53 protein-coding genes and 1 pseudogene (2 of these 54 only partly in view) are annotated in these 56,079 nt (G+C 61.7%); 24 read left to right on the top strand and 30 right to left on the bottom strand.

Features of this window, described 5'->3' with window-relative positions; translation table 11 throughout:
• From C4N04_RS09390 to C4N04_RS09365, 5 genes are all read left to right on the top strand, one after another.
• On the top strand, positions 1-1,257 hold the 3' portion of the coding sequence (locus tag C4N04_RS09390) for an adenylate/guanylate cyclase domain-containing protein (RefSeq protein ID WP_089152799.1). It extends 366 nt beyond the left edge of the window; the window shows 1,257 of its 1,623 coding nt (coding positions 367-1,623); its start codon lies off the left edge, out of view; its stop codon occupies positions 1,255-1,257.
• A 156-nt stretch (positions 1,258-1,413) separates the two neighbouring features.
• The gene (gene rpsU / locus C4N04_RS09385; protein WP_003585885.1) at positions 1,414-1,626 is read left to right on the top strand and encodes a 30S ribosomal protein S21; all 213 of its coding nucleotides are present in this window, start codon (positions 1,414-1,416) and stop codon (positions 1,624-1,626) included.
• 134 nt (positions 1,627-1,760) lie between these two features.
• Complete coding sequence (locus C4N04_RS09380; RefSeq protein WP_039622258.1) at positions 1,761-2,630, top strand: tetratricopeptide repeat protein; 870 nt, start codon at positions 1,761-1,763, stop codon at positions 2,628-2,630.
• 386 nt (positions 2,631-3,016) lie between these two features.
• Entirely contained in the window at positions 3,017-4,669 is a 1,653-nt protein-coding gene (locus tag C4N04_RS09370; protein ID WP_038691326.1) for a sensor histidine kinase, read from the top strand.
• A 151-nt stretch (positions 4,670-4,820) separates the two neighbouring features.
• Positions 4,821-5,303, top strand: a complete 483-nt coding sequence (locus C4N04_RS09365; RefSeq protein WP_009994679.1) for a DUF992 domain-containing protein — start codon at positions 4,821-4,823, stop codon at positions 5,301-5,303.
• Positions 5,304-5,403: 100 nt separating this feature from the next.
• On the opposite strand, the gene C4N04_RS09360 is transcribed toward C4N04_RS09365, so the two are convergent.
• From C4N04_RS09360 to C4N04_RS09335, 6 genes are all read right to left on the bottom strand, one after another.
• The gene (locus C4N04_RS09360) at positions 5,404-6,798 is read right to left on the bottom strand and encodes an NAD(P)(+) transhydrogenase (Re/Si-specific) subunit beta (protein ID WP_096770605.1); all 1,395 of its coding nucleotides are present in this window, start codon (positions 6,796-6,798) and stop codon (positions 5,404-5,406) included.
• 7 nt (positions 6,799-6,805) lie between these two features.
• Positions 6,806-7,204: a proton-translocating transhydrogenase family protein gene (locus C4N04_RS09355; RefSeq protein WP_010053318.1), complete on the bottom strand. Its 399-nt coding sequence runs from the start codon at positions 7,202-7,204 to the stop codon at positions 6,806-6,808.
• Complete coding sequence (locus C4N04_RS09350; RefSeq protein ID WP_096763700.1) at positions 7,204-8,352, bottom strand: Re/Si-specific NAD(P)(+) transhydrogenase subunit alpha; 1,149 nt, start codon at positions 8,350-8,352, stop codon at positions 7,204-7,206. The genes C4N04_RS09355 and C4N04_RS09350 overlap by 1 nt, the downstream gene beginning before the upstream one ends.
• A 206-nt stretch (positions 8,353-8,558) precedes the next feature.
• Entirely contained in the window at positions 8,559-8,783 is a 225-nt protein-coding gene (locus tag C4N04_RS09345; protein WP_038691333.1) for an aa3-type cytochrome c oxidase subunit IV, read from the bottom strand.
• Between the two features lie 226 nt (positions 8,784-9,009).
• Positions 9,010-9,762: a hypothetical protein gene (locus C4N04_RS09340; RefSeq protein ID WP_106795920.1), complete on the bottom strand. Its 753-nt coding sequence runs from the start codon at positions 9,760-9,762 to the stop codon at positions 9,010-9,012.
• Between the two features lie 144 nt (positions 9,763-9,906).
• On the bottom strand, positions 9,907-12,210 hold the full coding sequence (locus C4N04_RS09335) for an EAL domain-containing protein (RefSeq protein ID WP_077990712.1): 2,304 nt from the start codon (positions 12,208-12,210) through the stop codon (positions 9,907-9,909).
• 387 nt (positions 12,211-12,597) lie between these two features.
• On the opposite strand from C4N04_RS09335, the gene C4N04_RS09330 reads away from it, so the two are divergent.
• Positions 12,598-13,137 (top strand): TRAP transporter small permease subunit, encoded by a 540-nt coding sequence (locus tag C4N04_RS09330; RefSeq protein WP_039622271.1) that lies wholly within the window; start codon positions 12,598-12,600, stop codon positions 13,135-13,137.
• Between the two features lie 18 nt (positions 13,138-13,155).
• Positions 13,156-14,646, top strand: a complete 1,491-nt coding sequence (locus tag C4N04_RS09325; RefSeq protein ID WP_077990713.1) for a TRAP transporter large permease subunit — start codon at positions 13,156-13,158, stop codon at positions 14,644-14,646.
• 82 nt (positions 14,647-14,728) lie between these two features.
• On the opposite strand, the gene C4N04_RS09320 is transcribed toward C4N04_RS09325, so the two are convergent.
• Both C4N04_RS09320 and C4N04_RS09315 read right to left on the bottom strand, forming a co-directional pair.
• Positions 14,729-15,835, bottom strand: coding sequence for a TRAP transporter substrate-binding protein (locus C4N04_RS09320; protein WP_039622275.1), 1,107 nt, complete (start codon positions 15,833-15,835; stop codon positions 14,729-14,731).
• Positions 15,836-15,939: 104 nt separating this feature from the next.
• Positions 15,940-16,149, bottom strand: a complete 210-nt coding sequence (locus tag C4N04_RS09315; protein WP_125461989.1) for a hypothetical protein — start codon at positions 16,147-16,149, stop codon at positions 15,940-15,942.
• Between C4N04_RS09315 and C4N04_RS09310 the strand changes: the two genes are divergently transcribed.
• A complete protein-coding gene (locus C4N04_RS09310) occupies positions 16,127-16,906 on the top strand; it encodes a gamma-glutamyl-gamma-aminobutyrate hydrolase family protein (protein WP_077990718.1) in 780 nt (259 codons plus the stop codon). The genes C4N04_RS09315 and C4N04_RS09310 overlap by 23 nt on opposite strands.
• Positions 16,907-16,928: 22 nt before the next feature.
• Here the strand turns inward: C4N04_RS09310 and C4N04_RS09305 are convergent, their stop codons facing one another.
• From C4N04_RS09305 to C4N04_RS09295, 3 genes are all read right to left on the bottom strand, one after another.
• The gene (locus C4N04_RS09305) at positions 16,929-17,885 is read right to left on the bottom strand and encodes a 2-hydroxyacid dehydrogenase (RefSeq protein WP_096763702.1); all 957 of its coding nucleotides are present in this window, start codon (positions 17,883-17,885) and stop codon (positions 16,929-16,931) included.
• 28 nt (positions 17,886-17,913) lie between these two features.
• A complete protein-coding gene (locus C4N04_RS09300; protein WP_029532233.1) occupies positions 17,914-18,936 on the bottom strand; it encodes a LacI family DNA-binding transcriptional regulator in 1,023 nt (340 codons plus the stop codon).
• 122 nt (positions 18,937-19,058) lie between these two features.
• The gene (locus C4N04_RS09295) at positions 19,059-19,571 is read right to left on the bottom strand and encodes a MarR family transcriptional regulator (protein ID WP_009993768.1); all 513 of its coding nucleotides are present in this window, start codon (positions 19,569-19,571) and stop codon (positions 19,059-19,061) included.
• An 85-nt stretch (positions 19,572-19,656) separates the two neighbouring features.
• On the opposite strand from C4N04_RS09295, the gene C4N04_RS09290 reads away from it, so the two are divergent.
• The 5 genes from C4N04_RS09290 to cysE all read left to right on the top strand — a co-directional run bounded on the left by C4N04_RS09290 (position 19,657) and on the right by cysE (position 24,083).
• Positions 19,657-20,445, top strand: a complete 789-nt coding sequence (locus tag C4N04_RS09290; RefSeq protein WP_077990721.1) for a creatininase family protein — start codon at positions 19,657-19,659, stop codon at positions 20,443-20,445.
• A 148-nt stretch (positions 20,446-20,593) separates the two neighbouring features.
• Positions 20,594-21,661 (top strand): GTP-binding protein, encoded by a 1,068-nt coding sequence (locus C4N04_RS09285; protein WP_106795919.1) that lies wholly within the window; start codon positions 20,594-20,596, stop codon positions 21,659-21,661.
• Positions 21,661-22,650 carry a WD40 repeat domain-containing protein gene (locus C4N04_RS09280; RefSeq protein WP_096763705.1) on the top strand — a complete coding sequence of 330 codons (990 nt, stop codon included), beginning with the start codon at positions 21,661-21,663 and terminating at the stop codon, positions 22,648-22,650. Before C4N04_RS09285 ends, C4N04_RS09280 begins: the two co-directional genes overlap by 1 nt.
• A gap of 16 nt (positions 22,651-22,666) precedes the next feature.
• Positions 22,667-23,146: a GNAT family N-acetyltransferase gene (locus tag C4N04_RS09275; protein ID WP_096763706.1), complete on the top strand. Its 480-nt coding sequence runs from the start codon at positions 22,667-22,669 to the stop codon at positions 23,144-23,146.
• Positions 23,147-23,264: 118 nt separating this feature from the next.
• Positions 23,265-24,083, top strand: a complete 819-nt coding sequence (cysE, locus tag C4N04_RS09270; RefSeq protein WP_106795918.1) for a serine O-acetyltransferase — start codon at positions 23,265-23,267, stop codon at positions 24,081-24,083.
• 67 nt (positions 24,084-24,150) lie between these two features.
• Here cysE and C4N04_RS09265 read toward each other — a convergent pair whose 3' ends face one another.
• The 3 genes from C4N04_RS09265 to odc2 form a co-directional block, all read right to left on the bottom strand.
• On the bottom strand, positions 24,151-25,179 hold the full coding sequence (locus C4N04_RS09265; protein ID WP_179363866.1) for a serine hydrolase: 1,029 nt from the start codon (positions 25,177-25,179) through the stop codon (positions 24,151-24,153).
• Positions 25,180-25,399: 220 nt separating this feature from the next.
• Positions 25,400-25,990 carry an N-acetyltransferase gene (locus C4N04_RS09260; protein ID WP_106795917.1) on the bottom strand — a complete coding sequence of 197 codons (591 nt, stop codon included), beginning with the start codon at positions 25,988-25,990 and terminating at the stop codon, positions 25,400-25,402.
• 94 nt (positions 25,991-26,084) lie between these two features.
• Entirely contained in the window at positions 26,085-27,218 is a 1,134-nt protein-coding gene (gene odc2 / locus C4N04_RS09255; RefSeq protein WP_009994341.1) for an ornithine/lysine decarboxylase, read from the bottom strand.
• 528 nt (positions 27,219-27,746) lie between these two features.
• Between odc2 and C4N04_RS09250 the strand changes: the two genes are divergently transcribed.
• The 3 genes from C4N04_RS09250 (at position 27,747) to C4N04_RS09240 (ending at position 30,480) form a co-directional block, all read left to right on the top strand.
• Positions 27,747-28,640 (top strand): LysR family transcriptional regulator, encoded by an 894-nt coding sequence (locus tag C4N04_RS09250; protein ID WP_010058455.1) that lies wholly within the window; start codon positions 27,747-27,749, stop codon positions 28,638-28,640.
• Between the two features lie 128 nt (positions 28,641-28,768).
• On the top strand, positions 28,769-29,410 hold the full coding sequence (locus tag C4N04_RS09245; protein WP_106795916.1) for a DUF1007 family protein: 642 nt from the start codon (positions 28,769-28,771) through the stop codon (positions 29,408-29,410).
• Positions 29,404-30,480, top strand: coding sequence for a nickel/cobalt transporter (locus C4N04_RS09240; protein WP_106795915.1), 1,077 nt, complete (start codon positions 29,404-29,406; stop codon positions 30,478-30,480). Before C4N04_RS09245 ends, C4N04_RS09240 begins: the two co-directional genes overlap by 7 nt.
• Positions 30,481-30,482: 2 nt before the next feature.
• Here the strand turns inward: C4N04_RS09240 and C4N04_RS09235 are convergent, their stop codons facing one another.
• From C4N04_RS09235 to C4N04_RS09220, 4 genes are all read right to left on the bottom strand, one after another.
• Positions 30,483-30,689, bottom strand: a complete 207-nt coding sequence (locus tag C4N04_RS09235; protein ID WP_010059443.1) for a hypothetical protein — start codon at positions 30,687-30,689, stop codon at positions 30,483-30,485.
• Positions 30,686-31,381 (bottom strand): GNAT family protein, encoded by a 696-nt coding sequence (locus tag C4N04_RS09230; protein ID WP_106795914.1) that lies wholly within the window; start codon positions 31,379-31,381, stop codon positions 30,686-30,688. The genes C4N04_RS09235 and C4N04_RS09230 overlap by 4 nt, the downstream gene beginning before the upstream one ends.
• 63 nt (positions 31,382-31,444) lie before the next feature.
• Positions 31,445-32,164: a tellurite resistance TerB family protein gene (locus C4N04_RS09225; protein ID WP_039622297.1), complete on the bottom strand. Its 720-nt coding sequence runs from the start codon at positions 32,162-32,164 to the stop codon at positions 31,445-31,447.
• Between the two features lie 104 nt (positions 32,165-32,268).
• Positions 32,269-32,907, bottom strand: coding sequence for a 2-dehydro-3-deoxy-phosphogluconate aldolase (locus tag C4N04_RS09220; RefSeq protein ID WP_106795913.1), 639 nt, complete (start codon positions 32,905-32,907; stop codon positions 32,269-32,271).
• Positions 32,908-33,060: 153 nt separating this feature from the next.
• On the opposite strand from C4N04_RS09220, the gene C4N04_RS09215 reads away from it, so the two are divergent.
• The 4 genes and pseudogenes from C4N04_RS09215 (at position 33,061) to C4N04_RS09200 (ending at position 36,039) form a co-directional block, all read left to right on the top strand.
• Complete coding sequence (locus tag C4N04_RS09215) at positions 33,061-33,549, top strand: CYTH domain-containing protein (protein WP_009993598.1); 489 nt, start codon at positions 33,061-33,063, stop codon at positions 33,547-33,549.
• Positions 33,527-34,435, top strand: a pseudogene (locus C4N04_RS32590) (CHAD domain-containing protein). Before C4N04_RS09215 ends, C4N04_RS32590 begins: the two are co-directional and overlap by 23 nt.
• 127 nt (positions 34,436-34,562) lie before the next feature.
• Positions 34,563-35,039: a VOC family protein gene (locus tag C4N04_RS09205; protein WP_106795912.1), complete on the top strand. Its 477-nt coding sequence runs from the start codon at positions 34,563-34,565 to the stop codon at positions 35,037-35,039.
• Positions 35,040-35,109: 70 nt separating this feature from the next.
• Positions 35,110-36,039 carry a rhodanese-related sulfurtransferase gene (locus C4N04_RS09200; RefSeq protein WP_106795911.1) on the top strand — a complete coding sequence of 310 codons (930 nt, stop codon included), beginning with the start codon at positions 35,110-35,112 and terminating at the stop codon, positions 36,037-36,039.
• Between the two features lie 42 nt (positions 36,040-36,081).
• Here C4N04_RS09200 and C4N04_RS09195 read toward each other — a convergent pair whose 3' ends face one another.
• Positions 36,082-38,295: an EAL domain-containing protein gene (locus C4N04_RS09195; protein WP_106795910.1), complete on the bottom strand. Its 2,214-nt coding sequence runs from the start codon at positions 38,293-38,295 to the stop codon at positions 36,082-36,084.
• A gap of 114 nt (positions 38,296-38,409) precedes the next feature.
• Complete coding sequence (locus C4N04_RS09190; protein ID WP_106795909.1) at positions 38,410-39,795, bottom strand: GH1 family beta-glucosidase; 1,386 nt, start codon at positions 39,793-39,795, stop codon at positions 38,410-38,412.
• Between the two features lie 263 nt (positions 39,796-40,058).
• Here C4N04_RS09190 and C4N04_RS09185 point away from each other — a divergent pair, with 263 nt between their 5' ends.
• Positions 40,059-40,460 (top strand): DoxX family protein, encoded by a 402-nt coding sequence (locus C4N04_RS09185; RefSeq protein WP_010061000.1) that lies wholly within the window; start codon positions 40,059-40,061, stop codon positions 40,458-40,460.
• An 82-nt stretch (positions 40,461-40,542) separates the two neighbouring features.
• Here C4N04_RS09185 and C4N04_RS09180 read toward each other — a convergent pair whose 3' ends face one another.
• The 5 genes from C4N04_RS09180 to C4N04_RS09160 all read right to left on the bottom strand — a co-directional run bounded on the left by C4N04_RS09180 (position 40,543) and on the right by C4N04_RS09160 (position 46,933).
• On the bottom strand, positions 40,543-41,730 hold the full coding sequence (locus tag C4N04_RS09180; protein WP_106795908.1) for a Gfo/Idh/MocA family oxidoreductase: 1,188 nt from the start codon (positions 41,728-41,730) through the stop codon (positions 40,543-40,545).
• A gap of 200 nt (positions 41,731-41,930) precedes the next feature.
• On the bottom strand, positions 41,931-42,983 hold the full coding sequence (locus tag C4N04_RS09175) for a sugar phosphate isomerase/epimerase (RefSeq protein WP_038691387.1): 1,053 nt from the start codon (positions 42,981-42,983) through the stop codon (positions 41,931-41,933).
• A gap of 248 nt (positions 42,984-43,231) precedes the next feature.
• Positions 43,232-44,179 (bottom strand): substrate-binding domain-containing protein, encoded by a 948-nt coding sequence (locus C4N04_RS09170; protein WP_077990763.1) that lies wholly within the window; start codon positions 44,177-44,179, stop codon positions 43,232-43,234.
• Between the two features lie 85 nt (positions 44,180-44,264).
• Positions 44,265-45,269 (bottom strand): ABC transporter permease, encoded by a 1,005-nt coding sequence (locus tag C4N04_RS09165; protein WP_106795907.1) that lies wholly within the window; start codon positions 45,267-45,269, stop codon positions 44,265-44,267.
• Positions 45,270-45,406: 137 nt separating this feature from the next.
• Positions 45,407-46,933, bottom strand: coding sequence for a sugar ABC transporter ATP-binding protein (locus C4N04_RS09160; RefSeq protein ID WP_038691393.1), 1,527 nt, complete (start codon positions 46,931-46,933; stop codon positions 45,407-45,409).
• Here C4N04_RS09160 and C4N04_RS31805 point away from each other — a divergent pair.
• Positions 46,881-47,120 (top strand): hypothetical protein, encoded by a 240-nt coding sequence (locus tag C4N04_RS31805; RefSeq protein WP_164519013.1) that lies wholly within the window; start codon positions 46,881-46,883, stop codon positions 47,118-47,120. The genes C4N04_RS09160 and C4N04_RS31805 overlap by 53 nt on opposite strands.
• A gap of 82 nt (positions 47,121-47,202) precedes the next feature.
• Entirely contained in the window at positions 47,203-48,234 is a 1,032-nt protein-coding gene (locus C4N04_RS09150) for a LacI family DNA-binding transcriptional regulator (protein WP_038691397.1), read from the top strand.
• Between the two features lie 51 nt (positions 48,235-48,285).
• On the opposite strand, the gene xylA is transcribed toward C4N04_RS09150, so the two are convergent.
• The 5 genes from xylA to C4N04_RS09120 all read right to left on the bottom strand — a co-directional run bounded on the left by xylA (position 48,286) and on the right by C4N04_RS09120 (position 55,311).
• Entirely contained in the window at positions 48,286-49,596 is a 1,311-nt protein-coding gene (xylA, locus tag C4N04_RS09145) for a xylose isomerase (protein ID WP_086156377.1), read from the bottom strand.
• Between the two features lie 173 nt (positions 49,597-49,769).
• A complete protein-coding gene (gene xylB, locus C4N04_RS09135; RefSeq protein WP_106795906.1) occupies positions 49,770-51,224 on the bottom strand; it encodes a xylulokinase in 1,455 nt (484 codons plus the stop codon).
• A 19-nt stretch (positions 51,225-51,243) separates the two neighbouring features.
• Positions 51,244-52,269, bottom strand: a complete 1,026-nt coding sequence (locus C4N04_RS09130) for a LacI family DNA-binding transcriptional regulator (protein WP_106795905.1) — start codon at positions 52,267-52,269, stop codon at positions 51,244-51,246.
• A 205-nt stretch (positions 52,270-52,474) separates the two neighbouring features.
• Positions 52,475-54,076, bottom strand: coding sequence for a DHA2 family efflux MFS transporter permease subunit (locus C4N04_RS09125; RefSeq protein ID WP_039622322.1), 1,602 nt, complete (start codon positions 54,074-54,076; stop codon positions 52,475-52,477).
• A 26-nt stretch (positions 54,077-54,102) separates the two neighbouring features.
• A complete protein-coding gene (locus tag C4N04_RS09120) occupies positions 54,103-55,311 on the bottom strand; it encodes an HlyD family secretion protein (protein ID WP_106796004.1) in 1,209 nt (402 codons plus the stop codon).
• 150 nt (positions 55,312-55,461) lie between these two features.
• Here C4N04_RS09120 and C4N04_RS09115 point away from each other — a divergent pair, with 150 nt between their 5' ends.
• Positions 55,462-56,079: the 5' portion of a TetR/AcrR family transcriptional regulator gene (locus C4N04_RS09115; RefSeq protein ID WP_106795904.1), read on the top strand. 63 nt of this gene lie beyond the right edge of the window; only the first 618 of its 681 coding nucleotides appear in the window; its start codon is at positions 55,462-55,464; its stop codon lies off the right edge, out of view.

Raw genomic sequence — 56,079 nt, 5'->3', positions numbered from 1 at the left:
TCCGACCTGCCGTTCAAGAGCCGCGCGTCCCACGAGCTCGACGATTTCGAGAGACGAGCGCTTGCCGCGTTGCGCGCCAACCCGCAACAGACGCTGAACGATCTCACGCGTGTCGGACTGACCGATACCCTGCGGTTCATCACGCCCGTTGTCATGGGGCAGGCCTGCGTTGCCTGCCACAACAGCCACCCGGAAAGCCCGAAGACCGATTGGAAGGTGGGCGATGTGCGCGGCATCCAGGAAGTGATCATCCGGCAGCCCTATGCGAGTAACGTCTTCGCCTTCAAATACTTGCTCTGTTATTTTCTGTTTGTCGCCATCATCGGCCTCAGCTTCATTCTGCTGCAGCGGCAGCAGGCGCGCGCGATCCATAACGCCAACCAGGATCTGGAAGCGGCCAACGAATTCCTCGCCAGCGTCTCGCTGAAGATTTCACGCTACCTCTCGCCGCAGATCTACAAGAGCATCTTCAGTGGGCAGAAGGACGTGGTGGTCCATACCGAGCGCAAGCGCCTGACGATCTTCTTCTCCGACATCAAGGATTTCACCGCGACCACCGAGCGGCTACAGCCGGAAGCGCTGACGGAGATGCTCAACGAATATCTCACCGAGATGTCGAACATTGCCTTGGCGCATGGCGGCACGGTGGACAAGTTCATCGGCGACGCCATGCTGGTCTTCTTCGGCGACCCGGAAACGAAGGGGCCGGAGGAGGATGCGAAAGCCTGCCTGCGCATGGCCGTCGACATGCAGCGCCGCCTCGGCGAACTCAAGGACAGATGGCGCAGAAACGGCACCGAAGAGCCTTTCGTCGTGCGCATGGGCATCAACAGCGGCTATTGCAACGTCGGCAATTTCGGCAGCAACGACCGCATGGACTACACGATCATCGGCGCCGAGGCCAATCTGGCAGCCCGGCTGCAATCGATCGCCCAGGGTGGAGAAATCGTCATCAGCTACGAAACCTATGCGCTGGTGAACGAAATCGTCGCCGCTCATCCGCTGCCGCCGATCACGATGAAGGGCATACAGCGTGAGATCGTGCCCTATGCCGTGGACGGGCTGACGCTCGGCACGGACCATAAGAGCCGCGTTCTGAGCGAACACCTCTCCGGCCTCGACCTGCATTTGGATATGAGCCGGGTGGAGCCTGCCGACCGGCTTCGGGTCAGAACGGCGCTCAAGGAGGCGATTGCCGCTCTGGATGAGGCCTTACCTGAGGCGGCGCGATCGAGACAGGATGCCGGTCAGGTGTGATTTTTCCGGCTGCTTCCCATATCCATCTGGACTTCCTCTACTCGATCTGCTATCCCGCATCACCAATCGCAAGGCTGCGGCCGCGCGAACGTTATTTTTTTGCCCCTGGCGCTGCGCCGCCTCAGGCATCAACCAAACCAAAGGAACGTGATTCTCGTGCAGGTACTTGTCCGCGATAACAATGTCGATCAGGCTCTCCGCGCTCTCAAGAAGAAGATGCAGCGCGAAGGCATTTTCCGCGAAATGAAGATGCGCGACTACTACGAGAAGCCGTCGCAGAAGCGTGCTCGCGAAAAGGCCGAAGCTGTTCGCCGCGTTCGCAAGCTGGCCCGCAAGCGCGCCCAGCGCGAAGGCCTGGTCGCACGCTAAGCGTTGCCGTCGTTTTTTCGACGTTTTCAGATGCATTGTGGCGGGGGCGATTGGTTCGCCGCCGCCTTTTTAGTTTGTCGCTGAAGATCGCATATCCCGGTCTCGGATATGCCGCATGGGGAAAGCGAGCCCGAATGGCTGATACCACCTTCAATTTGTCCCGCGCCTGGCGCTTGCAGAAAACCGCATTGCTGCCCGCTGTGGCATTGGCCGCCGTGTTCGGCCTCGCCGGTTGTGAGACGACCAACACCACTGACGCCGTGATCCGCATCGACAAGGCTCAAGGGTCGGAAGAGAATATCGCGTCGCTGACGGCTGTTATCAACGCCAACCCCAGGGATCCCGAGGGCTACAACGTCCGCGGCTCCGCCTATGGCCGCGGCGGTCAGTTCCGCCAGGCGCTGAACGATTTCAACACGGCTTTGCAAATCAATCCGCGCTTCTTCCAGGCCTATGCCAACCGCGCCCTTGTCTATCGCAACATGGGTCAACAGCAGCAGGCGATTGCCGACTACAATGCCGCGCTGCAGATCAATCCAAGCTACGACGTCGCTTATATCGGCCGCGGCAATGTCTATCGCATGGCCGGTCAGGACGATGCGGCCTTCAACGACTTCAGCAAGGCAATCCAGCTCGGCACCACCGACGGGCGCGCCTACCACAATCGTGGGCTGATCTATCAGAAGCGCAATCAGCAGGATAAGGCGATCGACGATTTCTCGAAGGCGATCTCGCTCGCGCCGAATTCGGCCGAGCCCTATAATGGCCGCGGCATTTCCTATTTCGCGCTGAACGACGACGACAACGCCTTTGCCGATTTCAACCATGCAATCGAGCTCAACGGTAACATCGCCGAATCCTGGGCCAACCAGGCGCTTGTCTACGAACGCCGCGGCGATAAGGCGAAGGCTGCCCGCTCCTACCGCCATGCAGTCGGGCTTGATCCGAAATATCAGCCGGCCCGAGATGGACTCGCCCGAGTGGGCGTCGCGCCAGCCGGCTAAGGATGTGCATTGGCGCGGCCGCCGATGACAACGACGCTGTCATGAAGGCGGCCGCATCGCCTTGAAAAGAGAGGCGGAAAAAACATCCGTCATCGTCGATGGCGTGTCATACGATGTTGCAACCGGCTCATGCTCCCCCTAACATGTCGCTGCTTCGATGGCCCGCTGTCGGGCATGGAAAAACGTGTTGAGGGCGTTTTGCGAGAGATGCGAATCTTTGCGTTCCTGACCGCGAGCGAAAACTGTTGCGGGCAGCGCCCGCCTCAGCGCCGCGCATCTGCCGAACGGCGCCAGCGGTACGGCCACGTTCTCTGCCCCGCGATTTTATCCTTCGCTCGAGTGGACCTGATGGATTGTGCGATGGTACAGGCGGCGCGGCACATTTAATGAAGATCGTCGCGCTGTTCTTCCCAAAGGCTTCGATCGGCACTTATCTCGTCGCCATGGCGGTGGCGATCGCGCTGCCGATTTTCGCCTTCGTGGCGCTGCTTCTATTGCAGCTGGAGGATAACCAGCGCTCGACGCTGAAGCGCGAAACGGCGCAGGACGCGCTTGCCCTTTCACGCATCATCGACCGCCAGCTTCAGGACATGGCGACAACGCTGCGGCTGCTGTCGAGCTCGCCGGAGCTTGAAAACGGCGATCTCGCCTCCTTCCACGAGCGCACGGAAACGGCTCTGCGCAACAATACGCTCTACGTCCTCGCCGTCGACCGCAGCGGTCAGCAACTGCTGAACACGCGCCGGCCTTTCGGCACGCCGCTCGAAAAGACGGCAAACATCGCCGCGCTCGATGCCGCCATGAAATCCGGCCGCATCGAGGCTTCGGATGTTTTTCGCGGCAGAACAAGCGGCGAATGGGTCTATAACGTCACCCTCCCGCGGGCGGATGATCCGGTCGCCGCCCTCATCATCACGCAGGATGCCAAGGATCTCGGCAGGCTGGTCACGACCCAGGGCCTTGCCCCCGGCTGGTCGGCAGCCGTCGTCGATCAAAGCGGTCACGTGGTCGTTGCTGCCGGCCCCGCAGCCCCGGAACCCGGCACGCCCTTTGATCCGCGCATCCTGCCGGCGCTGAGCTTCTCCCGCGGCGTCTTCGAAGATGAGGCGATCCTGCCGCACATGCTTCTCGGTTATGCCCAGATCCCCGGCTGGTCATGGAAAACAGTGATCTGGGGGCCGGTCGCGCAGGCTTCGATCCTCAGCACCTGGCGCTTCCTGATCATCGGCGGCGTGGCGCTTGTGCTCGTCGCAGTGCTCGCCGCCTATGCCGTCGCAAGGCAGGTGCGCACCACCATCCGCGATATCGCCGAAATGGCAAAGCGTATGGGCGACGGCCACATTGTCTCGCCGGTCGAGACCAGCGTCATCGAGGCGAACCAAGTGGCGATCGCTCTGTCGAATGCTTCCTTCGACCGCAGCCAGACCGAGGACCGGCTGCGTTTCGTCATGCACGAGCTCGTCCACCGCACGAAAAATCTTCTGACGCTCGCCCAGGCAATGATGCGCCAGCTCGCCAAGCAGGCCGACAGCGTCGAGACCTTCCAGTCCGCTGTCGCCGATCGCCTCGACGGGCTGGTGCGTTCGATCGAGCTCCTGACCAGCGAGCAATGGGGAGGCGTATCGCTTCGGCGGGTCGTCGACATCCATCTGCAGGCCTTCCCGCAATCGCGCGAACAGATCGAAATCACAGGTGAGGATTTCGTCCTGAAGCCGGATGCGGTGCAGAATCTCGGTCTGGCGCTGCATGAGTTGGCCACCAATTCGGTGAAATACGGCGCACTTTCCGTTCCGCAAGGCCGTGTCCGCTTCGAATGGCGAGATGTCAGGGAGGAAGACAAGCCGGATGCCCTGCTCCGCTTCACCTGGGAGGAGCGCGGCGGCCCGCCGGTGGTAGAGCCGTCACGCACGGGCTTCGGCACGACCGTTATCAAAGCCCATGCCGCCGCCGCCTTCCGCGGCACTGTTGAGATCGATTTCCGGCTTGAAGGTCTCTTATGGGTGTTGACGGCGCAACGCGCCACGCTGGAGCGGGCCTGACGCATGTCGCCCGCAAGGGCTGAGCGTTTCCGGGGAAATCAAAGCGCGAGAACGCATCCCATGCATTACGTTTGATGCGGCGGGCTTCAGCCTCCCGGAACAATCGCCACCGGCACCCGTTTCGAACAGGTCGTTCCCAAGGAGAAAGACCATGTTCAAGCAAACCATGATCGCAGCCGTGGCTCTGACGGCCGCGGCCTGGGCAAGCCCGGCAGGCGCCGAAAGCTATGTCACGCTTGGCCGCCTGGTCTGCGGATCGGATGGCGGCCAGGGTCTGATCATCACGTCGCAGAAGAACCTGATCTGCACCTACACGCCGGCATCCGGCGGCGCCAAGGCGGTCTACGCCGGCAAAATCGAGAAATTCGGCCTCGATATCGGCCAGACAGGCAAGAGCGTGATGATCTGGCAGGTGCTTGCGAAAACCGGCACGGATATGCCGCAGTATGCCCTGGCCGGCGAGTACTACGGTGTCGGGGCGGATGCGAGCATCGGTGCAGGCGCCGGCGCCAAGGTGATCGCCGGCGGCACAAACAAAGCCTTCATGCTGCAGCCATTGAACGTCCAGGCTCAGGAAGGACTGAACCTGGCGATCGGGGTCGAGAAGATGACGCTGGTGCCGGGCGAGGTATGACGGAAGACTTGCTTGCGGCAAGGCGACACCGAGCCGGCATGGCACAGACCGGCCGGCATGAATCGAACAGCCGCCCGATGGGCGGCTGCATCTCGCTCGATCAATGCGAAATCGCCTTGTTGATATCCTCGGTCATTTTCTTCGCATCGCCGAGCAGCATCATCGTGCCGTCCTTATAGAACAGCGTATTGTCGATGCCGGCATAACCGGAGCCGAGCGAGCGCTTGACGAAAAGGCAGGTCTTTGCCCGGTCGACGTCGAGGATCGGCATGCCGTAGATCGGCGAGGTCTTGTCGTCGCGCGCGGCCGGATTGGTGACGTCGTTGGCGCCGATGACATAGGCGACATCGGCCTGAGCGAGTTCCGAATTGATGTCCTCGAGCTCGAAGACCTCGTCATAGGGGACATTGGCTTCGGCAAGCAGCACGTTCATATGGCCCGGCATGCGGCCCGCGACCGGATGGATCGCATATTTCACCTCGACGCCGTTCTTCTTAAGATTGTCGGCGAGTTCGCGTAGCGCATGCTGGGCCTGGGCCACCGCCATGCCATAACCCGGCACGATGATCACCTTCGAGGCGTTGGCCATCAGATAGGCTGCATCCTCGGCCGAGCCGAGCTTGACCGTCCGGTCCGACGTATCGGGTCCGGCGGAGGCCGCCTCGCCGCCGAAACCGCCGAGGATGACGGAGACGAAGGAGCGGTTCATGCCCTTGCACATGATGTAGGAAAGGATCGCGCCGGAGGAGCCGACGAGCGCGCCGGTGATGATCAGCGCCAGATTGCCGAGCGTGAAGCCGATTCCGGCCGCGGCCCAGCCTGAATAGGAATTCAGCATCGAAACGACGACGGGCATATCGGCGCCGCCGATCGGCACGATCAAAAGAACGCCGAGCGCCAGCGAGAGCGCCACGACGGCCCAGAAATCAAAATGGCTTTCGGTGGCGGCAAGCCCGATGATGAAGAGAATGATCAACGCCAACAGCGCCGCATTGATCACATGCCGGTAGGGCAGCAGGATCGGTTTGCCGGACATGCGTCCGTCGAGCTTCAGGAAGGCGATGATCGAGCCGGTGAAGGTGAGCGCTCCGATCGCCACGCCGAGCGCCATCTCGATACGCGCCTCGGTGTGGATATGGCCGATCTCGCCGATGCCGAAGGAAGCAGGCGTATAGAGCGCCGAGGCGGCGACCAGGACGGCTGCAAGGCCGACCAGCGAATGGAAGCCGGCGACGAGCTGCGGCATCGAGGTCATGGCGATGGTGCGGGCGACATAGGCGCCGACGCTGCCGCCGATGGCAAGGCCGAGGATGATCAGCACGAAGCCGCCGAAATTAGGCGTCGCCAGCACGAGCGTCGTCAGAATGGCGATCCCCATTCCGACCATGCCGTAGAGATTGCCTTTGCGGCTGGTGGCCGGATGCGACAGGCCGCGCAGCGCCAGGATGAACAGAACGCCGGAAACGAGGTAGAAGAAGGCTGCAATATTGGTCATCGGTCCCTCACCGGTCCTTCTTGCGGTACATCGCAAGCATTCGCTGCGTGACGAGGAAGCCGCCGAAGATATTGACCGAGACGAGCACTAGCGCGACGAAGCCGAAGCCGGTCGCAAGCCCGCTTGTGGAGATGCCGACCGCCAGAAGCGCGCCGACCACAATGACCGAGGAGATCGCATTGGTGACGGCCATCAGCGGCGTATGCAGCGCCGGCGTCACCGACCACACGACATAATAACCGACGAAGATCGACAAGACGAAGATCGCGAATTGAAAGACGAAGGGATCGATCGCCCCACCGGTCGCGGCACTTGCCGCCTCCGGCGCCTGGGCCGCCGCCGTAACGACGGCCGTCACCGCCTGGTCGAGCTGTTCAAGCGCTCTGTCCATTGCTTCACTGGCCATCACATGTCCCCCTTCTTCGCGCCGCCGAAGGCGGGATGAACCACGTCGCCGGCATAGGTCAGCATCGTCGCCTTGACGAGTTCGTCGTCCACATTGACGACCACGCTCCCGGTTTCCTTGTTGACCATGGTCTCGAGGAAGGTGACGAGGTTTTTGGCGTAGAGCGCCGAGGCGCTGGCCGCAACCCGGCCCGGCATGTTGGCGAAACCGATCACGCTCACGCCTTCGACATCGGCGATTTCACCGGCAACGACGCCCTCGATATTGCCGCCGCGCTCGACGGCAAGGTCGACGGCCACCGCTCCCGGCTTCATCGAGGCGAGCATGGCGCGTGAGACGAGACGCGGCGCAGCGCGACCAGGGATCAGCGCCGTGGTGATGACGATATCCTGCTTGGTGATATGTTCGGCCACAAGTGCGGCCTGCTTGCCCTGATAGTCGGCCGACATTTCCTTGGCATAGCCGCCGGCCGTTTCCGCCGCCTTGAACTCCTCGTCCTCGACGGCGATGAACTTGGCGCCGAGCGAGGCGACCTGTTCCTTGGCGGCCGGGCGCACGTCGGTGGCCGAAACCGCCGCGCCGAGACGGCGCGCGGTGGCGATCGCCTGGAGGCCGGCGACGCCGGCACCCATGACGAAGACCTTGGCGGCCGGCACGGTGCCGGCGGCCGTCATCATCATCGGCATGGCGCGGTCATAAACCGCCGCCGCTTCGATGACGGCCTGGTAACCGGCGAGATTGGCTTGGGACGACAGCACGTCCATCGATTGGGCGCGTGTGATGCGGGGCATCAGCTCCATCGCAAAAGCCGAAAGCCCGGCGCTGGCGAGAGCCGCAATCGCCTCGTCATTGCCATAGGGGTCCATGATGGCGATCACAACCGCGCCGCTCTTATAGCCTGCGATTTCCGACGCGCTCGGGCGGCGCACCTTCAGCACCACATCGGCCGAAGCGGCATCGGCCAGACTGCCGATCCTGGCGCCGGCAGCCTCGAACTCTCGGTCCGGAATACGTGACGCCGCCCCGGCACCGGCTTCGACGACCACATCGAAGCCGAAACTCTTCATTTTCTTCACGGTTTCGGCAGAAGCCGCGACCCGCGTCTCCCCGTCCGTGACTTCGCTTGCAACGAAAATAATATTGCCCAACTGCCCCCTCCTCCGGGTCAGCCAGACCGCCGCAGGCGCGCCTGCGCAGGCCAAGCACCTAAGCATGTCGCGCAAAACTGTACGGCGGTTCTGCGATAACGACGTGCGAGAAAATAAAGACCTGAAGCGCGAGGAGCGAATCTGAACGATCGCGACGCGCCTCAGTCACAAAGCTGCGGAAAAGCCCCCTCCTCCCCTTACCGCAATCAGCGGACCAGGAAGATGCCGGCAGCGAGAAGAATGATGAAGACGAAGAGACCGCCGAGAAGGCCGGCGCCGCCGAAGAAACCGGCAGTCATCGCAAGCAGGAGGACAATCAGAAGCATCGAGCCGTACTTCGTGGCCGCGATGAACATGTCGTAGGTTTTTTCATGTTCCCTGTAATCCATCGGCGCGCCGGTCTCGACCGGTCCGGTATGATGTTCGGCCATAAATATCGTCTCCCTGAAATGCCTCTGCGCTGCCTGATTCCCCCGCTTAGACCGAGGGAATTCTTGCTTGCAGGAATTACACAATGACAGGCGAAAGCGCAATGCATGAGAATGCCGCAGCCACGGTTCCAAACCACCCATCTCCCACGAAGGAAAGAGCATGGCGGGACATCGGCTGCGGATCTTGTCATCGCCCCTATGTCGCCCCGCCCGGCGGCAGGAGAAATCAGAGCGGCAGGTCCGTGCCGAGTTCACCCGGCGGCACGAAACGCGCCGTCGGAATAATGGTGAGCGGCGGCAACGTGTCGTTGGGATTGCGCGAGAACATCATGCGCTGCTCGCTGGCGCTGGAGATGAAGAAGGGGTAGCGCGTCAACAGCTTGCGCCCGACCTCGACCACATTCGTCGCCATCAGCGTCATGTCGATCCCGTAATTCTTCGCCAGCCGGCCGGGGACGATCGTGTCGGCATAGAAGACCCGCTTATAGAAAGCTGCATGCGGCGGTCGAACAAACTGAAGCACGCGGTCTGCGCGGAAATAAGCTGCCGCAACGATGGTGGGTCTCAGCGTCAGGTAGGGAACCCAGGGCAGATCCGCGGTGAGTTCCGGGTCAGCCGCGAAACGCGCCGGATCAATCAACGTCAGCCCGGCGTCCAGGAGTTCGTCCATCGCCTCAGGAAAAGCGCCACCGGACTGGCTGAGACGATGCTCGGGTGTCACATAATGAACTCGGATCGTGCTGATCAGCTCACCATAATAGTACAACCCGAAAATATAGGCGTGGCTGTCGAAATCGCTGTCATCAAGCAGCCCTTTCGGAGCGAGCGCCAGGACGTCATGGGCCTTGTAAGCCTTGTAACGCAGGCGTTCCACCTGTTCCATGTCTTCGCTGCTTTCGACGCGGCGATATTCGACATGATCAAAAATATCCAAAATTTTCGTGCTGAAATCATTACGCTTGAACAGTGTCTCTGACATTCTCTCGATCCGCTCGTTAACGGATCATTAATCATACGCTGGTGAAATTTAGGCAAGGAAATCCGATAATTCGGGCCGTAAATAAACTATTAAGGTTAACGGTGCGGCGGATTGTCAGTGGAAGAATTGGCGCTCACAGAGCGCTCAGGCGACCTTATTGCGGCGACGTTGCACAGGGCGGCGGCCGATGCCCTGCTGCAGCAGCGGGATGTTTTGGGAGGGCACCGGCTGCGAGAAAACATAGCCCTGCACCAGATCGGTGCTGCGGTGCTTGTTGAGCAGCGCGAGCTGCTCCTCGGTCTCGACGCCCTCGATGACGATCTTCAGGCCGAGTTCGCGGGCGAGATGGACTGTGCCGCGCAACAGCTTGAGACGGCGGGTATCCTCGACGATGTTGCGCACGAAGGAACGGTCGATCTTGACGATATCGAGCGGCAGCGTGTCGAGATAGCTGAGGCTGGAGAAACCGGTGCCGAAATCGTCGATGGCGATGGTGATGCCGCGGGCCCTCAGTTCCGCCAGGATGGCGCGCACGGCCTGCGGCTCGTCGATCAGGCAGCTTTCGGTGACTTCGAGATGCAGCCGCGCCGCATCGAGACCGGAATGAGCAAGCGCATCGGCGACAACCGAGAGAATATCGGCATCACGCAAGTCACGCGCCGAGAGGTTGACCGAGACGGCGATATGGTCCGGCCAGCTCATGCACTCGCTGCAGGCCTTGAACAGGACGAAACGGGTGATGTCGGAGATAATGCCCATCTCTTCGGCCAGCCGGATGAATACGTCGGGCGGAATCGAGCCCTTCTCCGGATGCACCCAGCGGGCCAGCGCTTCGGCGCATTCGATCCGTGCGCCATCGGCCCGGAACATCGGCTGGAAGACGAGGTGCAGCGCCTGCGCCGAAACCGCTTCGCGCAGGTCAGCCTTCAGCTTCTGCTGCTCGATATAGCGCCCGTCCATCTCGCGCTCGAATCCTGAAATGCCGCCCTTGAGGCGGGACTTGCTTTCGAACAGGGCAAGATCCGCCTTGACGCTCCACTCGTCCATTGCAAAGGCCGAACTTTCGAGGACCGCGTAGCCGGCGCTGAGCGACACGAGGAAGGTCAGCTCGTCGACCTCGTAATGGCCCTGGATCGCAGCGTGCACGCGGCGAATCGAGAGCTCGAGCGATGTGGGCTCCTTCGCATGCGGGAAGAACAGGATGAACTGATCGCCCATCAACCGGCCGAGGATGGCATTGCCGCAAGCCTGCTTGATACGGGCGGCGATGGCGCAAAGCAGATGGTCGCCGGTGACGTGACCACGCATGTCGTTGACATGTTTGAACTCGTCGATATCGAGAACCATGAAGCCGAGCGGTCCTGATTTGCGCGGGTGCCTGGCGAGATATTCCTGGACCAGCTGCCCGAAATATTCGCGGTTCGGCAGACCGGTCAGCGCATCGAAGCGGACCATGTGCATGATCTTCTGCTCCGCCTTCACCCGGCTCGACACGTCTTCGAAGATCAGAACGGCGCCGCCGTCGGCCCTGCGGCTGGCGGAGAATTCGAGCGACAGGTTCTCAGGGAAATGAATGAGCGTACGTGACAGGTTGCCGTCGGCGACCTGGGTGAGCTGGCGCAGGATGAGCTCCGGCTGCGAGGCATCCATAAAGCTGTAACGCGCGCCATAACGCAGCACGGCGCCGAGATCGCGGTCCTTCAGCCGCTCCGGCGCACCGATCTTCAAAAGCTCGCAGGCCTTGCGGTTGACGACCTGAATGCGGTTTTCCATATCCACCATGACCAAGCCGTGCGGCATGTTGTTGAGCGCCGTATCGAAACGGTCGGCGATCATGGTGATTTCCCGACGCGCAATCACGTTCTCGTATAGGAAATCGCGCACGCCATTCGCCATTGCCCGCGTCGTCAGCCAGAAGGGAATAAGGAAGATCGACAGTAGACCGCGGTAGAAATCCAGCGCCAACAGGCTGCAGATTATCATCGGCAGGCAACAGGAGAACGTCTGAAGGTCGACCGCGAGGCGCGAACCGTAGTTGCGGCCGACGACCGAAACCATGGTTGCCATAGTGACGGCAATGCAGGCAAGCTCGGCAAAGGAATCGCGTACGACGAAGATCGCGTAGCCGCTGGCGATGCCGAGCAATGCTGTGGTGCAGGCAGCACCGGCAACCAGAATCCGCTCCCAACGCTCGATTCCGGCGTGCGACAGCCTCTCCTTGTCGACGCGGTCAAACTGCCGGAAGATGGCCATGCGCACGTTGAAGACCAGAAGGAAGGCGGCTGAGAGGAGAATGTAGACGGAAGACTGTGTCTTGGCGGCGACGGCAAGGCATGTCGCCACATGGACGATTACGCCAGCAAGAAGCGTCATGCGGTTCCCGGAAAGGGAACTCACAAACGACAGATACACATCTAAAGGGACCCTGTTCGGGCTATCTGGCTTCATCCACACTTTCCCTGTGCGCGGGAATTCTAGTGGCAACCCTTTAAAAATTGATTTCAATCGAATCAAACATTTGGGCAAATTTTCTAAAACCCCAGGATGAGCATCACAGCCACGGGGTGATATTGCAGCCTTATCGCGAGTTCTTTGAAAAAATCATCCACGCCTAGGTTGTCAGAAAATGTGCCGATCATGCGGACCGGCCATCTTGATGCCGAAAATCGGAATCGTTTTCGGAAGAGCCCGCGCGCGCGAGGACGAGGGCAGGCGCTGTACGACTATGCGCCTATGCACGGCATTTATCCTTCCAATTTCAAAGGCCGTAGTCTACACCGACTTCAAAGAGGGAAAGCTGCCGAAATAACGGCAGGACAAGAATAAGGGAAACGAATGTCGGGACTTCTGGCGGCAAGCCGGCTGATCGATTCGCTCAGCCGGATCATGGGCAAACTTTCCGAATATATGGTGCTGTTCTGTTGTCTGATCAGCGCCGGAAATGCCATCGTACGTTATGCCTTCAACTACAGTTCGAACGGCTGGCTGGAAATCCAGTGGTATCTCTTCGCCTTCGTCGTCATGCTCGGCGCCTCGCATGCGCTGCGCAACAATGAGCATGTCCGCGTCGACCTGATCTACGGCGCCGTGTCAGACAAGGCGAAGATCTGGATCGACATCGTCGGCCTCATCCTGTTCCTCATCCCCGTCTGCATCTTCCTCACCTGGCTCTGCTGGCCATTCTTCGCGCTGTCTTACACGCAGGGGGAAATATCGGGCAACGCCGGCGGACTGATCCGCTGGCCCGTCAAGCTGATCCTGGTCGCAGGCTTCGCACTGCTGTCCCTTCAGGGCGTTTCCGAGCTGATCAAGCGGATCGCCGCCCTCACCGGCCAGATCAGCATCGACACGAAATACGAAAAGCCGCTGCAATAGCGCCCGGGAGGAACGGATTTGTTTGATTTCGGCATTATTCCGCCGGCCATGTTCCTGGGCATGGTCATCTTCATGCTCTACGGCTTTCCGGTCGCCTTTTCGCTCGCCGCCGTCGGCCTGTTCTTCGGCATCATCGGCATCGCCACTGGCCATTTCAGCGAAGCCTTTCTGCAAGCGCTGCCGCTGCGCTTTTTCGGCATCGTCTCCAACGACCTGCTGCTCGCCATTCCCTTCTTCACCTTCATGGGCGCGGTGCTGGAACGCTGCGGCCTTGCCGAGGATCTGCTCGAAGGCACCGGCAAGCTCTTTGGCGGCATTCCCGGCGGTCTGGCCTATGCCGTCATCCTGGTCGGCGCCGTGCTCGGCGCCATCACTGGCACGGTGGCCGCCTCCGTCATCACCATGGGCGTGATCTCGCTGCCGATCATGCTGCGCTACGGCTACAGCCCGCGCCTTGCCACCGGCGTCATCGCCGCCTCCGGCACCATCACCCAGGTGATCCCGCCCTCGCTCGTGCTCGTCGTCCTCGCCGACCAGCTCGGCAGATCGGTCGGCGACATGTATCTCGGCGCGATCGGCCCCTCGATCCTGCAGGTGTCGATCTTCGTGCTCTTCATCCTGGTGATGTCGATCATCAGGCCAAAATCGATGCCGCCGCTGCCGAAGGAGGTGCGCGGCGACTTCAACTGGGCGCTGCTGGCAAAAGTACTGATGGGCATGGTGCCCTCGATCGTGCTGATCTTCCTGGTGCTCGGCACGATCTTCATGGGCCTTGCGACGCCGACGGAAGCCGGCGCGCTCGGAGTCGTCGGCGCCATGGCGCTCGCCGCGATGAATCGACGTCTCACCTGGCCGCTGATCCGCGAAGCGATGACGTCGACCACCCACATCACCTCGATGGTAGTGATGATCCTGATCGGCTCCACCTGTTTCAGCCTGGTCTTCCAGGGCATGGACGGTTCGCGCTGGATCGAGCACATGTTGTCGGGCATCCCGGGCGGTCCGGTCGGCTTCCTGATCTTCGTCAACATCTTCATCTTCGTGCTGGCCTTCTTCCTCGATTTCTTCGAAATCGCCTTCATCGTCATCCCGATGCTTGCCCCCGTCGCCTCCAGTCTCGGCATCGACCTGATCTGGTTCGGCGTGCTGATCTGCGTCAACATGCAGACAAGCTTCATGCATCCGCCCTTCGGCTTCGCGCTCTTCTACCTGCGCTCGATCGCCGGCAAGGAGGTCAAGACCTCGGATATCTACATGGGCGCGCTGCCCTGGGTCGGCATGCAGCTGATCCTGGTGGCGATCGTGATCTTCTGGCCGCAATCGGTCACCTACTGGCTGGACCATGGCCCGAAGGTCGACCCGAACTCGATCAAGATCGAAGTGCCTGGCTTCGGCGGCCAGCTCGGCCTGCCGCCGGTGGGCGGCGGCGGCAATGGCGCACCACAGATCCCAGGCCTGAACCTGCCGCCGCTCGGCTTGCCGGGAGCCCCGCCGCCACCTGCGAAATAACCCCAAATAGCAGGGCCAAAACAAAACCCCGGACCAAGCGATCCGGGGTTTTCGTATGCGTTTGATGCGCGGATGGGAGCGCTCAGAGCTTGCCGGCCCGCTGCTGGATCATCATGAACGTATCGAAGGTGTATTCCGAAAGCTGCATCCACAGATAGGCGTCGCGCTTGAAGGCGGTCTGATCGTCGTAGATCTTCTTGAAATACTGGTTGTTGGCCGAGATTTCGCCGTAAATGCCCATAGCCGCCTGGAAGCAGGCTTCCATGATTTCCTGGCTAAACGGACGCAGCGTTGCGCCTTCGGCCACGAGCTGCTTCAGCGCCGTCGGGTTCTTCGTGTCGTATTTCGCCAGCATGTTGGTGTTGGCGAAGGCGCAGGCGTCGGTGAGCGCTGCCTGGTAGTGCTTCGGCAGGTTGCTCCATTTGTCGAGGTTGAAGAACGCATGCACCGTCGGGCCGCCTTCCCACCAGCCCGGATAATAGTAATATTTCGCCACCTTGTGGAAGCCGAGCTTCAGATCGTCATAGGGACCGACGAATTCCGCCGCATCGATCGTGCCCTTTTCGAGCGCCGGATAGATGTCGCCGCCGGCGATCTGCTGCGGGATGACGCCGACCTTCTCCATGACGCGGCCGGCAAGGCCGGCGATGCGCATCTTGACGCCCTTGAGGTCGTCGAGCGTGTTGATTTCCTTGCGGAACCAGCCGCCCATCTGGGCACCGGTATTGCCGGCCGGCAAAGCATACATGCCCTGCGTGGCATAAAACTCGTTCATCAGCTTGTTGCCGTTGCCGTCATTAAACCAGGCATTGGTCAGGCGGCTGTTGAGCCCGAACGGAATGGCCGTTCCGATGGCGTAGGTCGGATCCTTTCCGACGAAATAATAGGAGGTGGTGTGGGCTGCCTCGACCGTACCGGCAGCCACCGCATCGACGGCCTGAAGTCCCGGCACGACTTCACCGGCCGCGAAAGGCTGGATGGTGAAATTGCCGTCCGTTGCGGCGGCGACATGCTTGGCGATGTCTTCGGCACCGCCATAGATCGTGTCCAAGCTCTTCGGAAACGACGACGTCATGCGCCACGCGATCTTCGGATTCTCCTGCGCGATCGCAGGCGCTGCCAATGCCGTTGCGGCAACCGCGCCGGCCCCGGCGGTTCCCGCCTTCTTGAAAAACGAACGACGATCCATCAAAAACCTCCCGTATAGATGGCACTGCGCGGCCAATCTTCACCCCTACCCGCAGCGAGGGCAGAGCTAAGCATGGCGAGGGCCGCGATTCAAGCTTTAGTCTATTAGCCTTTGGCATCAAGTCGGCAATAAGGCAACAGGCAGGCACCCATCAAAATCAGCAGCTTAGCCGCGAGACCAGACGCCACGGCAAGGCGCTGGCGGAAATCGGCCGCCAGTTGCAGCCAAACGTTGACTTCGCGGCCATTCTGGCGGCAAAAACGACAAGCAGAAGATTTCACCGGGGCGAACATGACGAAACCGATCGTTGCCATTCCTGCCGATATTCGCAGCTTCGACGGCGCGACCTGGCACGCCGTGCAGCATCAATATCTCAGTGCCGCATTGAATGCAGCCGGCGTCATGGCCTTTGTCATCCCGGCTTTCGAAGCGGGCTACGACACCGACGCAATCCTCGACCGCGTCGATGGTCTGCTGGTATCGGGCTCGGCCAGCAATGTGCATCCTTCGCTTTACGGCGCCGAGGCGAACGACAGGGACGGCCCCTTCGATCCCGCCCGCGACGCCACAAGCCTGCCGCTCATCCGCCGCGCCATCGACCGCGCCATCCCGCTGCTCGCCATCTGCCGCGGCATTCAGGAGCTGAACGTCGCTCTCGGCGGCTCGCTGGCAAGCGAGATCCACGAACAGCCCGGCATCTGGGACCACCGCCGGCCGGAAGGCGTCGACCGTGACGGCATGTACGCCATCCGCCAGACCGTCCACGTCAAGGAAGGTTCCTGCATTGCCGGCATCCTCGGCCCCGGTGATATCCGCGTCAACTCGCTGCACCGCCAGGCGATCGCCAGGACTGCGCCGCGCTTGCAGGTGGAAGCCACCGCCGAAGACGGCACTGTGGAGGCCGTTTCCGTCATCGATGCCAAAGCCTTCGCCGTCGGCGTGCAATGGCATCCGGAATATTGGGCCGAAACCGACAAGATGTCGAACCGGCTGTTTGCCGCCTTCGGCGACGCCGTCCGCAGTTATGCCACCGCGAAATTGCCAGCGACCGCGGCACAGGCAATCGCCTGAAGAGGCAGCAAGCTGCGTGTCCTCAGGCCTTTTGCGGCGTCTCCGGCACCGGCGTCAGCGCCGATCCCTTCTCGAACCAGGCGATCAGATTGTCGGCGACGAGATCGGCCATTGCGTTGCGCGTCGGCACCGAGGCCGAGGCGACATGGGGCAGCAGCACGGCATTGGCCGGTTCCAGCAGCGTGGCCGGCACGGTCGGCTCTTGATAGAAGACGTCGAGACCGGCCGCACCGAGCGCGCCTGATGCAAGGGCGGCACTCAGCGCCTCTTCATCAACCGTCCAGCCGCGGCCGACATTGACGAGAATACCGTTTGGACCGAGAGAAGCCAGAATATCGGCATCGATCGTCTTATGCGTCTGCGGCGTCTTCGGAACGATGGCGATCAATGTGTCCACCGCCTCGGCCAACCCGCTCAATGAAGAGTAATAATCATAGGGCGCATCGGCATGACGCGAGCGTGTGTGATAGCTGATCTTTACCTTGAAGGGCTCCAGCCGCTTGGCGATTTCAAGGCCTATGCGGCCGAGGCCGTAAAGGCCGACATGGCGGCCTTTGAGCGAGAAACGCGACAGCGGATAGGCCGTGCCCCGCTTCCAGTTGCCCGCGCGCAGCCACGCTTCGGCCCGCGGCAATTCGCGGATCGTATTCAAAAGCAGGCCGATCGCCGTATCGGCCACCTCGTCGTTCAGGACATCGGGCGTATTGGTGACGACGATACCCTTTTCGGCTGCACGCTTTACGTCCATACCGTCATAACCGACGCCGAAACTGGCGATCACCTCGACACCGGGCAGCTGATCCATCCAGGCGCCGGGAAAGGCGCCGGAGACGGCGACGCCGCGGATGCGGGCGGCAGTCTCGTCGTCGAGCCCCAGCTTTTCCTCTCGGGTGACGGTGATGATCTCAAAACGATCCTTCAGTCTTTCGAGAACACGCTCGTGTATCTTCCCAGGAACGAGAATGGCGATGCGAGACATGGCTTTTCCTCTTGGATGGGCTTTTGGTTCAGGCGCGGGGCCGATGGGGACTGGTCGACTGGCGAATGCGCATCTCCGGCTTGATTAGATGCATGCCGTCAGGTTCGTGGCTGCCGGCAAGACGATCGAGAAGCGCGCGCGCCGCCAGGCGGCCGACTTCGGTCTGACCGTTCCAGACGGTTGTCAGTGCCGGCGTGGCGATCGAGGCTTCCTCGAGGTCGTCATAACCGGTGACGGAAATGTCGCGCCCCGGCACCAGCCCGGCGCGCGCAATGCCGTTCATCAGGCCGATGGCAACGAGATCGTTCCAGCAGACGGCCGCCGTCGGCTGCTGCGGCAGCGAGAGGAAATGCACCGCGGCCTCGAAACCGCCCTGCTTCGAGCGAGGGCCGGGAATGCGCAGGTTCGGATCGACTTCGATGCCGGCCTTGCGCAGCGCATTGACATAACCCTGGTAGCGGTCGCGCCCGGTGGACGTCTGGTCCGTGCCGCCGATCATCGCGATCGAGCGGTGACCGAGGCCGATCAGGTGGTTGGTGGCGAGCGAAATGCCGTAGCTGTCGTCGCCGCGATAGGTCGGCAGCTCCAGACCGTCCATCGAGCGGGCGACCAGGATTGCCGGCATGCCGTTTTCCTCCGCCAGCTGCAGATCTTCCGGCGGCGTGCCGATCGCCGGCGACATGATGACGCCGTCGCCGCCGAGCTGCAGCAGCGTCTCGATGAAGGTGCGCTGCTTTTCGACGTTGTCGTAGTGGTTGGACAGGATGAAGGTGTGACGGCTGCGATCGAGCTCGCTTTCGATCGCCTTCAGGATCTCGCCGTAGAACGGGTTCATGATGTCGTGCACGACGACGCCGATAATGCCGGAGCGCGAGGTGCGCAGGCTGGCGGCACGGCGGTTGTAGATATAGCCGAGCGCGCGCGCCTGTTCCTTGATCTTCTCCCGCGTGTTGCCGGCGACGAGCGGACTGTCGCGCAGGGCAAGCGATACGGTCGCCGTTGAGATGCCGAGCGTTTCGGCGATTGTCGAAAGCTTGATCTTCTGGACCACGTGTCCTCCTCCCCTAGGCAGCACGCAAGACAGCAGACCGCGTCGGAAAACTGGTGCGGCCCCTTAAAATGTTTAATTAAAAGATTTAACAGGTGGAGGCAATTCGTCTTTTTTGCGAAATTTCACTCTTCGTCCGGTTCCTCCAGAGGAAGCGCTTCGGCCTGCAGATTGGCGTCGATCGCCTTCAGCAGACGCACGAGATTGCGGATTTCCTTGTCTGAAAACTCCAGTGTCGCCAGTCTGTCGCAGGCGGACGCCGCCATCTCGATCGCCTGCACGCTGTCGCGGCCGAGCGGAGTGAGATAGACCTTGGTCAGGCGCGCATCCTCGGCGTCGGGCTTGCGCTCGAGAAAGCCCTGCGCTTCCATGCGGCCGATCGTGCGCGTCATCGTCGGCGCCTTGACGCCGAGCTTCTGGGCAAGAGCGCCCGCCGTCATGCCGTCACTCTCGGCGAGCGAGAGAATGACGCCGTCCTGGCCGGCATAAAGGCCGCTTTCGAACAGGTTGCGCGAGAGCACCGTACGCATGGAACGAGCCGCCTGGGTCAGCGCCGGCGAGAGATCGACGAGCGTATACTCCGTCTGGTCCTTCTTCTTGGACTTGCTCTTCTTGCCGTCCTTACGCTTCTTTCCCATAGCCATCCCTTTGATCTTTAAGCACCGACGCCGCTGCGATATGACATTGCCCATGATCTCGTCATAAACAAGAGGCAACGACCGGATGATGACGCCTTCGCCACGCTTCGAGGACAGCGACCCGGCCTCCGCCGCCGGCAGGCGCTGCCCGATCGCCGTGCTGCCGCTGGGCGCGCATGAGCAGCACGGCCCTCACCTGCCCTTCGAAACCGACACGCTGATTGCCGAAGGCATTGCCGGACGGTTGAAGGCGGCCCTGCCCGCCGGCCTGCCGGTCACCTTCCTACCGGCCGAATCGGTCGGCTACTCCATAGAGCATATGGATGTTGAAGGAACGAAGACGCTCACCTTCGACGAGGCCGTCCACCGCTGGCTCGGCATCGCCGAAGGCCTTGCCAAGCAGAATATCCGCAAGTTGGTGATGCTGAACGCCCATGGCGGCAACTCGCCGCTGATGACGATCGTCGCGACGGAGGCGCGAGTCCGCTTTGCCATGCTGGCCGTGGCGACGAGCTGGACCCGCTTCGGCCTGCCGGATGGCGTGATCCCTCCCGTGGAAAAGGCGATCGGCATTCATGGCGGCGATATCGAGACCTCGGTGATGCTGGCGCTTCATCCTGACAGGGTTGATATGGCGAAGGCTGCAGATTTCCCTTCGCGACAGACGGAATTTGCCAAACGCTTCAAACATCTGCGCGCCTACGGGCCGCACGCTTTCGGCTGGAAAATGTCGGATCTCAATTCGCAAGGCGCGGCGGGCAACGCCGCGGCCGCGACAGCCGAAAAGGGCGAGGTGCTGATTGCCCATGCAGCGAAGGGGCTGATGGAATTGCTCGAGGATGTCGATGCCTTCGACCTCGGCGAGCTCCGGTGAGGGCGACCGATCCGCGCCCGCAGATGATGTGATCTTATAACATTATAAAACCCTTTGAACTGCCGCACCCATGCCATTATATGAGACCAACCGTTTCAAGCAGCCGATCCAAAGCCGCCCGGCCGCACGCCTAATTCTAGAGGTTCCCATGACCGACGCGATTGCCACCCAAAAGCCCATTCCCGTTACCGTGCTCACCGGTTATCTCGGCGCCGGCAAGACGACGCTGCTCAACCGCATCCTGTCGGAAAACCACGGCAAGAAGTATGCGGTCATCGTCAATGAATTCGGCGAGATCGGCATCGACAACGACCTGATCGTCGAGTCGGACGAAGAAATCTACGAGATGAACAATGGTTGCGTCTGTTGCACCGTGCGCGGCGACCTGATCCGCGTCGTCGAAGGCCTGATGCGCCGCCCCGGCCGCTTCGACGGCATCATCGTCGAGACGACGGGCCTTGCCGATCCGGTGCCGGTCGCCCAGACCTTCTTCATGGATGACGACGTGCGCGCCAAGACCGAGCTCGACGCCGTCATCGCTCTCGTCGACGCCAAGCACCTGCCGCTGCGCCTGAAGGACAGCCGCGAGGCCGAAGACCAGATCGCCTTCGCCGACGTGGTCGTCATCAACAAGAGCGACCTGGTGACGGCGGAAGAACTTGACGTGATCGAGGACATTGTCCGCGCCATCAACCCGGCCGCCCGGGTCTACAAGACCAGCCGCTCGGGCGTCGACCTCGCCCGCGTGCTCGACCAGGGCGCCTTCAACCTGGAGCGGGCGCTCGAAAACGATCCGCATTTCCTCGAGCACGGCCATGACGACCATGTCTGCGGCCCGGACTGCGATCACGATCATCACCATCATGATCACGATCACGGCCATCATCACCATGGCGCGATGTCGGCGATCCATGATGTGACGGTGCAGTCGGTTTCGCTGCGCGGCGGTGAGATGAACCCGGAGCGCTTCTTCCCCTGGATCCAGAAGATCACCCAGGTTCAGGGCCCGAATATTCTGCGTCTCAAGGGCATCATCGCCTTCAAGGACGATCCCGAGCGTTACGTCGTTCAGGGCGTGCACATGATCATCGAGGGCGATCATCAGCGGCCTTGGAAGGACGGCGAGAAACATGAAAGCCGTCTCGTCTTCATCGGCCGCGATCTCGACCGCGAAAAGCTCGAGGCCTCCTTCAAGGCCTGCGAGGCAGCCGCCTGATGCCGACAGTTGCACCGCTTGATCTCGCCGGCCACGTTCTGGCCGTCGAATTTTTAGGTGACATTCCCTTCTTCGCAAACGCAAACGGCACTTTTCACCGGCTGGACGGCGGCGAGAAGGTTTGCGAAGCCCATCAGGGCATGCTCACCGCCATCCGCGATCCTTATAGCGACAGCCTGATCTCCGGCGGCGAGGACGGCAAGGTTCTGCGCATTGCCGCCGATGGCAGCGTCAGCGAACTTGCAACGGCGCCACGCAAGTGGATCTCGCAAGTCGCGGCCGGCCCGCAGGGCGCCGTCGCCTATTCTTACGGCAAGAGCTCGCTCGTCCGCCTCGCCGACGGCACCACCAAGGAATTCCCCGAGGAGCGCACGGTTGAAGGCCTCGCCTTCGCGCCGAAGGGCCTGCGCATCGCCGCCGCCCGATACAACGGCGTGTCGCTGCATTGGGTCGGCACGAGCGCCAAACCGGTCGATCTCGAATGGAAGGGCGCGCATACCGGCGTCACCTTCTCGCCTGATGGCAATTTCCTCGTCACCTCGATGCAGGAAAATGCCCTGCATGGCTGGAAGCTCGACAGCAAACCCGGTGCCGAGGCCCGGCATATGCGCATGACGGGCTATCCCGCCAAGGTGAAATCGCTTTCCTGGTCGATCAAAGGCAAATGGCTCGCCTCATCGGGCGCGCCCGCAGCGATCGTCTGGCCCTTCCAAGGCAAGGACGGGCCGATGGGCAAGGCGCCGCTCGAACTCGGCACCCGCGCCAATATCATGGCGACCTCGGTGAGATTCCACCCGTTGGAAGACATTCTTGCCATCGGCTTCATCGACGGCATGATTCTGGCCGTACGCATTGCCGACAGCAAGGAAGCGCTGCTGCGCCGCCCCGGCAAGGGCGCGATCACGGCGATGAGCTGGAGCGCAAACGGCAAGCTGCTCGCCTTCGCCTCCGAAGCCGGCGATTGTGGCGTTGTCGATATTTCGGCGTGAACTCCTATTGCCGGTCATGGACGATGCCGTGATGGAACCGGAGATCGTGGCGCTTGGCGCCGAGCATATGCAGGCGGCGGCAAGAATTCGGCGCGCCGCCCTGTGGCAGCGCCTGCCCTGGCTGCTCGATATCCACACGCCTGACGAAGAAGAGCAGTATTGGTGCATGCATCTCCTGCCGAATTGCACCATCCTCGGCGCCGCCATGGGAACTGACCTTGTCGGCGTCGTCGCCTATGGCGATGACTGGATTGAGCAGCTTTACGTTCTCCCGGATTTCCAGGCGAAGGGTATCGGTTCCCTGCTCCTCGGCTGCGCCAAGGAAGAGATGGACGAGATCAGGCTCTGGACGTTCCAGCGCAACAGGGGCGCCCGCGCTTTCTACGAGCGGCACGGTTTTTCCGTCGAGGAAGAGACAGATGGCAGCGACAATGAGGAAAAGGAGCCTGACGTGCTTTATCATTGGCGCCGGTTTTCCGAACTGACGCCTGCTTGAACCCGTCTGACTAGGACACGCGCCAGGCCCCCGAATCCATCTTGCCAAATGCTTTGCATGGGCCAAACATGAAAAATCACGCAGGTATTCCTGCGCGTAGGTGACAGAGGAAATGCCAATGCCGAAATCAACCGGCCTCGGTGTAGCCGAGCAACAGCCGCCGCCTTTGGGCGATGCGTCCGTTTGGAACGCCATCCGCGCCGAGGCAGCCGAGCTTGCTGCGCGAGAGCCGATATTGCGGCGGCTGCTTGCCGCAGAGGTGACGGATGCCATCGGCAATAATGAGATCCTTGCCCGGGTAATCGCCGCCCGGCTTTCCGTGACGCAGGTGGAAACCGGCAATCTGTTGGATCTTATACTGTCGACCCTGAGCGACGACATCATGCGGAAGGTCGAGGCAGACCTCGCAGCCGTGCGCCAGCGCGATCCCGCTTGCACGACATTTCTGCACGCGCTCCTCAACCTCAAGGGCTTTCATGCGCTGCAGACGCACCGCGTCGCCCACGCGCTCTGGAACGCCGGCCGGCCGGAGATCGCCACCTGGCTCGCCAATCTCGCCTCGCTGGTCTTCGGCCCCGATATTCATCCGGCCGCACGAATCGGCGCTTCCATCATGCTCGACCACGGCTCGGGAATCGTCATCGGCGAAACGGCCGTGATCGAGGACGAAGTATCGATCCTGCAGGGCGTCACGCTCGGCGGCACCGGCAAGGAAACCGGTGACCGCCACCCGAAGATCCGCCATGGCGTCATGATCGGCGCCGGCGCCAAGATCCTCGGCAATATCGAAATCGGCGCCTTCAGCAAGATCGCCGCCGGCAGCGTCGTGCTGAAGCCGGTTCCCGAACATTGTACGGTCGCCGGCGTGCCGGCCACCGTCGTGCGCATCCACCGCGCCGACGAAATCCCCGCCGAGACCATGGATCAAAATATCTAGATCTTTCCGAAATGTGCTTCGGTCGTTATGCGGCCTGCTGATTGTCCAAGATGCACGGGCGCTTTAATCAGGCGGCCCGCACCGCGCCGATGATGTCAGCCAACAGACCGTGCAGCAGATCCCGGTAGCCGTTTCGGGCGGACGGACCGCTCTCTTCCGAAGTCATGACGACCGTCAGATCGAGCGACGGCACGATATAGAGCATCTGCCCGCCGTAACCCCAGGCGAAATGCACCTGCTCGCCGCCGATCTGCCGCGTGAACCAGCCATAGCCATATTCGTCGCCCGAAAAGCGTGAGTTGGTGCGATGCTGCCACGATCGGGAGATCCAGTCGGCCGGGATGACCTGGCGGCCTTCGGCGGTCTTGCCGCCGTTGCGATAGAGTTCGCCGAAGGCAAGCAGGGAGCGGGCGCTCATCGCCATCTGGTTGCCGCCGAGATAGATGCCCTGCGGATCGCGCTCCCATGCGCCGATGCGGAAACCGTCGACCGGACCCAGCCATTCCTGCGCCAGGGCCAGCGTCGACCGCCCGCTGACCTTGGTGAGAATGGCCGACAGCAGATGCGTGGATGCGGTGGAATAGAGCATTTCTCCACCGGGCTGATCGACGAAAGGCTGCGAAAGGGCAAAACGCACCCAGTTGCGCGAGGAGACCCAGCGGCCGTAATTCGGCCCCGACATGCGATCGAGCCCAGTCTGCATGGAGAGAAGATTGCCGATGGTGATGTCGTTGAGGCGCGGATCGGGTGTTTCAGGCAGATCGGCCTTCAGGATCGGTGCGATCTTCTGATCCGGCCCCTTCAGCAGGCCTTTGTCGATAGCGATGCCGACCAGCGCCGAAATGATCGACTTCGAAGCGGATTTGATATTGGTCGATTCTGCCGGTGAATGACCGTGGAAACCGCGTTCGGCAAGCACCCGCCCACCGCGCGCGACGATCACCACCTTGAGCGGCCGCATCGCCAGGTCATCAGCCGCCTGATCGAGACGCGGGTCAAGCCCGGTGCTGGCGCGGGCTACGCTCTGGGCAGTGGCCGGCGCCGTTGTGGCAAGCGGCAGAGAGAAAAGAAGCAGAAAGGAGAGAACACGGAGCATGCGGCGCAAGATAGGATATCTCAGCGATATCTTCGCGGGCCGGCGGCACTTTTCACGCGATTGTGTTGCCGCGTGCGCCGGTGATCATGCGCCGCGTCGGCCGCCAAAAAGGACAATCCGCGCCGCAACCACGGCAGGCCCGCCTGCCTCCACTCAAACGGCGCGGATATTGCCGGCCGGGGTAAGGACGTTCCACCCCGGCCAGCCGATCGGCACAGCCTCAGGCGGCGCGGCGAACCGGCGCGCCGGTCAGCATGCGCCCCGAGGGGACGATCATGCCGGCCGCGCCGTCAAGCCAGCCTTCCGTGAGCTCGAGCGCCAGAAAGCGCGAGCGTTCGAACGGACCCGGCATGACAAGATGGCGAGCCTTTTCGGCGAAGAAGCCGAAACGCTCGTAATAGGCGGCGTCGCCGACGAGCAGGACAGCGCCGTGCCCACGGTTCTTCGCCTCCAGGATCGCCGCGCGCATCAGCGCCGCGCCAATGCCCTTGCCGCCGTGACGGCCATCCACGGCGAGCGGACCGAGCAGCAGCGCATTGATCGGCGTGCCTGCATCATTGACGCCGGCCTCGACGTTCCAGAGCCGCACCGTGCCGATGACATGACCGTCGCGGTCACGCGCGACCAGCGCCAGCCCCTCGGCCGGAACACGGTTGCGGCGAATCTTCTCCGACGACTTCTTGCGGCGGTCCGGTCCCATGACGCGGTCGAGCAAGTTTTCACGGGCAACGACATCCGAGGGATTTTCGGCGTCGATGGCGAAGGTGGTGGGCGCAAAGAATGCGCGGACAGAATCAAGAACAGCGGCCATCTTGGCCTCCCGTACCCAATACCGTTATCAGCGGCGATGAATGAAAATTGTGAAGTTGCCGCCCCGGCTGGTTACGGGGCCGGCGGAAACAACCTTAGATGACGTAGGCCTTCAGCGGCTCGAAGCCGTTGAAAGCGACCGCCGAATAGGTCGTCGTGTAGGCGCCGGTGCCTTCGATCAGGACCTCGTCGCCGATCGAAAGGGAGATCGGCAGCGGATAGAGCTTCTTCTCGTAGAGCACGTCGGCCGAATCGCAGGTCGGGCCGGCGATGACGCAGGGTTCCATCTCGTCGCCGTCGTGCTCCGTGCGGATCGGATAGCGGATGGCTTCATCCATCGTCTCGGCGAGACCGCCGAACTTGCCGATGTCGAGGAAGACCCAGCGGGCATCGTCATTGTCCGACTTCTTCGAAATCAGCACGACTTCCGCCTTGATGACACCGGCATTGCCGACCATGCCGCGGCCCGGCTCGATGATCGTCTGCGGGATCTGGTTGCCGAAATGCGTGCGCAGCGCCTGGTAGATCGACTTGCCGTAAGCCTCTGCCGACGGAACGTCGCGCAGATACTTCGTCGGGAAGCCGCCGCCCATGTTGACCATCTGCAGGTGAATGCCCTGCTTGGCAAGCGATACGAAAACGCGCTTCGCATCGGCGAGTGCCGAATCCCAGGCATCGACCTTGGTCATCTGCGAACCGACATGGAACGAGACGCCGTAGGACTGCAGGCCGAGCTGGTGGGCGTAGACGAGAACGTCGACGGCCATCTGCGGAACGCAGCCGAACTTGCGCGACAGCGGCCATTCGGCGCCTTCGCCATCGGTCAGCACCCGGCAGAAGACACGGGCGCCGGGAGCGGCGCGCGAGATCTTCTCGACTTCCTCGTGGCTGTCGACGGCAAAGAGGCTGACGCCGAGCGCATGAGCGCGAGCGACATCACGCTCCTTCTTGATCGTGTTGCCGAAGGAGATGCGGGCAGCGGTCGCACCGGCGTCGAGCGCCATTTCGATTTCGGCAACGGATGCGCAATCGAAATTGGAGCCGAGACCTGCGAGCAGCTTCAGCACCTCAGGGGCCGGGTTGGCCTTGACGGCGTAGTAGATCGCGCTGTCCGGCATGGCGTGACGGAAGGCCTGGAAATTGTCGCGAACGACATCGAGGTCAACCACGAGGCAGGGACCGTCGGGACGTCGGGTTGCGAGAAAGTCGCGGATGCGCTGGGTGGTCATATCGATTCCCTCTTCCAGTTCCAGAGCTCCGGCATGAACCGGAGGACAAAGGGCATACGAGAACTCGCATTGGAACCAGCCGGTGGAGACCCCGGAACCATAGCAAGCGCTCGATGCGCGGATAGTGAACCAACGCCGCGATGCGGTGTAAGTTCGGCTTTGTCTGCCATGGATTGGAGGGAGAATCCCAACCGCACTTCCGGCAATGATGGTGTGCCTCTTCAGTAACCCCCGCTGATGGAAAGCAGGGAGAGAACAAAAAGGCCCGCACCGTCGTTGCTTCAGGCGTCCTCGCATTTTCCGGTTGGCCGGAATAGCGACTGGAGGGGTTAATTCCAGGTACCTTACCGATTTCCTCACCAATTCGAGGGTTCGGCGGACACCCATGGGCACGTGCGACTTTGGGCTGAGGTGGAAATAAGAATATTCGCCTTCACAATCAAGCGTTTTTTTGATCTTGGGGTCAAAAAAATAATTGAACAGCTCGGGCCAATTTGTTCAACGTTTCGAAACAGCTTGGGGAAGGCCATGGACACTCTGACCCGCATACGCGCCTTCATCGATGTCGTCGAGGCCGAAGGCTTTTCCGCCGCCGCGCGCCGGACCGGCCGCTCGAAGGCACTGCTCTCCAAATACGTGCGCGAACTGGAGGATGAGCTCGGCGCGCTGCTGCTCAACCGTACCACCCGGCAGTTCTCGATGACCGAGGCCGGCCATACCTACTACCGCACCGCCTCCGATATCCTCAAGGAGATCGACAACCTCGCCGATCTCGTGCGCGAAAACAATGCGCAGCTCAAAGGACGGCTGCGCATCTCGGTGCCGCGCACCTTCGTCGACGCCGATGTCGGCCAGTCGCTGATCGATTTCGCCAGGGAGAACCCCGAGGTTTCGCTGGAGATCGCCGCCGACGACCGCTTCGTCGATCTGATCGAGGAAGGTTTCGACGTGGCGATCCGCATCACCAAGCTCGAGGATTCCGGCATGATCGCCCGCAAGATCTCCGATTTCCGGATCCATCTCTGCGCCACCCCGGAGTTTCTCACCCGCTATCCGAACATCGAGCATCCGAGCGATATTTCCAACGTCCCTTTCATCGTCGACACCAATGCGCGCAGCCAGGCGAGCATCCGCTTCTACAATCCCGACAACACCTCGTTCGCGGTCGCCGTTTCCGGGCCGATAGAGGTCAACAGCCCGCATGCGACATTGCGCGCGGCCCTTGCCGGCATCGGTATTGCCTTCATTCCGGATTTCATCGCCCGCAAGCCGATCGAGAGCGGCGAACTGGTGACGCTGTTCAACGACTACATCCCGACCGACCGCGGCATCTATGCCGTCTATCCGCACCGGCGCTACCTGCCGGCCAAGGTGAGGATCTTCGTCGACTACCTGCACAACTGGTTCAAGAAGCATCCGTGAGGCTGCACCAAATGATCCGCCCGGCCGGACGATCGGGTGATCCCGGGCAAGTTCAGCCGGCATGCCGTCCCAATTCCGTCCCAATTTCTGGCAAGAACACGGGTCGAGCGAATAAGGCAGCGGGACGCATGAAAAAATCCATACTATTGATGACCGCGCTTCTTTCGCTGGCGCCAGCCGCCGCCTTTGCGCATCCGCACATCTTCGTGGAGGCGCGGCTCGAAGTCGTCGCCGGCGCTGACGGCAGCGTCGAGGAACTGCGCAATGTCTGGCGCTTCGACGAGGTCTTCTCCTCCTCGGTCGTCATGGATTTCGACAAGAACACCGATCTGAAGCTCGAGCCGAACGAACTCGCGCAGGTCGGCAAAACGGTGAAGCAATCGCTTGCCGATTACGACTACTACATGAACCTGACGGTCAACGGGAAGAACGTCACCGTCCAGCAGCCCGACATCATCCATGTCGACTACAAGGACGGCCAGCTGCTGATGTTCTTCGCGGTGAAGCCGGCGGAGAAGATGCCGCTCAAGGGCAGGCTGAGCTTCGGCGTCTACGACCCGACGCTTTATACGTCGATCGATTTTCCGACCGACGCCGAACTTTCAATCGTCGGCGACGGCTTCAAGGCCTGCAAACACCAGGTGGTCAGGCCTGATGCCGACCAGGTGATCTCGGAGAACAAGCAGTCGCTGACCGATGCCTTCTTCAACGATCCCACCGGCACCAACATGTCCAAACTCTTCGCCACCCGGCTGGAGGTTACATGCTGACGAGACGCCCGTCCTTCATCCTTTCCGCAGCCCTCCTTGCGCTCGTGATGGCGGCATGCCTTGCCCATGCGCAATCGCCGCTCGGCATCGGCGCGGCCGAACCGAGTTTTCAACCGACTGGCGGACCGTTCGCACCACTTTTGCTCTATGTGAACTATGAGCAGCAGGCCTTCTACCGGGCGCTGACGGATGCCTTGAAGGGCATGCGCGAGGATCCGTGGCAGCTGACATCGCTGATCGGTCTTTCCTTCGCCTACGGCGTCTTCCATGCCGCCGGCCCCGGCCACGGCAAGGCGGTCATCTCCTCATACATGATCGCCAACGAGGTCGAGCTGAAGCGCGGCGTGGTGATTTCCTTCATTTCGGCGTTCATCCAGGGCATCGTCGCCGTCGCCCTGGTCGGCGGCGCCTGGCTGGTGCTGCGCGGCACAGGCATCACGCTGACGGCTGCGACCCATGCGATGGAAATCGCCAGCTTCGTCATGGTCATCCTCTTCGGCGGCTGGCTGCTGTTTCGCAAACTGCGCTCCATGGCGGGCAATTTGCCGCGCCGCCGGCTGATGGCGACATCCGCCGGCCCGGTCAGCATGATGCTCGATTGGAAGGACAACGCGTCCGAACGCCAGGCCTATGCCTTCAACGGCAAGGCGCAGGCCATCGGCGCCGGCCATACCTTCGTTCCCGGCATGGTCTGCGAGACCTGCGGCAATGCCCATCTGCCGGATCCGGCCCTGCTCGCCGGCGACAAGTTCAGCGCCCGCGAGGCCTGGTCGGCGATCGTTGCCGTCGGCCTTCGCCCCTGCTCCGGCGCGCTCCTGGTCATGACCTTTTCGCTGCTGAACGGGCTTTATCTCGGCGGCATGCTGTCGGTCGCCGCCATGTCGCTCGGCACCGCGCTCACCGTTTCCGTGCTTGCCACCCTCGCCGTCACCGCCAAGGGTGCTGCCGTCCGCCTCTCCGGACGCGGCTCGACCGCCTCGATCTGGATCGGCCACGCCATCGAAATCCTCGGCGCGCTTCTCGTCATCCTGATGGGCGTCTTGCTGCTCGGCGCCTCCCTGCAGGGCTGACCTTATTTTTCTCGGCCGCGCTGGTAACGCGCCCTGAGCCAGAAGACCGCGAAAAACGCCATGATCAGGCAGACGCCGACGGCAATTCCCAGCACCGGCGAGAAATTGCCGATCCATAAGACGATGGTCGGCAGAAAATAAATGACGAGGCCGGCGCCGAGCAGAATGATGGCGGCGGCGATCGCCTGCGAGCGGCTCTCCTGATTCACGCGAGCCTTTCCTTTTCCAGATCGGCGCGGATATCCTGCAATCGCCGGATCTGGTTGCCGGCGGCGTCGAAATTCTCAGGCGAAAGCCAAGCCTCGAAGGCAGCGTTGATCAGCGGCCATTCGGCATCGATCATCGAGAACCAAGCGGTGTCGCGGTTGCGATGTTTGGAAATCATGTGCTGGCGGAACACGCCTTCGAAGCTGAAGCCGTACCGCACCGCCGTCGTCTTGCTCGCCTCGTTGTTATTGTCGCATTTCCATTCGTAGCGACGGTAGCCGAGATCCTCGAAGACGTGTTTGGCCATCAGGTAATGCGCCTCGGTGGACAGCGGCGACCGCTTCATGTCGGCGCCATGCGCCACCCCGCCGATCTCGACGACGCCGTTTGCCGGGTCGGCGCGCATATAGTTCGCCATGCCGACAATCTTGCCGGTGGCGTTGTCGCGGAAAATATGGGTGAGCCAGCCGGACTTGGTGTTGACGGCTTCCAGCCAGTTGGCGAAATCCTCGATACCGGAGAAATCGTCCTGCGCGAAATAAAGCAGCAGCGGGTTGATGCCCATGCCGCCGAGACCTTCCCACAGCGCTTCGAGATGCTCCGCACGCTGATAGGGCTCGACGGTGACGAAACGGCCCTTCAGCATCACCGGCTTCGGCGCCGGGCAGCCTTTGAAATTTGCAAGATCGCGCATGTTCACTCCCTTATGTAGGAGTGGGATAGGCCAGCCGCCCCATAAAGGCAACCGGCCGAGGTGTCACTGTGACAAGGTCGTCTTGGCGGAAGACACCGTCGCCTCGATATGGTCGACCAGCTGGTCGGCGAGGCCGAGCCTCCCGGCGAGCAGATCGAGGTAGCCGCGTTCAGCGCGCGAATCCGGTTCGATGGTGAGCCGCGAAGCGGTGTAGAGTTCGACCCGCTGTTCTTCCGTCACTGCCGCTGCGACGAGCGCATCGATATCCGTCGGCGAAGCGAGTTCATGCTCGATAAAGGCCGCAGCCTCGCCGCTGACATCGGCGGCCTTGACCTTGTCCATGATGAGGGCGCGTTCGGCATCGTCGATATGGCCGTCGGCCTTGGCGGCGGCGATCATCGCACGGATCAGCACCAGCACGAATTCGTTGCTGCCGGCAGGCGACGCCGGCCCGAAACCGGATTCGACAGGCGGCGGCAGAAGAACCGGATTGTTTGCCGAGGGTGCATCCGAGGGGGCTGCAGGCGCCTGCCCCGCCTGGTAATTCTTGTAGGCCTGGTAGCCAAGGCCGGCAATGGCGGCAAGACCGCCGATCGCCAGGGCATTGCCGGCAATACTGCGGCCGGTCTTGGTGCCGAGAAGTGCGGCGGCGATCGCACCGGTCTTCATCGGGTTGTTCTTTGCCGTCTGCACGGCATCGCCCGCCCTATCGCGGACCGATCCGCCGAGACCCGGCACCTGCGAACCCAAGAATTGGTCGAGAAGCTTCTTCGCGTCGAACATTCCTCGTCATCTCCCTGTTGAGGCTGGAGGAGAACATAGGTTTGCGACGGCTGAAATACAAATATGGGGCTCGCCAAGAAGCGCACCCCTAAGAAAATCCAATGTCAGGCCTTCAGCGCTGCCGCCTCGGCCGCAAGCTTGGTAATGCCTGCCCAATCGCCGGCGGCGACGAGTTCCTTCGGCGCCACCCAGGAACCGCCGACGCAGATGACGTTCGGCAGCGACAGGTAATCATTGGCGTTTTTCAGCGAAATACCGCCGGTCGGGCAGAACAGCGTGCCGGCAAGCGGTGAGGAAAGCGCCTTGAGAAAGGCGGCGCCGCCGGCCTGCTCGGCCGGGAAGAACTTCAGCACCTGGTAGCCTTCTTCGCGCAGCGCCATGACTTCGCTGGCGGTGGCAGCGCCCGGAAGCAGCGGCACGTCGGAATCGGCGGCGGCATCGAGCAGCTCCTGCGTCGTGCCCGGGCTGACGATGAACTTCGAACCGGCCTCGACGGCCGCTTCCCAATGGGCAGCATTGAGGATCGTACCGGCGCCGACTTCGGCGCCTTCGACCTCGGCGGCGACGGCGCGCACGGCTTCAAGGGCGGCCGGCGTGCGCATGGTGATCTCGATCGCCTTCAGGCCACCTGCGACGAGCGCGCGGGCCAGCGGCACCGCCGACTTGGCATCGTCGACGATCAAGACCGGGACGACCGGCTGGAGTTTCAGGATGGAAAGGAGCTTCTCTGTTTTCTCGCCCATGGCCGTGCGACTTCCTTGAAACGATTGAATTCGACCCCGAATAACGCCCTTGCGGAACCTTGTCGAGATAAAACCAATTCATATGACAAGGTGGGTATGAAATACCGGGAAAGTGGGATACCGTGCCGCACTCGTCACAAAAGGTTCACCGATATGGCGAAAGAGATCGAGCGGAAGTTTCTGGTACGCAGCGATGGATGGCGGTCCGCCGTCGAAACGAAGTCCGTTCTCAGGCAGGGTTACATCGCCTCGATGGACGACCGTTCCGTTCGGGTGCGCACCCTTGACGGCAGGAACGCGAAGCTGACGATCAAGATCGGCCGCAGCGCCATCACCCGTGACGAATTCGAATATGACATTCCGATCGCCGATGCCGAGGAGCTGTTGCAGAACGCGGTCGGCATCGTCATCGAGAAAACGCGCTACCGCGTTCCGCATCAGGGCTTCGTCTGGGAGGTCGACGTTTTTGCCGGCGAGCATCGCGGACTTGTCATCGCTGAGGTGGAAATGGCGGCGGAAACCGACAACCCGGCCCTCCCCAGCTGGCTTGGCCGCGAAGTGACCGGCGATTTCCGCTATTCCAACCAAGCCCTTGCCACGGAATATGGGCACGACAGGCATGGCCTATCGCATACGGCCTGACGCCGATTTCACCGAGGCGTTCCGGAGCGTCGCGACCGAGCAGCTGGAAAGCGCCATCACGGTTCTTGAGGAGCGACCGGACGGCGCGCATGAGGCGATCCATTCCTCCCGCAAGGACCTGAAGCGATTGCGCTCGCTCTACCGGCTCGTAGCGCGCGAGGCGCCGGAATCCAAGAACATGAAAATACAAGGCTGCGCGATGTCGCACTCTCGCTGTCGGCAATCCGCGACGCAGCCGCTCTTATCGGCACGGCGCAATATCTGCAGCAGTCGGCCCGTGAGCCGGATGAGAACGAAGCGCTCGGCCGGATTGTCACTATTCTCGAAGGGCGGCGTGATTGGATGGCGGAGGCCGAAAGCGGCCTGGAGCAACGGCTCGCGGAAACCTCTGACGTTCTGAAAGAAGCGATTGCCGCCCTCGCTACAGTCTCATTTGATGGCGATCACCGCAAGAATGCCCCGCAAGCTGGCAAACAGCTGGCGCCGCACCGCGCGCAAGGCCAAGGCTGCGCTCGCCGCCTGCCATGGCCAGGCAGCGGCCGACGATTTCCACGATCTCCGCAAACGCACCTACGATTATCGACTCTATCACGCCCTTTTGCGCGACATCTGGCCGGGCGCGATGAAGGCCAAGCGCGATGTGGCCAAAGAACTCGTCGAGGATCTCGGTCATATTAACGACCTGGCCGTGCTCTGCGAACTGGTGGAAGCCGAGCCGCAGCTCTTCACCCGCAATGATGATCTGGCGCATCTGCTCGACGCCATCATCTTCCGCCAGCAGGAGGACCGGCGGCAGGCGCTTGTCAAAGCAGAAGCCGTTTTCGCCGACGATCCCGACGAGGAAGCACAGCGCATCGAGCTCCTCTGGCTGACGGTCGCAGGTTGAGCGGCGGCGTCATTATTGCGATTGGGCCAGCGCGTCGGAAATGTCGAAAGAAAGCCCATTGACCTCAACCAGACTTGAGGTCCTACCCTCCGGCAGTCGACCAAGCAGACCTGACCGCGAGGAAACAATGATTGCCGCAAATGCTGCTATGCCAAAGCTGCTCGGGCTCTACGAGACGCATCTGACCGTTGCCGACCTCAAGACCTCCACGGATTTCTACCGGGATGTCGTCGGACTCGAACCGGCGGCGTCATTCGAGGAGCGCAAAGTCGCTTTCCTCTGGGTGGACGACAGGAAGACTGGCATGCTCGGCCTTTGGGAAACCGGAACCGGACCCCTGAGGATGCGGCTGCATATTGCCTTCCGCATGACTGTCGAAGGTGTGCTGCAGGCGCTCGCCGCTCTCAAGGCAAAGGGTGTTGAACCTCTCGGCTTTACCGGCGAACCGGCGACGGAGCCGGTGGTTCTCGGCTGGATGCCGGCTCTGTCGATCTATTTCAAGGATCCGGATGGACACTCGATCGAGTTCATTAGCATTCTCGACGACACTCCCGACCGAAGCTTCGGCGTGCGGCCGTTTTCGGAATGGACGGCGAAAGCATAATCGGTAACCGTCAAAGCCGCTACCGGCGAAGGCAATTGCGCAAGCCGCCGATTTTCTGTATTTCCCGGCCATGACCGACAGCCTGACACACACCGGCCCGTTCCTCGTAGCGGCGCTCTACCATTTCGTTTCCGTACCGCGCTTTGCCAGCCTGCAAGCGCCGCTGCAGGCGCTTTGCGAAGAGAACGGCGTCAAGGGAACGCTGCTTCTGGCGCATGAGGGCATCAACGGCACGATCGCGGGACCGGATGCCGGCATTGGCGCCGTGCTCGCCTTCCTGCGTGCCCAGCCGGAATTTGCGGGGCTGGAGCACAAGGAAAGCCGCGCGTCGAAAATGCCTTTCCTGCGGCTGAAGGTGAAGCTTAAGAAGGAAATCGTCACCATGGGCGTCGAAGACATCGACCCCAACAAGGTGGTCGGCACCTATGTGGCGCCTCAGGACTGGAACGCGCTGATTTCCGACCCCGATACGATCGTCATTGACACCCGCAACGATTATGAAACGGCGATCGGCACGTTTCGCGGCGCGCTCGACCCAAAGACGAAGACGTTCCGCGAATTTCCGGATTGGGTGCGCCGCAATGCCGGCCTGCACAACAAGCCGAAGATCGCCATGTACTGCACCGGCGGCATACGCTGCGAGAAGGCCACGGCCTTCATGAAAGCTGAGGGCTTCGACGAGGTCTATCATCTCAAGGGCGGCATCCTGAAATATCTGGAGGACGTGCCGCCGGAAGAAAGCCTCTGGGACGGCGCCTGCTTCGTCTTCGACGAACGCGTCTCCGTCGAGCATGGGCTGAAGCAGGGCGAACACAAGCTGTGCCACGCCTGCCGCAATCCGATCACTTCAGAGGAAATCACCTCGCCGCTCTATGAGCAAGGCGTTTCCTGCAGCCACTGCTATCACGCGCGCACCGAGGAAGACCGGCTGCGCTACCGTCAGCGGCAGCACCAGATCGCGCTGGCAAGAAAACGCGGCCAGCGGCATATCGGCAGCTGAGCCTGTTCCGTTTAGACGGGCTTGCTGCCCGCGAATTCGCCGTCAGGCGGCCCCGAGACGGCGCCGGTTTGACGGCTCCGCAGCACGAAGCTCGTTGAGCATGTCGGTAATTCGCTCGGCCAGCATGGGCTTTCCGAATAAGTAGCCTTGCAGACAGTCGCAGCCGAACAGGCGCATGGCGACGGCCTGACCTTCGGTCTCGATGCCTTCAGCTGTCACCGGGATATCGAGCGAGCGGGCGAGCGCCACCGTCGCCTGCAGCATTTCGCGCTGGCGCTTGTCCTCGTTGACCCCCATGACCAGCGAGCGGTCGATCTTGATGCGGTCGAAGCCGAACTGCCTGAGATAACCTATCGAGGAGAAGCCGGAACCGAAGTCGTCGAGCGCCACTTTCACTCCCAGCCCCTTCAGCCGTTCGATCGACTGGCGGGTGCGCTGCGGATTCTGGATCATGTAACCTTCGGTGATCTCCAGCGTGATGCGGCTGGCCTCGATCTCCGTCTGTTTCAACACGTAGCGCACATAGTCGGTGAAGGCGGGATTGCGGAACTGGCCGGGCGAGACGTTGACCGAGACATTGAGTTCCGGCCATTGCTTGGCCGTCTCGCAGGCTTTGCGCAGCACAAACAGGCCAAGCGATTCGATCAGGCCGCTGGTCTCGGCGATCGGAATGAATATTTCAGGCGAAACAGGGCCGTGGCCCGGGCGGTTCCAGCGCACCAGCGCTTCGACGCCATTCAGCGCATGCGTGGTTGCATCGACCAGTGGCTGATAGGCGAGGGTCAGGTCGCCGCTTTCGATGGCGATCCTGAGATCGAGCTCCAGCGCGTTGCGCTGCTCGCGGTCCGCATCCATCGACGGATCGTAGAGCGTCATGCGCGCGCGACCGGCCTCCTTCGCCTTGTACATGGCAAGATCGGAACGGCGCACCAGCTCTTCGCGGTCGATCGCGCCGGCCGGCGACATGGCGATGCCGATGCTGGCCCCGACGACGACGACGCGGCGACCGATCTCCAGCGGATCGACCAGAAAATCGAGGATCTGCTCGGAAAGCTGCAGCGCGGCGGCATTCTCGCCGTCGGAGAGAAAGGCGATCGCAAACTCATCGCCACCGATGCGGGCGAGAACCGCGCCTTGTGGAATCAACACCTTGAGCCCGGCCGCGACCGCGCGGATCAACTGGTCGCCGGTGCCGTGTCCATAGCTGTCATTGACTTCCTTGAAACCGTCGAGGTCGAGATAGAGGAGCAGCACATTGCGCCTGCTCTGGCGGGCTTCGGCGACAAAGCGGTCGACAGCCAGCCCGAGACCCTCGCGATTGGACAGCCCGCTCAGCCTGTCGCGCAGCGCCTCCTCGCGGGCCCTGTTTTCCTCCGCCTTCAAGCGGCGGCCGGCGAGCCAGCCGATGGCCAGCAGCACCACGAAAAACAAGCCGACCAGACCGAGCGCCTCGAGGACCATCGGCCGCACCTGCGCATAGGCCACATTCCCCGGTGAGCGCGAGGTCCAGACCAGCTTGCCGAGCGTGGCCCCCATCGGATCGACGATGGGCACCAGATAACCGGCGTTGAAGGTCGGCGGCGCCAGCCGCAGGCCACCGATGACATAGGTCTGGCCGAGCGCGCTCACCCTGTCGTCATCGAGATGACGGGCGAAAATAAGATAGCGATGATGACCGGCCGGCACATCGAGTGCCCCGGATTTCTGCCGCACCAGGGCCACGCCGGCAGCTGCAATCCCGCGTTTGGTGCTGATGAAGCCGACGGCCTGAGGCCTGTCGACTGGGCCGGCCGCCTTCGCTGTATCGAGCAGCTTCCAGAGCGAAGGCCCGAAGAAATCTGCGAGCGGCTCCTCCATCGGCTTGCCGTCGCGATAGGCTATAATCGCATTCCTCGCATCATCGATGACGATCGCCATGTCGAAAAGCGAGCTATTGACCGACATCTCGCCGTAGTTGCTGATCGTCCACCCCATCCCATCTGGCGCGTAGACGTTGGCGGCGGCGTCGTCCCAGGCGGCATAATCGTCGAGCGTCGCGCCGAGCTGATCCTCGAAGGTCCTCAACGCGCCGATCGTCGTTTCGCGCGAGCGCTCGTCATCAAGGACATTGGCATTTTGAGCGACGCGTTCGATTGCCGTCAACACCATAATGGTGGCGACCGCAACGATGACCGCAAAGGAAAACAGCACGCCGGTAACGGTGATGTGACGGCCTATTCCCGATCCTTTGCGCTGCAATTTTCCGAGTATCTGCATTACCGCTCCCTGACCATCGGACTTTGCCAGCCAAGGGTTCAGAAACGTTTAAGCACGCGGCTGTTGCAGATCTTGTCGGTTCATTTTTTGCCCCGCTGCCGGCAGGATTCGCGCTCAGACAAACCGCTGACCCGGCTTGTGGTTTCCTTTCGGAAATTGCTCCGCGAGGTCGCGATACCATTTGCCGCTCTTCTTCACCGTGCGCAGCTGCGTCTCATAATCGACATGGACGAGGCCGAAGCGCATGCGGTAGCCTTCCGCCCATTCGAAATTGTCCATCAGGCTCCAGGCGAAATAGCCGCGCATCGGATAGCCGTCCATGATGAGATCTGCGACGACGTCAAGATGGTCGCCAAGATAGTCGAGGCGCATCGTGTCATTGACCTCGCCATCGGCGAGACCGGCATTGTCGCAGGCACCGTTCTCGGTGATGTAGCATTCCGGCAGATCGTAGCGGCGATAGAGACCCTCGACGAGGAGCTTCAGGCCCGGCGCATAGATTTCCCAGCCGATGTCGGTCTTGACGTCGGTTGCCGGCGGCGCTTTCACGGTCCACGGAAAATCGCCCTTGCGGTCAGCATCGTCGGCGACGCGCTCGGGCGTGTAGTAATTCAGACCCCACCAGTCGAGCTTCTGGCTGATCAGCTTCATGTCGCCGTCCTCGATGACAGGCATCCGGTCGCCGAGCGCCTCGACGAATTCCTTCGGATATTCGCCTTTGAAGACGGGATCGAAGAAGGCGCCGTTGTGGAACTGATGCGCGCGTTCGGCGGCGGCAAGATCGGCCGGGCTGTCCGAGCCCGGGATGATCGAGGCGGCATTGAGCACCAGGCCGACGGGTACGTTCGAAGCTTCCGAGCGGATCGCCTCGACCCCGAGGCCGTGGGCGAGGTTCATGGTGTGCATCGCGTGAAGGGCAGCCTGCATGTTGCGCTCGCCGGGAGCATGGATGCCATAGAGATGGCTCAGCCAGACGATGCACCAGGGTTCGTTGAAGGTCGCGACGGCGTCGAGACGGTCGCCGAGGCGGCTTATCACCGTCTTGGCATAACGCTGAAAGGCGTAAGCCGTCGAGCGCGCCGTCCAGCCGCCATCACCGGCAAGCAGCAACGGCAAGTCCCAATGGTAGAGCGTCGCAAAGGTCTTGATCCCCCGCGCCTTGCAGCCGTCGACCAGTCGGTCGTAGAAATCGAGGCCCGCTTCGTTCACCGGGCCTGTGCCATCGGGGATGATGCGCGGCCAGGCGATGGAGAAGCGATAGGCTTCGACACCCATCTCCTTGATGAGATCAAGGTCCTGCTCCAGCCTGTTGTAATGGTCGCAGGCAATTTCGCCATTATCGCGGTTATGGACGCGGCCGGGCATGTTGCAGAAAGCGTCCCAGATAGACGGCTTGCGGCCGTCGGCCTTGCTCGCGCCTTCGATCTGGAAGGCGGCGGTGGCAACGCCGAAGGTAAAGTCACCGGGAAAGCGGCTTGCAAGCGTCTTGGCATCGATCATCTCTAATCCCCGTCTCTGAGCATATGGACTGGCCATTGGGCCGGATTTAGCCAAGCCGAAAAGCAAAGTACAGGTCTCGGCCAAGAAAAGCTGCAACGTTGCAGTAGGAAGGGCGGAACGGCCATGACCGGCATCATTTGATGGCTTCGGACATCACGTTCCGACCGCAACGGATCTCATAACGCGAATGTCAGCAGTCGTGACTTGCTGCCGAGGCGGCGATCACTACACAGCGAAGACATCGCAAACATGAAAGGAACCCAATGCTGTCTTCGATCCATCTGCTGCAGCCGCATCTGCTGAGCCTGCTGCGCATCATCTCCTCGCTCGTGCTTTTCAGCTACGGCACGCAGAAGATCCTGCATTTTCCCGCCGCGGCAAGCGTGCCGCCGATGGGCTCGCTCTCCTGGATTGCCGGGCTGATCGAACTCACCCTCGGCTTCCTCGTCCTGGTCGGATTCCAGACCCGCATCGCGGCCTTCGTGCTTTCGGGCCTGATGGCCTTCGCTTATTTCATCGGCCATGCGGGAAAGAGCTTTTATCCCGCGCAGAATGGCGGCGTCGCGGCGATCCTGTTCTGCTTCGTATTTCTTTATCTGGTGGCGGCAGGCGCCGGGCCGCTCAGCGTCGACAGCTTGATGAAGCGCAACCGCGCTGCGGCCTGACGAATGACGGACAGGCCGAGGCAGCCAATGGCCGCTTCGGCATTTTCGCGGGCTCCGCCAATTTCACGCGGATCGCCAAGCCTCAGAGCTTGACCCAGGCGCCGTTTTTCTTCGACGAGGCGACACAGGCTTCGACGAAGGCGACACCCTTCACGCCGTCATCGACTGTGGGATAGACTACCGCCTTGTCGACCGCCTTGCCCTTCTTGCGGGCGTTGATCGCATGCGCGGCTTCCGTATAGATCGTCGCGAAGGCCTCGAGATAACCTTCCGGATGCCCTGACGGCACGCGCGTAACCCGGCCGGCAGCAGCTCCGGCGCCGGCGCCGCCACGAGTGATCAGCCGCTTTGGTTCACCGAAGGGCGTGTACCAGAGGTAATTCGGATCCTTCTGCGTCCATTCCAGGCCGCCCTTGCTGCCGTAGACGCGGACCATCAGGCCGTTCTCATGGCCGGGTGCGACCTGGCTGCACCAGAGCATGCCCTTGGCCGGCTTCTCCGAGCCCTTCGCCTTGAAACGCAGCATGACATGGGCATTGTCATCAAGACGGCGGCCGGGCACGAAACTGTCGAGATCGGCGGCTAGGCTGTCGAGCTCGAGGCCAGTGATGAAGGAGGCGAGATTATAGGCATGCGTGCCGATATCGCCTGTGGAGCCGCCGACGCCGGACTGGGCCGGATCGGTGCGCCAGGCGGCCTGCTTCTGGCCGGTCTGCTCGACCGCTTCGGTCAGCCAGTCCTGCGGATATTCGGCCTGGACGACTCTTATATCGCCGAGTTCGCCGTTCGCGATCATCTCGCGCGCCTGGCGGACCATCGGATAACCGGTGTAATTATGCGTCAGAATGAACAGCGCGCCGTTTTCGTCGGCGACCTTTTTCAGCTTCTTGGCATCGGCAAGGTTCGAGGTCAGCGGCTTGTCGCAAATGACATGAATGCCGCGCTTCAGGAATTCCTTGGCCGCATCATAATGCACATGGTTCGGCGTGACGATCGCCACCGCCTCGATGCCGTTCTTCAGCTTCGCCTCGCGGATGGCCATCTCGCGGTAGCTGGAATAGGTCCGCGACGGATCGAGGCCGAGGTCGCGGCCCGACTGAACGGCCTTGTCAGGCGTCGACGACAGCGCGCCGGCGATCAGATCGTATTGATCGTCGATGCGCGCCGCGATCCGGTGCACCGCACCGATGAACGCGCCGGCGCCGCCGCCTACCATGCCAAGCCGGATGCGCGGCTCGCGGGTCTGTTCCGATGATGCTTCGATTGCCATTCTTGTCCTCCTGAAATTTGAACTTGTGCGGATGCGCCCCTCATCCGGCTGCCGCCACCTTCTCCCCGTTCTGACGGGGAGAAGGGGATATGCCGCGACCTCTCCATCCCTCGTTAACGTCTCGCAAGGCAAGTCCCCTCTCCCCGTCAGAACGGGGAGAGGGTTAGGGTGAGGGGCAGCCTCCATGCATGCCCGAAGTCTCAGAGCCCCAGCATCCGCCGGTTGGCCGCCTGATCCGTACCGCTGCCGGCAAAATCGTCGAAGGCTTTTTCGGTGACGCGGATGATATGGGCGGCGACGAATTCTGCTCCTTCGCGGGCGCCGTCCTCCGGGTGCTTCAGCGCGCACTCCCATTCGACAACGGCCCAGCCGTCGAAATTGTTGGCCGTCATCTTCGAGAAGACCGCGCCGAAATCGACCTGGCCGTCGCCGAGCGAACGGAAGCGGCCGGCGCGTTCCACCCAGCCCTGATAGCCGCCATAAACGCCCTGGCGCCCGGTCGGATTGAACTCCGCATCCTTGACGTGGAACATCTTGATGCGGTCCTTGTAGATGTCGATGTTCTCGAGATAATCGAGGCACTGCAGGACGTAATGTGAGGGGTCGTAGAGCATGTTGGCGCGCGGGTGGTTCTTCACCCGCTCCAGGAACATCTCGAAGGTGATGCCGTCATGTAGGTCTTCACCCGGATGGATCTCGTAGCATACGTCGATGCCGTTTTCATCGGCATGGTTGAGGATCGGCGTCCAGCGGCGGGCAAGCTCGTCGAAGGCGGTCTCGACCAGACCGGCGGGACGCTGCGGCCAGGGATAGATGAACGGCCAGGCCAGCGCGCCGGAGAAGGTCGCATGCGCCTTGAGGCCGAGATTCTTCGACGCGGTCAGCGCCATCTTGACCTGCTCGACCGCCCATTCCTGGCGGGCCTTCGGATTGCCCCGCACTTCGGGCGCTGCGAAACCATCGAATGCTTCGTCATAGGCCGGGTGAACGGCAACGAGCTGGCCCTGCAGATGTGTGGAAAGTTCGGTGATCTCGATGCCGTTTTCACGGGCCTTGCCGGCGAACTCGTCGCAATAATCCTTGGATGTCGCAGCCTTCTTCAGATCGATCAGCTGGCTCGCCCAGGTCGGCACCTGAACGCCCTTGTAGCCGATATCGGCTGCCCATTTGGTGATTGCGTCCCACGAATTGAAAGGCGCTGCATCGCCCGCGAACTGGCCAAGGAAAAGGCCGGGGCCCTTGATCGTCTTCATGTCAGATTCCTCCCTGAACATCGACCGTAAACGTTTCTGATAACTTGTAGCACGCAATTTTGCGGGAGCAAGGCGCTTCCTTGCTTGCTGTCGTATTTGGCGCAGAGCCGGATGGTGTATGGCTGCGAACTAACCATGATGGGCATTGGCGGGCAAGAGGTACGTGCAGCATTTTCGCCTGCTCGCCAAAACGACGGCAAAAAAATGCGCCCATCCTTACGAATGGGCGCGCTTGCATAGCGGATCAATCAGAACGGAGAATCCGGGAAGTAGAAGTCCTTGGCATTCTCCTTGGTGACGAGCGTCGCGTCGAGGATGTAGTTGCCGTGGACGGGAACCTGGTCGTAGAGAGCAGCCGCCGTCAGCTCCATCGCCGTGCCGACCATCGCCGGCGGATAAAGAACGTCAACCGGGATCAGCTTGTCGCCGTCCATAACCTTCTTGATCATGTCCTTGGAACCGGCACCGGCGACGACATACTGGATGTCGGTGCGCTTGGCCTGCTCGATCGCCTGAAGAACGCCGACGGCCATGTCGTCGTCCTGGCACCATACGACATCAATTTTCGGGTACTTGGTCAGATAGTCCTGCATGACCTTGAAGGCGTCGTCGCGGTTCCAGTTGCCGTACTGGCGATCAAGAACCTTGACCTTCGAGCCGGCGATGCCCTTGTCGAAACCGTCCTGGCGCTGCTGGTCGATGGGGATCGGCAGGCCGCGGATGACGACGACTTCAGCCTCCGGGGTTTTTTCGGCAATGTATTTGCCGGCGACTTCGCCGAGCGCCGGATTGTTGCCGGCGACATAGAGGTCGCGCACGGAGTTGTCGTTGTTCGACGGTGCACGGTCGACCAGCGCCACGAACTTGCCCTTGTCCTTGACTTCCTTGATGGCGTTGACGAGCGGATCCGGATCCGAGGGCAGGATGACGAGCGCATCGATGCCCTGCGTATCGAGGTCCTGCACGGCATTGGCCTGCGTCGCAGCATCCGGCGAAGTCTTGACGATGACGTTCAGACCCGGATGTTCGGCCATCAGCTTCTTGGCAATACGCTCGGCATGGAACACGACCCCGGAAGTCCAGCCGTGATCGGCCGCCGGAATGGATACGCCGATCGTGTAGTTCTTGTCCTGGGCGTAGGCTGCGCCGGCAAAAGCCACCCCCGCAACCGCCAGACCCAACATGAGCTTGCGCATGCTATTTCCTCCCAAAAATATCAGGGACTTTTCCAATCCGAGCCGGGTGCCCTGTAAAGCCCGGCCAATCCGAGAACCGCCTGCTTTACGATTTGCGCACCAGCGACCGCTGCACCAGCATGGCGATGATGATGATCGCACCCTGGATCGCGCCGATCAGATACTCGCTGATGAAGTTCGAGAGCAGCATGATGTTGCCGACGAGTTCGAGAATGAAGGCGCCGCAAATCGTGCCCCAGACGCGGCCGGCGCCACCCTTGAGGGCCGTGCCGCCGACGACGACGGCGGTAATGGCCTGCAGCTCCCACAGAATGCCGGTCGTTGCCGAGGTGGAGCCGAGACGCGGCACATAGAGCAGCACGGCGATCACCACGCAGAGGCCCTGGATGACAAAGGCAATGGTGCGCACGCGATTGACCGCGATGCCCGAATAGCGCGCGACGTCACTGTTCGAACCGACAGCGACGACATGGCGGCCGTAACGCGTGCGATACAGGATAAAGGCCGCAATCGCGGTCACGACGAGGATCACCACGATCGGAACCGGAAGACCGAGAATATTGCCGAAATAGGCCGGCCGGTAGAGCGTCTGGATGTCGCTCGAGCGCAGCGTGATCGCGCCGCCCTGCGACAGCCAGGTGGTCAGGCCGCGATAAATGCCCATGGTGCCGAGCGTGGCGATGAAAGGTTCGATTTTGCCGACGGTGGTGATGAGCCCGTTGGCGAGGCCGCAAAGAGCACCCGCAATGACTGTGAAGAGCACAGCCGCGGTCAGCATCAGCACCGGATCGGCAATGACGCCCGAATTGATCAGCAGGATCATTAGACTGGCGACAAAGGCCACCATCGCGCCGACGGAAAGATCGAGATCTCCGGCCGAGATCACGAAGGTCGCGCCGACAGCGATAATGGCGATGAAAGCGCAGCGTGTCGCGACGTTGGCAAGATTGGTGATGCCGATGAAATTCGGATTGACCAGCGCGCCGACGATGAGAAGCAAGGCCAAAGCGGCAAAGGGTGCAACTGCGCGCAGATCAACGTCACGCCAGGACCTGCGCCGGATTTCCCTGGTCTCCTCGTTAACACTCATGTCCAAAACCAACCTCCCGTCCCAGACTGCCTGGGCATTTATCTATTGTCCGCGTCGGCAAAGTCCCGCCCGCTCTCAGCTCTTTATTCTCTGCTGTCGTCTTCCGAACCCGCGGCATGCTGTTGGGCGACATGCATTTAGGCCGCCGCCTTCTTCTTGAGCCCGGCGGCGTAGCGCATAATCTCCTGCTCGGAAATCTCGTCTCCCTCGAGCACGCCGACGATATGTCCCTCGCGCATCACCACCACCCGGGTGCAGAGTCCGATGACCTCGGGCATTTCCGAGGAAACGACGATGATCGATCGGCCGTCGCGGGCGAGCGCCGAGATGAAATGATAGATCTGCTGCTTGGTGCCGACGTCGATGCCGCGGGTCGGCTCGTCGATGATGATGATGTCAGGCTCGGTCTCCATGACCTTCGCCAAGAGCAGCTTCTGCTGGTTCCCGCCGGACATGCGGCCGGCAATGATATTGCCGTCGCGAACCCTGATGTCGAAGCGGCGCTTGGCCGTCGCCAGCGCAGCCGCTTCACTGCCGGGGCTGAGATAACCGTGGCGAGAATGCCTTCCGAGCGATTGCAGCGTTAGATTGGTCATCATGCCGGAGCGCAGCAGCAAGCCCTTCGACTTGCGGTCCTTGGTCATGTAGGCAAGCCCGCAGCGGTTGGCCGCATGCACATCACCGGAGGGAACGTTTTGCCCCTTGATGACCACTTCCCCCTCAAGGCGGGTTCGCAGGCCGGCGATCGCCTCCATCAATTCGGTGCGGCCGGAGCCGATCATCCCGGAAAAGCCGATAATCTCGCCCTTGCGCACCTCAAAGCTCGCATCCCTGACATAACCAGTCGACACCGAGGAGACGCTCAAGACGATTTCCTCGTCGACATCCGGCTCGACTTTGGCGGGATAGAGGCTGGAAAGCTCGCGGCCGACCATCAGCTGCGCAATCGATTCCCCGTCGAGGATTGATGTCGGTGACGTCTTGACCCACTGGCCGTCGCGCAGCACCGTCACCCGATCGGTCAATTCCATCACTTCGTCGAGCTTGTGGGAGACGAAGACGAAGCTGGTGCCCTGGTCGCGCAGCTTGCGGACCTGCTTGAAGAGCATATTCGTCTCTTCCCGCGACAGCACGGCCGTCGGTTCGTCCATGAACACGACACGCGCGTCGCGGCTGATTGCCTTGGCGATCTCGACCATCTGCTTGTCGGCGATGGAAAGCGTGCTGATCAGCGCATTTTCGTCGACATGCGAGCCGAGCACATCGAGGACCTTGCGCGTTTCCGACCGCATGTATTTGCGGTCGAGCACGCCGAAACGCGTCACCTCACGCCCGAGAAAGAGGCTCTCCGTCACGGTCAGGTGTTCGGCAAGATTGAATTCCTGGTGGATGATGACAATGCCGAGCGCCTCCGCCGCGCCATTGGGCGGCAGCACGACAGGCTTGCCGTCGAGCAGGATTTCACCGGAACTCGGCTGCTCGAAGCCCGACAACACCTTGACAAGGGTGGACTTGCCGGCACCGTTCTCACCCATGAGGGCATGGATCTCGCCGGCGCGGAGATCGAAGTTCACGCTGAACAGGACCTGCACGCCGCTGAAAGATTTGCATATGCGCCTGGCGGACAGCACCACGGGTGCGGTGTCGGCGATTTCCACGGTCATCATGCCTCCCCCAGAGCGCTTTGCAATTGGCAATGCACCGGCAACGCTCCATCACTTTGAACTAGCGCAGATTCCGTTTCTGAAAACAGCTTTCGCTTTTCCGGCGTTTGCGCTGGCGGCTCCCGTCCGCTTTGAACCTTATGTAAACCTTTACATCATCCATGTAAAGGTTTACATCGTGGATTAGCACAGATCCGTTGAAGCCTGCCTTTGACCTCTCGACAAGTCTGTGTAGTGTCGCGGCGAAGACAGCCCCAAGGCAGAGCTCAGTGTCGAATTCCACACCCGCAACAATCGAAGACGTCGCCCGGATCGCCGAAGTCTCCATCGCAACGGTTTCGCGGGCGATCCACACGCCGGAGAAGGTCGCCAACTCCACACGGCTCAAGGTCAACCAGGCAATCGCCGTCACCGGCTACACCACCAATGCCATGGCGCGCAGCCTGAGGCTCGGTCGCTCCAATATGATCCTCGTGGTGGCGCCCGACATCGGCGACCCCAATTTCTCCAATATCCTCGTCGGCCTGGAGAACGAGGCGCGGGCGCACGGTTACGGCGTCCTGATCGGCCACACGCAGAACGACGCCCAGCGCGGCCTGGAGTATCTGAAATTCTTCAACTCCAACCAGGCGGCCGGGCTGATCCTTTTCACCGGCATCCTGCCCTTCGGCCATCAGACCATGACCGCGCGGCTGCCGCCGAGCGTCGGCGTTTTCGAACCCGTCTTCAACGGCGGCATTCCCTATGTCGGCGTCGACGATACCGAAGGCGCGCGAAAGGCGGTGGATCTGCTGCTGGCCGAAGGCCATCGCAAGATCGCCTTCATCGGCGATTCGCGCACCCGGCTTGCCTATGTCAGGCGCCGCATGGGTTACGATGCCGGCCTCGACGCCGCCGGCGTCCCGCCGGATCTCAGGATCGTGCTGGAAGGCGACGGCACGATCGAAAGCGGCCGGCATGCCGTCGAACAGCTCTTCATGCGCGACACGCTCCCGACCGCCTTCATGTGCGTGAACGATCAGACGGCAATCGGCGTGATGATCGGGCTCGGCGCGCGAGGCTACGACATTCCGCGCGATTTCTCGGTGACCGGTTTCGACGACGTGCCGCAGGCCGTCTTCATATCCCCGTCGCTGACGACGATCCGCCAGCCGCGAACGGCGATCGGCAAACAGGCGATGGCGCTGCTGTTGGAGCTCTTGTCCGATGGTCGGCCGGCCGAGACGGAAATCCTGCTGCGGCCGGATCTGGTGGTTCGAAACTCCGTCTCCGCGCCGTCGCGCAATTGGTTGAAACGCTGACGCCAACCGAAAAAGGTAGCGCCGGCGACCGATGGCCGCCGGCGTCTGCCATCAGACGTAACGGTTGACGACGTTTTCGAGCAGTTCCTGCTTGCCGGATCTCGGCTGCGGGTTGACGTCCTTGGTCTCGACCCAGTTGGTGATCTCATCCAGCGAGTATTCGCCGCGGAAGAGCTTCTGCGCCTCGGCCGTTTCCCAGCCGGCATAACGATCGGCGAGCGGCTGCGACAGGGCCTTGTCCTCGATCATCTTGGCGGCGGCCTTCAGGCCGCGGGCGCAGCAATCCATGCCGCCGATATGGCCGATCAAAAGGTCCGCAGGATCGAGCGACTGGCGGCGCAGCTTGGCGTCGAAGTTGGTGCCGCCGGTCTTGAAGCCGCCGCCGGCCAGAACGTGGTAATAGGCAAGCGCCATTTCCGGAACATTGTTCGGGAACTGGTCGGTGTCCCAGCCGGACTGGTAGTCGTTGCGGTTCATGTCGATCGAGCCGAAGATACCGAGCGCATTGGCGAGCGCCAGCTCATGTTCGAAAGAGTGGCCGGCGAGGATCGCATGCCCCTGCTCGATATTGACCTTCACCTCGTTTTCAAGGCCGTGCTTCTTGAGGAAGCCGTAAACGGTCGCGACGTCATAGTCATACTGGTGCTTGGTCGGCTCCTGCGGCTTCGGCTCGATCAGGATCGTGCCCTTGAAGCCGATCTTGTGCTTGTACTCGACGACGAGGTTGAGGAAGCGGCCGAGCTGGTCGAGCTCGCGCTTGAGATCGGTATTGAGCAGCGTCTCATAACCTTCGCGGCCGCCCCAGAGCACGTAGTTCTCGCCGCCGAGCTTCTGCGTGGCGTCGATGCAGGTCTTGACCGTCGCGGCTGCGAAAGCAAAGACATCGGGATCCGGGTTGGTCGCCGCACCCGACATATAGCGCCGGTTGGAGAACAGGTTGGCCGTACCCCAGAGCAGCTTGGTGCCGGTCGCAGCCTGCTTCTCGGCGAAATAATCGACGATCTCGTTGAGGTTTCTGGTGTTTTCGGCAAAATTCTTGCCTTCAGGGCGCACGTCGGCGTCGTGGAAGCAGTAATAGGGCGCGCCGAGCAGCGAGAAGAATTCAAACGCGACGTCGGCCTTGAGCTTGGCAGCCTTCATCGTGTCTTCGAACCAGGGGCGCAGGAAGGTCTGGCCGCCGAAGGGATCGCCGCCCGGCCAGGTGAAGGTGTGCCAATAGGCCACCGCAAAACGCAGATGGTCTTCCATGCGTTTGCCGAGAACGATCTCGTCCGGCTGGTAATAGCGGAAGGCCAGCGGATTGGTGCTGTCGGGGCCTTCATATTTGATCTTCTGGATATCGCCGAAAAATCCGGTGCTCATGTCAGGTCTCCTTGGGTTCTCGTAGTTCAGTTTGATCGTTCGTGCCGTTCAGCCCCCTCATCCGACCCTTCGGGCCACCTTTGCCAGGGGCGACCCGCGGGTCTCGCCCCGTCATTCGGACCCCCCAGGGGAGAAGGTGCCGGCAGGCGGATGAGGGGCCGCTGGCTCCAGTTTCAATGCGCCAGCGACTTGATCGCCGGATAGAGTGCACGGTAGCGCGTGTAGGCATCCTCGTAAGCGCCGCTCAGCGAAGCCACCGGCTCGATCGTGTCTGATGTCACCGGCGGCGTGCAGACAGCAATCGGATCGGCACCCGTTGCCGCGATCAGGCCGAGGCGGGCGGCACCGAAGGCCGCGCCGAAATCGCCGTCGGCGGGCAGATCAACCGGAACACCGAGCGCAGTGGCGATCGACGCCAGCCAGTAGCGCGAGCGTGAACCGCCGCCGATCGCCGTGACGCGGGAGATGCCGGTGCCGGCCGACCGCAGCGCTTCGAGATTGTCGCGGATGGCGAAGGCGACACCTTCGAGCACGGCCTGGGTCAGCACGGCGCGGCTGCTTTCATGTTCCAGCCTGATGAAGGCGCCGCGGATGACCGCATCATTGTGCGGCGTACGCTCGCCGGAGAGATAGGGCAGGAAGGTGACGCCGGTCGGCGCCTTCAGCGTCTCGCCGAGTTCGCCGGTGAGATCGGCGGCCGACTTGCCGGTCACGCCGGAATGCCAGTTGAGCGCATCGGTCGCCGACAGGATGACGCCCATCTGGTGCCAGGTATTCGGCAGCGCGTGGCAGAAAGCATGCACGGCGCTTTCCGGCTTCGGCAGATAGGAGCCGTTGGCGGCAAAAAGCACGCCCGACGTGCCGAGTGAGACGAAGGCCGCACCATCGCTGACCGTGCCCATGCCGCAGGCAGAAGCGGCGTTGTCGCCGGCGCCGCCGGCAACGACGACATCCCCTGATATGCCCCATTGCGCCGCAAGTTCCGCCCGCAGCTTGCCGGCCTGTGCAGTGCCTTCGACGAGCGTCGGCATCTGCTCCTCGGAAAGATCGGTGGCGGCGAGCAGATCGGACGACCAGGCGCGCTTGCCGGTGTCGAGCCAGGAGGTGCCGGCCGAATCCGACATTTCGGAAATATATTCGCCGGTCAGCCAAAGACGCAGATAGTCCTTCGGCAGCAACACCTTGGCCACCTTTGCGAAAACGTCAGGCTCGTGCTTCCTGACCCAGGCGAGTTTAGGCGCGGTGAAGCCGGGGAAGACGATATTGCCGGTGAGTGCGCGGAAACGCGGATCGGCGTCGAGCGCCGCGGCCTCGACATGACTGCGCGTATCGTTCCAGAGGATGCAGGGGCGCAGCACCTTGTCGGCGGCGTCGATCAGTGTCGCGCCGTGCATCTGGCCGGAAAGGCCGATACCCCTCACCGCGGCAAGCTCTTTCGGATGTTTCGCCTTGAGACCGGCGAGGGCCTCTTGCGTGGCGCGCACCCAATGGGCCGGCTCCTGTTCCGACCAGCCGGAATGCGGGCGCGAAACGTCGAGCGAACCGTTGGCCGAGCCGACGATCGTCTGATCGCCGTCGATCAGCATCGCCTTGACGCCGGAGGTTCCGAGATCGAAACCGAGATACATCTGGTATTCTCCTTTGCCGTTACGGCAGATTGTCTTTCAGGAATATGTCGAGACGGATGCGCTCCTGCGCGTCGATGACTGGGAGCCCGTCCGCCTTGGCTTTCAGCACGCGGATCGCACTGCGCACTTCATGGCCGGCGTCCTGATTGAGGATAGCATCGATCGTATTATCGATGAGCGCCGCCCGCGTATGCACGGTCAGTTCATGGGCGATGACGGTCAGCGTCCGATCGACAGCCTTCTCCTTCAGCGCCCGGATGAGGCCGCGATTGCCGGCGCCGAGACTATAGACGCCGACAATACCGGCGTTCCGGGAGAGCGCGTCGGCAACGAGCATATGGGCGATCTCCGGATCGTCACGGCCTTCGAGCACCGGCAGGATCGCCAGATCGGGAAATTCCTCGGCCATGACTGCAGTGAAGCCCTCCAGCCGCTCGCGATGGTCGCGCACCAGCATGGATCCGGCGAGCACGGCGATCTCGCCCTTTCGCGGCCCGAGAAAGCGGCCGAGCAGACGCGCCGCTGTGCGGCCGGCCGCGATATTGTCGACGCCGGCATAATGGTGGCGCAGCGAGCCCGTGAGGTCGGACACCAGGGTGACGATGGGAAAGCCCGCATGCACCAGCTTGTCGACGGTGGCGCACACCTCAGGTGCATCGGTGGCGACCATGGCAATGCCGCAAGGCTTTTCCCGAGAGAGCTCTTCGAGCATAGCGACGAGAGCAGCCGGATCGAAGGCCGGCACCTCGATGGTGCGAATATCAGTGCGTTCGGCAGCCGAACGGAGGATCGCTTGCCGGATTTCCCCGTTGAGCCCGTGCATGAAGGAATTGTCGCTGGCCGGCAGGATGAACACCAGCGGATAGGTGCGGCCCTTCGCAAGATTGGCGGCAGCCACGTCCCTGATGTAACCAAGCTGCCGAATCGCGGTCTCGACCTTTTCGCGCGTCACATGGCGCACACCCGGACGCCGGTTGAGCACCCGGTCGACAGTCGCAAGGCTGACCCCGGCGGCGGCAGCGATATCGTGAACTGTTGGCCTCATCATTCCTCCTGATGAGACCATTAACGCCAATTCTGATGTACGTAAATCAAAAAATCGAAGGGGTGACTCGCGCATTGCGTTTCCGCATCGCCGCCGGCCTGGAGCCGGTCAGCAGGTCGATTTTTGGCTGATCGCATAGAGGCTGGAAAACTGCAAACAAAAAGGCCCTCCGGAGAGGGCCTTTTCGAGGAGCGGAGGCCGGAGGTCAGTGGCCGCCGCCACCTCCACCGCCGCCTTGCGGCGCGGGTTTCTTGATCATTGCTACACCGAGGATCATTGCGAGAAAGAGCACGGTCAGGATCAGGAACACGTCACTGAAGGAGAGGATGACCGCCTGTTCGGTGGCAAGGCCGACCATCTGCTTGATCGCGACCGACGCCCCGTCCATGCCATAGCTGTTGAAATTGGCAGTCATATTGTTCATCTGGTCGATCGCCGCCGGGTTGCCCCAGTCCATATTCTCCCGCAGCCGCTCATAGTGCACGTCCTGCCGGTTGGTGAGCACGGTATTGATGACGGCAAGGCCGACGGCTCCCCCAAGGTTTCTCGTCAGATTGAACAGGCCGGACGCACCGCGAATGCGCGAGGGCGGCATCGTGCCGAGCGCGATGTTGTTGATCGGCACCATGCACATCATCAGTCCGAAACCGCGCAGGATCTGCGGAATGAAAAGCTCGTAGAAATCCCAGTCCGCGGTCAGGTGCATCATGATATAGGTGCCGGCGGCGAAGCTGACGAAACCGATCACCATCATCAGGCGCAGGTCCATCTTGGTCGACAACCGGCCGGCGATCGGCGCGGTGAAGAACATTGCCAGGCCGGAAACGAACATCGTCTCGCCGATCATCAAAGAGTCATAGCCGCGGATGCGGCCGAGATAGACCGGGTAGATATAGGTGAGGCCATAGAGGCCGATGCCCATGACGAAGGAAAATACCGATCCGAAGGAGAAATTTCGGTTGGCGAAAGCCTTGAGGTCGACGACCGGAAAATCCACTGTGAAGGCGCGATAGAAGAATACGATGGCTGCGGCGCCGGAGGCAACCGCGGCAATGGCAATGGCACTGTCGTTGAACCAGTCGTTGGAATTGCCCTCTTCGAGCACATATTCCAGGGCGCCGAGGAAGACGCCCATCGAAACCAGCCCCCACCAGTCGAACTTTTTGAAGAGCGACAGTTCCGGCTTGTCGAAATCGATGAAGTTCCAGGTGACGATCGTGACGACGATGCCTGGAATGATATTGACGAGGAACAGCCAATGCCAGGAGAAGGCGTGGCTGAGATAGCCGCCGACGGTCGGGCCGATGGTCGGTGCAAGTGTTGCGATCAGGCCGATGATCGGCGAGACGATGCTGCGCTTCGAAGGCGGGAAGATCGTAAAGGCGGCCGCGAAAACCGAGGGGATCATGCCGCCGCCAATGAAGCCCTGAATGGCGCGATAGACGATCATCTGGTCGATATTCGTCGCCGTTGCCGCAAGAGCGCTCGCCATGGTGAAGCCCGCGGCTGAAATCGCGAAGAGATAACGTGTCGAGATGATGCGCGCCAGCGTACCCGAGAGCGGGATCATGATCACTTCGGCGATCAGATAGGATGTCTGGACCCAGCCGATCTCATCGCTACCGGCCGAAAGGCCGGCCTGGATCTCAGCAAGCGAAGCCGAGACGATCTGGATGTCGAGGATCGACATGAACATGCCGAGCACCATCGCGAAGAAGGCGATGAGTTTCCTCGGATCCATGCGGTCCTCGGCGTGAGCAGGCGCTGCCGGGATCGAACCCGCTGTCGCTGTCGCACTTGCGGCCATGGGACCACCTCCGCCTTTTATAAGGCTTACTTGCTGGGCGCCGTGCGGGTATCGACGTCGACCACGACGCTGAGGCCCGCGCGTAGCCGCCCGCTGTCGAGCGCATCCTGCGGCAGCGCGATGCGCACCGGCACACGCTGGATCACCTTGGTAAAATTGCCCGTCGCATTTTCCGGCGGCAGCAGCGAAAAGACCGAGCCGGACGCCGGCGAAATCGATTCAACGGTGCCGACGATGGGATGGTCGTCATAGGCATCGACATGGACGTTGACCTTCGAGCCCGGGACGAGATGCTGGATCTGCGTTTCCTTGAAATTGGCGTCGATATAAAGCTGGCGCACCGGAACGAGCGCCATCAGGCGCTGGCCGGGCGAGACGAGATCGCCTTCCTGCACGGACCGGTTACCGACGATGCCATCATAAGGCGCCTTGAGCACGGTGAAGGAGAGATCACGGGCGGCTTTGTCCCGGGAAATTTCCAGCGAACGGACCGAACCCTCCGCCTCCTTGCGCTGGGCCTGAAGGATGGTGATGTTGGCCTGCGCCGCGGCAATATTGGCGTCACCGGCAGCAAGATTGGCCTTGGCTTGGTCGAGCGCGATATTGGCATTGTCGAGATCGGCAGCAGTGCCGACCGACTTTGCCTGAAGCTCGCTCTGGCGCTTCTGGGTTATTTCGGCACCGCGAACGGCCGCTTCGAGTGCCACCTTCTGCGCCTGCGCTTGAGCGAGGCTCGCATCGGCGCCTTCGATCTGCGCATCGATACGCTGCAACGAAAGCTTTTCGGTGGCGATCTGGGCCTGGGCCTGATCGAGCGCGTTCTGGTAGTCGCCATTGTCGAGCGTGGCGAGCACGTCGCCTGCTTTGACTTCCTGGTTGGCGACAACGTTCACCTTCGCGACGTAGCCCGTGACCTTCGGCGAAATCGTTGCGATATCGCCCTCGATATAGGCGTCGTCCGTCGACACCATGAAGCGGCCGTTCGTCCACCATTCGTAACCATACCAGGCACCGCCTGCGACAATGGCGAGCACGACAATCGGCAGCACTGGGCTGCGGCGCTTCTTGGCAGCCGCGGGTGCTGCGACCGAAGCCGGCGCCGACTGCGCGGGAGCAGGCGGCGCCTCGCGTGCCTCAGCCGTCGGAGCTTCCGCGACGGCGGCGACCTTTGCCTCTTCGGCTTCGGCGTTTTCGCTGACGATACGCGCGACGCTGCTTTTTGAATTGCTCGACATGGCCATTACCGATCTTGGTGCAATTGATCGAACTGAACGGTTCGGTTCAGTTGACATAAACCTGTTTTGTCGTCATATCAAGATGCATAGAACCCATCGGTTCGATTTCTTTTAAGGGAAAGGCGAAACCGTAAACACGGTTAAGGAGACATGACGCTGAAATCCGACAATGCCGCCGTATTCAGTCCTCCCGCTGCCGGAGGCCGGTTTGCCGCAGGCGAAGATCCGGCCAAGCGCCAGCAGATCCTCGACGGCGCCAAGCGCGTCTTCATGAAAATGGGCTTCGATGCCGCCAGCATGAATGATGTGACGCGTGAGGCCGGAGTTTCCAAGGGAACGCTCTACGTCTACTTCACCAACAAGGAAGAACTGTTTTCGGCGATGGTCGAAACCGAGCGCGCCGCCTTCGTAGCCGCTGTGCGCACGGCGCTTGCCGAACACGACGACCCCGAATCCGGGCTGTATGAATTCGGGATAAGCTTCGTCACCCATATGACCGACGAGAAGGTCATCACCGCCATGCGCACCGTTCTCGGCGTTCGAGAGCGCATGCCTGCGCTCTGTCAACGCTTCTTCAAGGGGCCGGTCAATCTGCGCACCATAATGCGCGATTTTCTCGAACGCCACATTGCCGCGGGCACACTTGAGATCGATGATATCGATCTCGCCGCCGGCCAATTTCTCGATCTTGCCAGCGGCAGTTTCTTCAAGCTGCGCCTGTTCGGCAGCATGGAAGAACCGCCGAGCCGCGAAGAAATCGACCGCGTC

Source organism: Rhizobium sp. H4, from assembly GCF_003013335.1.
In the GTDB taxonomy this organism is placed as follows: domain Bacteria; phylum Pseudomonadota; class Alphaproteobacteria; order Rhizobiales; family Rhizobiaceae; genus Rhizobium; species Rhizobium sophoriradicis.
The sequence above is the reverse complement of the archived record's forward strand: the minus strand, read 5'-3'. Positions and strand labels throughout refer to the sequence as shown.

What these genes read in the sequence shown, in the direction of transcription:
- C4N04_RS09340 (WP_106795920.1), bottom strand. Translation starts at nt 9,762, where the DNA reads ATGTCAGAGACACTGTTCAAGCGTAATGATTTCAGCACGAAAATTTTG.
- C4N04_RS09170 (WP_077990763.1), bottom strand. Translation starts at nt 44,179, where the DNA reads ATGCGCAAGCTCATGTTGGGTCTGGCGGTTGCGGGGGTGGCTTTTGCC.
- C4N04_RS31805 (WP_164519013.1), top strand. Translation starts at nt 46,881, where the DNA reads ATGCGCCTGGCGGACAGCACCACGGGTGCGGTGTCGGCGATTTCCACG.
- C4N04_RS09240 (WP_106795915.1), top strand. Translation starts at nt 29,404, where the DNA reads ATGCTGACGAGACGCCCGTCCTTCATCCTTTCCGCAGCCCTCCTTGCG.
- C4N04_RS09280 (WP_096763705.1), top strand. Translation starts at nt 21,661, where the DNA reads ATGCCGACAGTTGCACCGCTTGATCTCGCCGGCCACGTTCTGGCCGTC.
- C4N04_RS09290 (WP_077990721.1), top strand. Translation starts at nt 19,657, where the DNA reads ATGATGACGCCTTCGCCACGCTTCGAGGACAGCGACCCGGCCTCCGCC.
- C4N04_RS09265 (WP_179363866.1), bottom strand. Translation starts at nt 25,179, where the DNA reads ATGCTCCGTGTTCTCTCCTTTCTGCTTCTTTTCTCTCTGCCGCTTGCC.
- C4N04_RS09180 (WP_106795908.1), bottom strand. Translation starts at nt 41,730, where the DNA reads ATGGCAATCGAAGCATCATCGGAACAGACCCGCGAGCCGCGCATCCGG.
- C4N04_RS09130 (WP_106795905.1), bottom strand. Translation starts at nt 52,269, where the DNA reads ATGAGGCCAACAGTTCACGATATCGCTGCCGCCGCCGGGGTCAGCCTT.
- odc2 (WP_009994341.1), bottom strand. Translation starts at nt 27,218, where the DNA reads ATGACCACCCAGCGCATCCGCGACTTTCTCGCAACCCGACGTCCCGAC.
- C4N04_RS09370 (WP_038691326.1), top strand. Translation starts at nt 3,017, where the DNA reads ATGAAGATCGTCGCGCTGTTCTTCCCAAAGGCTTCGATCGGCACTTAT.
- C4N04_RS09305 (WP_096763702.1), bottom strand. Translation starts at nt 17,885, where the DNA reads ATGTCTCGCATCGCCATTCTCGTTCCTGGGAAGATACACGAGCGTGTT.
- C4N04_RS09200 (WP_106795911.1), top strand. Translation starts at nt 35,110, where the DNA reads ATGACCGACAGCCTGACACACACCGGCCCGTTCCTCGTAGCGGCGCTC.
- C4N04_RS09335 (WP_077990712.1), bottom strand. Translation starts at nt 12,210, where the DNA reads ATGAAGCCAGATAGCCCGAACAGGGTCCCTTTAGATGTGTATCTGTCG.
- xylB (WP_106795906.1), bottom strand. Translation starts at nt 51,224, where the DNA reads ATGTATCTCGGTTTCGATCTCGGAACCTCCGGCGTCAAGGCGATGCTG.
- C4N04_RS09285 (WP_106795919.1), top strand. Translation starts at nt 20,594, where the DNA reads ATGACCGACGCGATTGCCACCCAAAAGCCCATTCCCGTTACCGTGCTC.
- C4N04_RS09315 (WP_125461989.1), bottom strand. Translation starts at nt 16,149, where the DNA reads ATGGCAACGATCGGTTTCGTCATGTTCGCCCCGGTGAAATCTTCTGCT.
- xylA (WP_086156377.1), bottom strand. Translation starts at nt 49,596, where the DNA reads ATGAGCACCGGATTTTTCGGCGATATCCAGAAGATCAAATATGAAGGC.
- C4N04_RS09225 (WP_039622297.1), bottom strand. Translation starts at nt 32,164, where the DNA reads ATGTTCGACGCGAAGAAGCTTCTCGACCAATTCTTGGGTTCGCAGGTG.
- C4N04_RS09360 (WP_096770605.1), bottom strand. Translation starts at nt 6,798, where the DNA reads ATGACCAATATTGCAGCCTTCTTCTACCTCGTTTCCGGCGTTCTGTTC.
- C4N04_RS09230 (WP_106795914.1), bottom strand. Translation starts at nt 31,381, where the DNA reads ATGCGCGATCTTGCAAATTTCAAAGGCTGCCCGGCGCCGAAGCCGGTG.
- C4N04_RS09120 (WP_106796004.1), bottom strand. Translation starts at nt 55,311, where the DNA reads ATGTCGAGCAATTCAAAAAGCAGCGTCGCGCGTATCGTCAGCGAAAAC.
- C4N04_RS09365 (WP_009994679.1), top strand. Translation starts at nt 4,821, where the DNA reads ATGTTCAAGCAAACCATGATCGCAGCCGTGGCTCTGACGGCCGCGGCC.
- C4N04_RS09310 (WP_077990718.1), top strand. Translation starts at nt 16,127, where the DNA reads ATGACGAAACCGATCGTTGCCATTCCTGCCGATATTCGCAGCTTCGAC.
- C4N04_RS09355 (WP_010053318.1), bottom strand. Translation starts at nt 7,204, where the DNA reads ATGGCCAGTGAAGCAATGGACAGAGCGCTTGAACAGCTCGACCAGGCG.
- C4N04_RS09205 (WP_106795912.1), top strand. Translation starts at nt 34,563, where the DNA reads ATGATTGCCGCAAATGCTGCTATGCCAAAGCTGCTCGGGCTCTACGAG.
- C4N04_RS09175 (WP_038691387.1), bottom strand. Translation starts at nt 42,983, where the DNA reads ATGAAGACGATCAAGGGCCCCGGCCTTTTCCTTGGCCAGTTCGCGGGC.
- C4N04_RS09165 (WP_106795907.1), bottom strand. Translation starts at nt 45,269, where the DNA reads ATGAGTGTTAACGAGGAGACCAGGGAAATCCGGCGCAGGTCCTGGCGT.
- C4N04_RS09250 (WP_010058455.1), top strand. Translation starts at nt 27,747, where the DNA reads ATGGACACTCTGACCCGCATACGCGCCTTCATCGATGTCGTCGAGGCC.
- C4N04_RS09260 (WP_106795917.1), bottom strand. Translation starts at nt 25,990, where the DNA reads ATGGCCGCTGTTCTTGATTCTGTCCGCGCATTCTTTGCGCCCACCACC.
- C4N04_RS09345 (WP_038691333.1), bottom strand. Translation starts at nt 8,783, where the DNA reads ATGGCCGAACATCATACCGGACCGGTCGAGACCGGCGCGCCGATGGAT.
- C4N04_RS09330 (WP_039622271.1), top strand. Translation starts at nt 12,598, where the DNA reads ATGTCGGGACTTCTGGCGGCAAGCCGGCTGATCGATTCGCTCAGCCGG.
- cysE (WP_106795918.1), top strand. Translation starts at nt 23,265, where the DNA reads ATGCCGAAATCAACCGGCCTCGGTGTAGCCGAGCAACAGCCGCCGCCT.
- C4N04_RS09185 (WP_010061000.1), top strand. Translation starts at nt 40,059, where the DNA reads ATGCTGTCTTCGATCCATCTGCTGCAGCCGCATCTGCTGAGCCTGCTG.
- C4N04_RS09320 (WP_039622275.1), bottom strand. Translation starts at nt 15,835, where the DNA reads ATGGATCGTCGTTCGTTTTTCAAGAAGGCGGGAACCGCCGGGGCCGGC.
- C4N04_RS09215 (WP_009993598.1), top strand. Translation starts at nt 33,061, where the DNA reads ATGGCGAAAGAGATCGAGCGGAAGTTTCTGGTACGCAGCGATGGATGG.
- C4N04_RS09220 (WP_106795913.1), bottom strand. Translation starts at nt 32,907, where the DNA reads ATGGGCGAGAAAACAGAGAAGCTCCTTTCCATCCTGAAACTCCAGCCG.
- C4N04_RS09245 (WP_106795916.1), top strand. Translation starts at nt 28,769, where the DNA reads ATGAAAAAATCCATACTATTGATGACCGCGCTTCTTTCGCTGGCGCCA.
- C4N04_RS09160 (WP_038691393.1), bottom strand. Translation starts at nt 46,933, where the DNA reads ATGACCGTGGAAATCGCCGACACCGCACCCGTGGTGCTGTCCGCCAGG.
- C4N04_RS09295 (WP_009993768.1), bottom strand. Translation starts at nt 19,571, where the DNA reads ATGGGAAAGAAGCGTAAGGACGGCAAGAAGAGCAAGTCCAAGAAGAAG.
- C4N04_RS09380 (WP_039622258.1), top strand. Translation starts at nt 1,761, where the DNA reads ATGGCTGATACCACCTTCAATTTGTCCCGCGCCTGGCGCTTGCAGAAA.
- C4N04_RS09190 (WP_106795909.1), bottom strand. Translation starts at nt 39,795, where the DNA reads ATGATCGATGCCAAGACGCTTGCAAGCCGCTTTCCCGGTGACTTTACC.
- C4N04_RS09125 (WP_039622322.1), bottom strand. Translation starts at nt 54,076, where the DNA reads ATGGCCGCAAGTGCGACAGCGACAGCGGGTTCGATCCCGGCAGCGCCT.
- C4N04_RS09195 (WP_106795910.1), bottom strand. Translation starts at nt 38,295, where the DNA reads ATGCAGATACTCGGAAAATTGCAGCGCAAAGGATCGGGAATAGGCCGT.
- C4N04_RS09275 (WP_096763706.1), top strand. Translation starts at nt 22,667, where the DNA reads ATGGACGATGCCGTGATGGAACCGGAGATCGTGGCGCTTGGCGCCGAG.